We start from the raw sequence: 57,671 nt of genomic DNA, 5'->3' as shown, positions 1-57,671 counted from the left end.
TAGCTTTTGATACATGAGGGCTATCTATTGGTGTTGAATCATCTTTTTCTTTCTTTACTGGATTATTTAACACTTGCTTGTTTCTCGCTTCTAGCAGTTTCTCAATGGAATCATCGACTGGTTCATCTAGCAACTTTTGCTCTTCCAACACTTCATCCTGTTTACCTTCATTCATATCGATGAAATCCAACGGTGGAGATTCATCGGAATCATCGGATGGGACTGGTTGATTTGACTTAGCATCGTCTACCGGTTTTGCAATCGGCGGTTTTATTTTTTCCTGATTCTTCGGCTTCACATTTATGAAAGAATCCTCCGGTTTTTCCATTGGATAGTCAGGCGGAACCTGATCTTCCTGCTTTTCTATCGGTTCCTTAGAATTGGCTGGATGCTCCGGCACTTCTATTGGATTTTCTGGTATAATCACATTCTCTTGCGCTTCATCCGATCTCTCCGCGACAATCGGTTCTAACGGTTTCTTTGTATCTATATCAATGAAAGACGGCTTATCCAACCCAACGTGAATATCGGTATTGCCAAGAATAGGCGTATCTTTTGTCCCAACATCAACAATTTCTATCTTTTTTGCGTCACTTTTCAATACATCCACATTGACATTTCCAACTAACGTTTCTTTAATTTCAATAGATACGAGCCCTCCCCTACGGTCACTTGGATCCTCCGCTGCGTAGGCATCGGCAACTTCTATGTTCACTTTCCCAATAAGAGAATTGGTCACATTAACCGTCGCCAAGTCGCTTCTTAAAGAGCGATCTGTATCTGTATAGTCACCCTGACTTTCTAGAACATCTACGTTTACTTTACCTAAGAGCTGATTGTCCAGTTCCACTGCAACTAAGCCCTTCTTCGTTTGATGGCCAGAGTCTGTTGTTTTCTTTTTGTTGCCCAATACACTTACTTTAAGTGTACCCAGCAAGGGAGAATCAGCAATTTCAATATCATGCAAACCGGAAGCTCCTTCTTCCTTTTTATTGCTTTTGCCCAAAAGTAATAGCTTCCTATCAGATTTGTGATTATGATTTTCGCTTGCTTGGATGGAAGGCGTATATATCAACATAATGATTGCGGACGCAAAAAGTACAAAAAAAGTTCTGTTCATTTCTTCACCTCCTTTCAAGCGGCTATTTTATAACAAATAAAAAAACTTTTAATAGGCATGCGCGGTCCGCAAATACCTTATTAAAAGTTTTATTTACCCAAATCATCGATCATTTAACTTTTAATGTAACAATTAATTAAAAAACCTTACGACATTTTTCGCATCTTAAAAATTCCTTTTACAATTTCCCATATCAACCCAATGATTAGAAAAATCACAAACAAACCAGTAGACGTATTCCAAATGGTTTGGGTTGTATCATACGCTTCGCTTCCAACCGCGATATTATGAACCTGCGACAACTCCAGCATGAAATTCGGGTTCCAAAATGACGAGGTGTAGACCATCAATATCACTACTGCGAGCGAAATAGCATTGATTAAAATCGTGTATAAAAATAGTTTTTTTGTCCATCGTTCGTATACGAGCTTTAAGGCTTCTTTTAATATGCCCAATCCCAATAAGAGAATGATTGCTGGCATAGTTGTTAAAATCGCTTCTTTGTTTAAAAATGGAATCACTGTATTTAACTCACCATTTTTAAAAATAAAGATACCAAAATATTGACTAGTAAACATCATGAACAGCAAAACTAAAAACACGATACCGGCAATCGGTTCACAACGTTTAATCTGTCTTTTTGTATCCGGAAGAGGTGGAAGGTCGGCTAATTTCCAAGTATTTTGAACGCTGTGTTTTTGTTCATTAATGCCTCCAAAATACTCCAATAAACCAAACACAAGTGTAACCCAGCCAACGCCTTGTGGTATGGTAATGACCGTTGACACAATAAAACTTACAAAGTGATCGATTACTTGAACGGGATCCATATATACTTTAATAACAAACACCATACCCATGGCTAAGACAATGGAGATTAAAGATATTTTCAACACTGTCATATATGGATCAAATAAAACAGGGCCAATGACAAACTTATTTTTACCTCCGTATTGCCGTGCCAGTTCCCTAGGGTCGCCCAATTCCATCAATACTTCTTCAATGTGTGAGTCCGAGACCTTCCCTTCCCCTATTTGATCATCTAACATATCTGCAATCAACCCACGCAGTTCCTTCACGACCTCCTCCCTCTGCGATTGAGGTAATCTACGTGTAACTGCGTAAATATATCTTTCAATCAACTCCATCTCTATCATCCCCTTTTTGGTTGATTAAATGACTTAAGCTATTCACGATGCTTTCCCATTCAACACACAAAAGCTTATACACCTCTTTTCCGGTTTCACTTAACAAGTAATATTTCCGTGGCCGCGCCTCATCCGTATCCCACTCGCTCACTAATAAACCTTGCTTCTCCAATCTTCTCAGCAGCGGATAAAGGGTTCCTGGTTCGACTTGAATGCCTTTATCCCCGAGCATTTTAACGAGTGAATAACCATACTGTGGCTCTGATAACTGACTGAGGACACCGATTGTAATCGTCCCGCGCCGCAGTTCTAGCATTAATTTTTCAATATGTTCGTTAACATCCGTCATATGATCAACTCCTGACTTCATTATAGTGTATGCCGCACACTATTGTAAATGATATAATAATCTATAATTTTTATTATAAAAAAAAAGAATGTCCATTTTAAAATGAACACTCTTTTCTAATCCTCTTTTTCTAAAACCGGCCTTAACTCATCCTCTATCGTCGAATCAGCCAACTTCACCTTCGAACGATAAGCCGCTCTAATAATAAGATGCCCCGACACCGGAGCTGTAATGAAAACAAATAAAATCCCGGAGATTACGCGCACGCTTATGAAGGCGTCGCTAAACCAAATATAAATAAATGCTCCTGAAAGAGCCAATAATACAGCCAAAGTGGAGCTTTTTGTCGCTGCATGGGCACGCGTGTATACATCTGGAAAGCGGATAATGCCAATGGCGCTTATGACACTGAATAGACTTCCAATTAATATGAGAAATGCTCCAATAAATTCACCGATCTCGTTTACGCTCAATGATAACACCTCTCTCTATGAATTTTGAGAGTGCAATCGTACTGATAAAAGCTAATATCCCTAAAATTAGGATGACTTCTAAATAGGCTTTTGTTTTCAGCAAAATGGAGATTGCCGCAATGGCAGATATGAGATTGACTCCAATCATATCCATCGCAATGACACGATCCGGGATGGACGGACCACGGATAATGCGATATAGCGATATGACGATGGCCAAAGCAAACAGAGTAAGGGAAACTTTCAACATAACGACAATCATTATCGGGTCACCTCCATTATTGCTTTTTCAAACCGTCCTAAAGATCGAATCAGGTCGCTTTTATACCGTTCGATATCGAGTGCATGGACATAAAACACATCGCCTTCAGGTGAAACTTCCATAACGACGGAACCAGGTGTCAACGTCAGGAGCATCGCAAGCGTCGTCACTTCCCAGTCACTTTTCAAAGAAGTTTTATACGTAAAAATACCAGGCTTAATGTCAATTTCCTTGCTTAAAATATGCTTCAACACAACATAGGCTGACTTAAACAGCTCTTGTATAAAAATGAGGATGAGCTTTAACACATAATAAAAACGATGTAAGTAAAATTGCTTTCCAAAAAATCGCTGCATGAGAAAAATAATAAAGATTCCAACGAGAAACCCTTCAAAAAAGGTAGGAAACCGCATTACATCTTCATCATTCAATACCATCCAGAGAAAAGCTATAAATAAATTCAACAGAAACTGAGCTGGCATTTACCGTCACCTCAACTTTTTAGCCATAATCTTGGCTTTGCTGGCTATCGTTTCAATTTTAATGGCCGTTAGCCCTGGATTACGGGCCGAACTCTTAACTTTACTGGCCACCATTTCACTTCTACTGGCTGTCAGCTCGGTAATACTGGCCGTTAGCTCGGTATTACTGGCCATCAATCCCGCTATACTGGCCGTCACCGCCGCTTTATTGACCATCATCTCAATTTTACTAGCCCTCACTTACATATCATTTACTTCCCAAAATAGCTTCCACGTAAATCCCTGGATTCATTAACGTATTTGCCGCGTCTTTAACATACACAGCCATGATTTCAGCTCCTAGGCCTAATCCGATTGAAATAGCAGTAAGTATAACACAAGGTATGAGCAAGCCTTTTTTTATCGGCACTTGTTCATCTTCACTAATAATCGTTTCTCCCCAAAAGCAGTTCTTGAAAATTTTTAACAGCGAATATAGAACGAATATACTCGATAGTAATGCAAGGGCAAGCAGGACATAATTCCCGCCCTCTACAGCCCCTTGTCCAACTAACACCTTCCCAATAAAGCCGCTTAGTGGCGGGATGCCGGCAAGTGCTAGCATCACAATAAAGAACAGCCATCCTAGTAGAGGATAATTTTGAATAAGACCGCTCATCCTATCAATCTTCGCCGTTCCAGTAAGAGCCACTATAGTTCCCGCAAGTAAAAACAAGACCGCTTTAACAATCATGTCATGAACTAAGTAATAGATGGAACCTTCCATGGCAGTTGGGGTCGCAACAGCAAGCCCCACTAATATGAACCCTACTGCGATGACAACATTATAGGAAACAATCTGGCGGATATCTTTATAAGCAACTGCCCCTAAGCTTCCACCTATCAATGTAATCCCTGCCATAACCCCTATCAATGTATGAGTGATCTGTGGCTCATGATAGAAAAGGAGAGTGAACATGCGGAAGATCGCGTAAATGCCTACCTTCGTCAACAATGCTCCAAATAATGCCGCCACTGCTGTTGGCGGTACACTATAAGAACCTGGAAGCCAAAAATAAAGCAATAAGCCCGCCTTTAAACCGAACACAAGTAAAAATAAAATGCTAATCACTGTTAATAAAGGAGTTTGCCCTGCCTCAGCAATTCGAGCCGAAAGGTGGGCCATATTTAACGTTCCTACCGTTCCATATAAATAAGCAATCGCAACTAAGAAAGCCCAAGAAGAAACGACATTGATGACGACATATTTCAGCGATTCCCGAAACTGAGGTTTTGTGCCTCCAAGTGTAATTAACGCGTATGAAGCCAATAACATTACTTCAAAACAGACATATAAGTTAAAAAGATCGCCTGTCAAAAACGAGCCATTGACGCCGGCTACCATAAATAACACAAATGGATAAAAGAACATTTTTTCCCGTGCTTGCCCAATCGATCGAAACGCGTAGATCAAACAAACCCCAGTAACGATGCTTGCCGTCAATACTAATAGCATTGAAAAAGAATCACCGACAAACAGAATGCCAAAAGGCGGTTTCCAATTTCCAAAATCAAGACGAAGAATTCCGTTCATTTGAATCATCTCTAATATATAGATGCTTATACCCGCAACTGCTGCCATTGCTGCTAAACTAAGCCATCTTTGCAAGCGAATGTATGACCTTAGAAAAACAAGAATAATACCCGCCATCAGCGGGATCACCATTGGCAATACAAGGATATTATTCATCTTTCAACCCTCTTGCCATCTGCGAAAGTTCATTTTCTTGATATGTTCGATAAGCCAGTACTAGGAGGAAGGCCGTCACAGCAAAACTGATGACAATGGACGTTAAAATTAATGCTTGTGGAAGGGCATCCGTATATATTCCGTTTCCTTCCCCAATTACAGGTACTCCGCCTTTTTTCAATCCACCCATCGTCATCAATAGTAAATGTGCAGCATGGGATAATATAGCCGTCCCTAAAATTACCCGTAAAACCCCTTTGGACAGAATTAAATAAGTGGCAACTGTCACCAACACTCCCGCCAAAATGATGATCAATGTTTCCATACTCGTTACACATCCTCACTAATACTCGAAATAATCGTTACGACAACCCCCACTACAGCGAGTGCCACTCCTGCCTCGAAGAACGTGACTGTCGCCAATGCTGTTTTTCCAACCACCGGAAGGTTAATGTAAGAATACGTTTGACTTAAAAAAGGAACATCAAAAAAGATTGCAGCTACCCCCGTTCCTAGTACGATGAATGCTCCTGTTGCAGCAACTTTTTTAAAATCCAACGGGATCCCATTCGTAATTGTTTCAATATCAAAGGCAAGGCAAAGCAGCACAAATGCAGAGGCAAGGATAAGACCGCCGATAAAACCGCCACCCGGACTGTTATGACCTGATATAAATAAATAAATGGCCATCGTCAAGATGATAAAGACGGCAATTCTAGTGACAGTTTGTAAAATCACATCATTGATTTTCAATGTTTTCGTCCTCCTTCCTTGCCTTTAGCTTGATCAATGTATAAACCCCAATTCCACCAATAAAGAGAACAATAACTTCCAGCATCGTATCAAATGCACGGAAATCACCTAAAATTGCATTAACGATATTATTGGCGCCAGCAAGCTCATACGCATTTTCAAAATATGATGAAATGGTCTCAAATAGCTTTCCACTTTGAACGGAAAGAGCAACTAACACGAAAATAATGCCGACTAAAATAGAAACAATGAGATTAATGTTTTTCGTTCTTCGGGGTGAATCTTCCTTTTCCTTTTTCGGCAAGAAATAAAAGCAAAGCAGGAACAAGGCAGTTGTCACTGTTTCGACAACTAACTGAGTGAGGGCTAAGTCTGGCGCCCTAAATAAAACAAAAAGGAGTGCAATCGAAAGCCCTAGAACACCATTTAACAAAATAGCCGTGATCCGTGATTTGGCAAAGATAATCGCAATCCCAGCCGTCAGCATTGCGAATACAATCAATGTTTCATACAAACTAATTGGTGCATTATGAGATAGATCGAATGTGTTTGCACCCGTAAATAAGAAGATCCCTCCAACCGAAACGATTAAAAATAGATAAATATACACTAAATAATCACGGAGAGAACCGGTCATATACAATGAAGTAATTTTAAAGCCACGCACTTCCATTTGTTCAAGGGTCGAATTGTATAATTGATCAAACGTCCATTTGCTAGGTGGAAAATAAAGACTTTTCCTGCGGCGTACGATTGTAAATATGACTATCCCAACAACCACTACCCCAATTGTCATGTATAGTGCTGGATTAAAACCATGCCATAAAGATATAGGTTTCGTCATTCCATCTAAAGGAATGGAAGGAAAAATGCTTGCTAAACCAGGACGAAGTAAAGAATCGCCCAATATGTTCGGGAATATAAAAATACCAATGATGAAGAAGCTTAAGATGATAGGCGAAATCAACATGCCGATTTTTGCTTCATGGGCTTTATGCTCTAATTTTTCAGGTTGATAAGGTCCAAAGAATGTTTTAAACACGATAATCATACAATAAACGAATGTCAAAACACTGGCGATCCAAGCGATGACCGGGAATAGAGGTCCAAACGAAAAGACATCAGACTTACTCACATTTACTACCGCTTCGAAAAACATTTCCTTACTTAAAAAACCGTTGAATGGAGGTAAACCTGCCATCGAGAAGCTTCCAATTAACGCAATCGTAAATGTAATTGGCATAAAGGCCATCAAGCCGCCTAACCTGCGTATATCCCTTGTCCCGACTCCATGGTCGACAATTCCTACGACCATAAACAGAGCCCCTTTAAATGTCGAGTGATTAACAAGGTGGAATAACGCCGCAAATGAGGCTTGTGTAAATATAATGGAATTTTCATTTGCCCCTAGTTGAAGAGCGATTGATCCAATTCCAAATAGACTCATAATCAGTCCTAACTGGCTGATCGTGGAGTAAGCAAGCAATGCTTTTAAATCGATTTGCCGAACAGCATTGAACGATCCCCAAAATAAAGTGATCAACCCTATACTACTGACAAGCCAAAACCAAACTTCACTGCTTCCGAAAACAGGAGTGAAGCGAGCCACTAGGTAAATGCCGGCTTTTACCATAGTCGCCGAATGTAGATAGGCACTAACAGGCGTCGGTGCTTCCATAGCGTCCGGGAGCCATATGTGGAACGGGTATTGCGCTGATTTAGTGAAAGCACCAATGAGCAGCAATACTAATGCAGGAATAAACAGTGCATGATTCATATCGATTGATGAAATAATCTCACGAACACTCATCGTACCCGTTATAAAGTAAATCATAAAAAAGCTCGTCAGCATCGCCATCCCACCGCCAAATGTGATGAGCAGAGCCTTTTGCGCACCATATCTTGATTTTTTTCGGTGGTACCAGAACGCAATCAACAAGAAGGATGAGATGCTTGTTAATTCCCAAAATACATACAAAACCATTAAATTGTCAGAAAAAATAACCCCGAGCATAGCACCCATAAATAAAAGCAAATACGTATAAAAATGATGCAGAGATTCTTTTGCGGATAAATAATAGATGGAATAAAGGATAACGAGGCTTCCGATACCTGTGATCAAAAGTCCAAAAATAATACTGAGCCCATCAACATATGTCGTGAAATGAATGCCATAGGATGGAATCCATTGTACGGTATGTAAAAATGTCCTACCTTCAGCTATGCTAGGAATAAAGCTTGCAAGTGCAATAAATAGAGCGGCAGGTACAATCATAACGAGCCAACCGATATGTATACGGGGCAATTTTTTATATAAAAAAGGAATGAAGATGGCAGCCAAAAAAGGAATCATGATTGCCAGTTGTATCGATACCAATATAATAATAACCTCCTTGATCTTAAGGTCGCAGCGGCTTACATATTAGAAGGGGTTGACTCCCATGTCAACTAACGGGATAATAAGAGACCATAACCTTTTGAGAAAAGGAGGACTCCAATTAGAAAAGTGACCGACAAGGTGTCGGAGTGAGGTAATTATACAGAACTTTTAATATTTCCTTAATATTATACAATAAAAGATATCGCTTCTACACAAATTAAGAACTAATATATAAGGTTTTCTTATTAAAAATGGCGATATTCATAAATTTTAATGAACCTTTTAACGTCTATTGTATTTTGATGAATTTTTATATATAATAATTTAGTTTAAAGACTTTGGCACGTTTTATGTATTGAGAATGAACCATTTAAGAGGTGAAATTTTTCATGAAGAAAGTGAAGGGTCGTATGGATGAGAGTATTCTCGTTTGTGTATATTACGGTCCAAATGGTGAACGCCTAATTAGACGTGGTCATAAAATGGCAAGTATGTTGAATTGCCCATTATATATTTTGACTGTCGATCCCCTCCCATATGACAGATTTGATGCGGAAAAGTCCGGCTATATTGAGCAGTGGAAAGAACTGTCTAAAGAATTCGACGCTGAAGAATTTATTATGATCGACAATGAAAAGCGTCCAGTTGCAAAAGTCATTTCAGGAATAGCGCAGAAATATAATATTACACAAATTGTCATCGGACAAACCGCCCAAAACCGTTGGGAAGAAATCACAAAGGGTTCTTTCGTGAACGTTCTTTTGAGGGAAATATCATCATTTATCGATATTCATATCGTCGCACTAGACCGGACGATAAAAGGTGGAGAAGACATCGCCTATGAAACCGGGGTCCGCGGCTATCTGCTAAAGGAAAAAGACGGATATCGACTTTGCTTCACGTGTCAAAAGCACATTAGCCATGAAGGAATCTTTTATAAAGAAATTGGAACGGACTTCAATAATGGGTTATTCAAATTCGTCCATAATGGAAAAACATATCAAGTCCATGTGACCGAAGACTATGTAGTCGATTCGATTGAAGAACCTTTGAATATTATGTAGAAAAGGATTAAGCCCTGTCGCTTCATCCTTTTTTTGTTTTACTATAGACCTTTTAACATCTTAATTCTTTAAAAGCGAGTTATTTTCTAGATTCGCTTCTTAACAGACGCAAATCGTTGCCCGAAAGGTAGGATTCCGACTTGAGTCGCTTTGAATCGAAACGCTAATTTTGCTATATGCTATGAATGGATTTCCGGGGTGGTTCGGCCTCGATCGCAACGATAACCTTGATTGAAATGGTATTACGGTGCGATTCGACCTCAATCGCAACGCTAATCTTCATTGAACCCGATTACCAGGGTGATTCACCCTTAATCACAACGATAACATTGATATGACTGTCTTTCCGGTGTGATTCGACCCCAATCGCAACGATAACCTTGATTGAAATGGTTTTACGGTGCGATTCGACCTCAATCGCAACGCTACTCTTGCCCGAACCCGATTACCAGGGTGATTCACCCTTAATCACAACGATAACCTTGATATGACTGACTTTCCGGTGTAATCCACCCCCAATCGCAACGATAACCTTGATTGAAATGGTTTTACGGTGCAATTCGACCTCAATCGCAACGCTACTCTTGCCCGAACCCGATTACCAGGGTGATTCGCCCTCAATCACAACGATAACCTTGATATGACTGACTTTCCGGTGTGATCCACCCCCAATCACAACGATAACCTTGATTGAAATGGTTTTACGGTGCGATTCGACCTCAATCGCAACGCTACTCTTGCCCGAACCCGATTACCAGGGTGATTCGCCCTCAATCACAACGATAACCTTGATATGACTGTCTTTCCGTTGCGATCCACCCCCAATCGCAACGATAACCTTGCCTGCATTGACTTTCCGTCTCGATTCACTTCCTAATCGGGATGCAGTCCATTCAAATACCAACAATCTTCCGTCCAATCCGCTTTTTTTATTGACACTTCGAATAAAAGATTCATATAATAAACATATGAATAATTGCTCATATGTTCATCTGATAAAAGAGGTGTTTTTATGCAAAAAGAACTGACAATCCCTGAAACTTGCAGTCAAACGGTCATTCACGAAGATGTTGTTCAACAGGTGCAAGCTACGATTCCGAAGGATAACAGTTTGATTGAAGTGGCAGAACTGTTTAAGGTATTGGGAGACGGAACTAGAATAAGAATTCTCCACTCTTTATTTCAAACGGAAATGTGCGTGTGTGATATCGCATATTTACTGAATATGACACAATCCTCCATTTCTCATCAATTACGAGTTTTGAAGCAAGCTAAATTAGTCAAGAATCGAAAACAAGGAAAAGTTGTGTACTATTCACTTGCAGATGATCATGTCATTCAAATTTTTGATCAAGCGCTCGAGCATGTTAATGAGGATAAAATATAGAAGTGTTATAGGAGAGAGGCCAATGGAGAGGCAGAGGAAAAAAATAAAACAAGAAATCCTTTTAGAAGGATTGGATTGTGCAAATTGTGCCATGAAGATTGAAAATGGTGTAAAAGGAATGGAAGGCATTACAAATTGCTCCGTTAATTTCGTCAACAAGACTCTTACGCTGGAAGCTATTCAAGATGAGGCTACAGATATAATTTCTGTGGTAAAAAAGAAAGTAAAAACAATTGAGCCTAATATAACGCCGGTAGAAAAAGGAAATGACCATGACCATCATGACCACGACCACGGCAGTAAAAACGTAAAAACTACCGTGAGCCGCTTAATTATAGGTACCCTTTTAGCCGCCATTGGTATGTTTGCACCTATATCAGAACTGATGGAATTGGGGATTTTCATCATCGCTTATTTAATTATCGGCGGAGACATCGTTTTACGCGCCGTAAGAAATATTGTACGTGGGCAAGTCTTCGATGAAAACTTTCTAATGGCGATCGCGACAATTGGAGCCTTTGCGATTAGACAATACCCTGAAGGTGTAGCCGTTATGCTGTTTTATCAAGTTGGCGAGCTGTTTCAAGGTATTGCAGTCAACCGCTCCCGTAAATCAATCAGTGCGCTTATGGATATTCGTCCCGATTCCGCTAATCTCAAAAGAGACGGCAATATTGTCACAGTATCCCCGGAGGAAGTAAAAATTGGCGATACCATTATCGTAAAGCCTGGTGAAAAGGTGCCGTTAGACGGGAAAATTATCGAAGGTTACTCCATGGTTGATACGTCCGCTCTAACCGGTGAATCTGTGCCACGAGAGGTTGAAGCTGGAAATGATGTATTAAGTGGATTCATTAATAAAAATGGAGTCCTTACCGTTGAAGTAACAAAAGACTTTGGTGAATCAACCGTTTCAAAAATTCTTGATTTAGTTCAAAATGCAAGCAGCCGTAAGGCACCAACGGAAAATTTTATTACTAAATTTGCCCGTTACTATACGCCCGTCGTTGTAATTGTTGCTGTTGTATTGGCATTCATACCTCCTCTGATTATAAGTGGAGCCACTTTTTCAGACTGGATTTATCGTGCGCTCGTCTTTTTAGTTATATCCTGTCCATGTGCCCTTGTCATTTCCATACCGCTCGGCTTTTTCGGTGGAATTGGAGCCGCATCAAAATCAGGGATTCTTGTAAAAGGAAGCAACTATTTAGAAGCGTTAAACGATGTGAAATATATTGTTTTTGATAAAACCGGAACATTAACTAAAGGTGTGTTCGAAGTTACAAGCATTCATCCTAAAAATATGACAGCAGACGAATTATTGGAATACGCAGCGTTTGCTGAGGTACATTCGAATCACCCGATCGCCCTTTCCATAAAAAATGCATACGGAAAGGATATAAAAGAAGAGTCCATACTGGATTATAATGAAATCTCCGGTCACGGAATTCAAGTTACTGCAGCTGGTAAAAAGATTGCCGCTGGGAACGCAAAGCTGATGATTAAAGATCAAATTATTTTTGACCAACCGGATGTAATCGGAACTCTTGTCCATGTGGCCGTAGATGATCAATATGCTGGCTACATCGTCATTTCTGACCAAGTAAAAGAAGATTCCGCCCAAGCGATTCGTTTATTGAAGGAGCTTGGCATTAAGAAAACCGTCATGCTCACTGGTGACGCGAAAACAGTTGGCCATGCAGTAGGCAAAGAATTGGGCTTGGATGAGGTGCATGCTGAACTTTTACCACAACATAAAGTGGAAGAGATAGAAAAACTCGATGCCAGAAAAGCAAAGAATGAAAAAATCATCTTTGTCGGTGATGGCATCAATGATACGCCTGTTCTCGCTCGGGCAGATGTTGGGATGGCAATGGGCGGACTCGGGTCGGATGCGGCCATTGAAGCAGCCGATATCGTCATCATGACCGACGAACCATCAAAAATTCCTACCGCCATCAAGATCGCAAAAAGAACCCGCAAGATTGTATGGCAAAACATCCTGTTCGCTCTAGGCGTCAAAGCCATTTTCCTTATACTCGGAGCCTTTGGAATTGCGACGATGTGGGAAGCTGTCTTTTCGGATGTCGGTGTTACCCTTTTAGCTGTTTTGAATGCGATGAGAGTGCTTAAGACCCCAGTTTGAGGGGTCTTTTTTTATATTGCTCTTGCGCCACTAATTTTGACTGCCCTCAACATTATAGAGTGGCGAAAAAACGTTGCTATAGACCCACTCATAGCTCAATTGATATTATGTTCTAACAGCAACTTTTGGAGGTACATAATGATGGGACAGGAAAAATATCGAGATTTAAAAATGGGGGAACGTGGTGCAATTCTTAGCATTATCGCTTACATATTATTATCCGCTTTAAAGTTATTTATTGGCTCTGTGGCAAACTCAGAAGCATTAAAAGCTGACGGATTAAATAATGCCACCGATATTATAGCATCAATTGCCGTACTAGTTGGACTCAAATTATCGCAAAAACCACCAGATAAAGATCATCCTTATGGACATTGGAAAGCTGAAACCGTCGCATCAATGGTAGCTTCATTTATTATGATGGCTGTGGGCATTCAAGTTTTATTTGAAGCTATTACATCTGTATTTCATCCGAAACAAACATCACCTGATATGATTTCCGCTTGGACAGGCATTTTTTGTGCAGTTGTTATGTACTTGGTCTACCGCTATAACATCACTTTAGGCAGAAAAATCAATAGTCAAGCCGTAATGGCTGCTGCCAAAGATAATCTCTCCGATGCTTGGGTCAGTATTGGAGCCGCGATTGGAATAATTGGTTCACAGTTTCATCTACCGTGGTTAGACCCCGCAACAGCTATCATTGTGGGATTGTTAATTTGCAAAACAGCATGGGATATATTTAAAAAATCCTCCCACCATCTGACGGATGGCTTTGATGAAAAAGTACTAAACTCTTATAAAAAAACAGTCCTAACTGTAAACGGGGTAAAAGGTGTTAGCCAAATACAAGCAAGGAATTATGGGAATAACACGATTGTCGATATCGTTGTATTGGTTAGTTCAACATTGGATATTGGAAATGCGCATGATATAGCTTCGAAAGTAGAGGATATTTTAATGGAAAAGTATGACGTGTATTATGTACATGTTCATGTTGAACCAAGTTAAATTCATGTGGGAGGGAGGAAGAGCTCACCTCCCCATCTCCCCGAATAGCTCTCTTCAGTATAGCCTTCCAATTGCTTTTGATTAAAGAGATTACTTGCCGTTATATTAGTTCGAGTCATTAAAAATATTTTCAAATGGGATGTACTGAAGTTGTGTTATCCCGTATTTTTTATACGTAATCTTCATCTCCTCGATATCATTATCTGCATCTTGTCCATGAAATTCCACACGTAAAACTAGGTAAAAGCCATTATCGACTTGAAAACCTTTAAAAGGAACTAAATCCTTATCCAACCCTTCCTCCATTACGTATTCTTCACTAAGTGAACCAATTGTTCTTGTCTTTCCTATAAAGGGTTCTATTCGAAATCCATTATCATCTTTCTCTACCATGGTCCCATCTCTCTTAATAAATTCAACCTTCTCCAGTATTGGTTTCCCAATCCCTTCCCACGTAAAATCATACCCAAAAAATACTGCCTTGCCATTATCAAAAAAATCTATTGGCACCGTTCCATGCCCCCATTTTGTAAACTCCCCATCCCGACTTACATAATGAAATGTCCACCAAAAACTAATAACGAGTATCGCTAAAATGGACAATACCACAATTGTTTTTTTCACCCATATCCCCCGATTCCCATAAACTCTATATCTAATTCTATATTAATATTTATAATACCTTTTGTAGCATTATATAAATTCATGAAGTAAAGGGAGGGTAGAATTATAGCATCATTGGATGTCTGTACCGATTCAATTGGTAAACGCGACTAAATAATAGCAAAAACACATTTTCCCATTCGAACCGATATCCATGCGAAGGAAAATTGTAACTTTTATATAGGTTCCTCTGCGTATCCGTCCCTTACACAGAACATTGGTGGCTTTTATCCATTTTCCTCTGCATATCCATCCCTTGCGCAGAAAAATTGTGACATTTACCCACGTTCCTCTGCGTATCCGTCCCTTACGCAGACCAATTGCGACTTTTATCCACTTTCTTCTGCAAGCCGTACTCTTGCATAGATAATCGTGATAAATATCCGTCTCTCCATCCAAAGATCCTAAGCGAGTAGAAATATCCTTCAATGATTAAAGAGCTGAAATCCAATTACGATTTCAGCTCTTCATCAATATCGAGATTATCCTCCTATATATGCATCCTCGCTCACATCGTCCATCAAAAACGTTCTCTTGCCCTTGGTGAATAGATGTAATTCATGCATCGCTCTTGTACAAGCTGTATAGAACAATTTCCGCTCATACTCACGACCGTATTGCTCATTTGATGCATTATAGATAATAACTGCATCAAATTCAATTCCTTTTGCTAAATACGCAGGTAGGATAATGACTCCTTTTTCATAGGAGTTTGCGTTTTTATCCATGAGTCGCACCGGTAACGCCGATTTTAGCACGTCGTACGCTGCTTGGCTCTCCTTCATAGTTTTACAAATGATCGCAATGGTCTCGTGTCCATGAGCCTGCAGTTGTTTCACACACTCTTCCATTTTTGCATGAAGAGTATCGCTGTCTTCCACTTCCGTTAAAACAGGTTTTCCCCCATCCCGGTTGAACGGTTCAATCATTTCGCCGCCATCAATCAAGCCTTTTGTAAAGTCCACAATTTCCTTTGTTGACCTATAGCTTCGCCTTAATACGATTTTCTCCGTTCCCTCAGGCTCCATATTTAATAAAGACGAAGCATCCATCGTATGGGCGTAGATTGCTTGGTTCACATCCCCTAAAATGGTCATTTTACAATGCGGGAAAAGTTGCTTCAAAAATTCAAATTGAAATGGTGAATAATCCTGTGCTTCATCAATGAATAAATGACGAATAAGCGTATTGGATTTTCTCCCTTCCAATTGGTCCTGCAAATATAAATACGGTGTGCCATCCTCATAGGAAATAATATTTTCTCTTAATTTTTCAATTGTTTCTTCGCAGATTTCATCGAATCCATCAGGCCATGATGCTAGTGTAAAAAGCTTTTGATATATAGCTTTCATGTTTAAAAATTTGTTTTGCTTTACAGCACTGCGAATTCGTTTGAAGTGCTTATTTACGATTGACTTTGCCAATATCCGCTGCTCTTTATCGACATCATCAAATGATTCTTCCTTTTCGCCCAGATCCTTCTGCATTTGTTGGAACGCTTCTAAATAATCTGTTTTGTCTAAGAGCTCTGCCTCTTCCAAAACCCAATCCTTTGTCCGTTCCAGCTTTTCTTGCTTGGCCATTTCTTTTAATAACCAATCCGACGTCAGCTTCATACGGTTCGGAATGGAAATAGATGGATCAATCGAATAAAAATACGTATCTATATCTTGCGCGGAAACAATGGTGCGACCGCGGAACGATATCGTTTTGAATACAAGCCCATTCTGTGAAAGTTCCTCGGTATATCGATCAATTTGATTTTTAAAATCTAAGCTCGCTTTATAACGAATCGATTTCATTTTCGTTTCGTATCCCGGCTCATCCATAGCGGTAAGGGTATATTCCATTTGGCTAAAAGAATCTTCCACTTCAAAACGACCGCCAAGTCTTGTTATCAAATATTGCTGATATGTCGTCTGTTCCATATTTTCTTCACCAAGTTCAGGCAACACAGTCGCAACATAGCTGTTGAATAAAGGATTCGGAGAAAATAACATGATGTTGTCAGATGAGAGTGTATTTCTGTATCGATAAAGCAAATAGGCAACCCGCTGTAACGCAGCAGAAGTTTTTCCACTGCCAGCAACACCTTGAACAATTAATATCTTACTTTTTTCATTTCTAATAATATGGTTCTGCTCACGCTGGATGGTCGCAACGATGCTCTTCATTTGCGTATTCGCATTGCCGCCTAGTACTTCCTGAAGCAGGCTGTCGCCAATCGTGACCCCTGTATCAAACATTCCTTTTAACTGACCATATTTAATAATGTATTGTCGTTTTAATTCCATTATCCCTTCGATGATGCCTGAAGGTGTTTTATATGTTGCCGGTCCCGGCGAAAAGTCATAATACAAACTCGAAATCGGTGCGCGCCAATCATAAATGAGAAATTCCTCATCATGGACATCCATTAAAGATGTAATTCCAATATAAATGCATTCCGCTGATTTCTCACCATCTTCGAGAAAATCGATGCGGCCAAAAAAAGGAGAGTCTTTTAATTTATCGAGTTGTTTAAGTAAGCGATAGGATTGCCCATGAGTTCTCTCTCGTTCAGCAAGCAGCTCAGCCTGTTGTTTTATGCTTGTAAAAGTTTCAATCACATCATCAGGCTCATCAAGATTAACCGTAACATCATCCCAGAACGTCTTTCGTAATTCGATGATCCCGCCTTTTACGCCACCCAGATTTTTAGTAAGATGAACCACCTTCTGATCAATCACATCTTGTATAAATTCCACTCTCTGTTGCTCTTTTTCCCACTCCTTATTCATCCGCAACCCACACTCCTTTTAAAATTGCATTTAAAAATAAAAAATGCTTGACAACGTTGATTATTATTGATAAAATTTATATTGGGTATATGTGCCCCTTATTAGAACTTGAGTACACAAACAAAATTAAGCATAACACGATGCTGTGAAAATATCAATGCCTGAACGGAGAAATCTGTTCAGGTTTCTTTATTTTAAAAAAACACCCCCTGCTTAAGGAGGTGCTTGCCTATCTATGCTCCCGAAGGAATGGCTGCATCGTCAAATCTGCGCTCTAAGTTGACGAATTTGTTGTATTCTTTGACAAAAGCGAGTGATACGGTGCCGACTGGGCCGTTACGTTGCTTGGCGATAATGATTTCGATGATATTTTTATTTTCCGATTCATGGTCATAGTAGTCATCACGATATAAAAACGCAACAATATCCGCATCTTGCTCAATACTTCCTGATTCCCTGATGTCAGACATCATTGGGCGCTTATCTTGACGCTGTTCCACTCCACGAGAAAGCTGCGAAAGCGCAATGACCGGAACTTGTAATTCACGGGCCAGCGCCTTTAAGGAACGAGAAATTTCCGAAACTTCCTGTTGGCGGTTTTCACTTGAACGACCGCTCCCTTGAATAAGCTGCAAATAGTCAATCAAGATCATTCCTAGGCCGTGTTCCTGCTTCAGACGTCGACACTTCGAACGGATTTCACTAATCCGAACCCCAGGCGTATCGTCGATGTAAATGCCTGAATTTGATAAACTTCCCATCGCCATCGTCAGTTTGCGCCAATCTTCATCTGTTAAAGAACCTGTCCGCAAATTTTGTGCATTTATATTCCCTTCGGCACAAAGCATCCTCATGACGAGTTGTTCAGCACCCATTTCAAGACTAAAAATGGCGACATTCTCTTCCGTTTTCGTACCGACATTTTGAGCAATATTCAGTGCAAATGCGGTTTTACCTACAGATGGACGGGCTGCCACAATGATTAAATCATTGCGCTGAAAACCAGCTGTCATGCGATCAAGCTCAGCAAATCCAGTAGGGATACCGGTAACGTCCCCTTTTCGATTATGGAGGAGCTCAATGTTATCATACGTTTGAACGAGCACATCTTTAATATCTTGAAAAGCACTGGAATTTTTCCGCGAAGCAACTTCCATAATATGCTTTTCGGCTTCATCCAAGACTGCCTCTACTTCGTCCTCCCGGGAGTAGCCATCTGTTACTATATTAGTAGCCGTTCGAATTAATCGTCTGAGCAACGACTTTTCTTCTACAATCCTGGCATAATAGCCAATATTAGCGGCTGTTGGCACTGAAACAGCAATTTCACTTAAATATGAAATTCCGCCTACATCTTCCAACATTTTAGTTGCGGCCAGTTCTTCGGAAACGGTGACTAAGTCAATCGCTTTTCCTGTTTCACTCAATTTTAGCATCACATCAAATATTTTTTGATGTGAACTGCGATAAAAATCCTCAGGAATTAGGATTTCTGATGCAAGCATCAATGAGGATGGCTCCAAAAAAATAGCACCTATGACAGCTTGCTCAGCTTCTATATTTTGCGGTGGCGTTCGATCCGAAAAATCAGCATTCATAGTACTCACCTTCCACAATTCAATCACTATTTTACTGCTCTGCAGCTTACGATCATTAAAAAATCTGATATAAAAAATGTGACCGGCCGAAACCGCATCACATTTATTTGCTAATTCTATTCTATCATGAAATATCTACATAAAGTATGGTAAATTTAGTTTTCTTCTTTTACGTGAACATCAATAGTCGCAACGACTTCATGATGAAGTTTGACAGGAACCTTTGTCACTCCCAAAGAGCGGATTGCATCGTCTAAACCAATTTTTCGTTTATCAATTTTAATTTTATGTGTTTTATTTAATTCATCGGCAATTTGTTTGCTTGTAATCGAGCCGAATAGACGGCCGCCTTCACCCGATTTAGCTTTCAATTCAACCGTTAGTTTTTCAAGTGTTTCTTTGAGTTTCTGCGCTTCTGCTAATTCTACGCTCGCTTGTTGCTCTTCCTTCTTCTTCTTATTATCTAAGTTTTTCATATTCCCAGATGTTGCTTCTACTGCTAGCCCTTGTTTGAGGAGAAAGTTATGTGCGTAGCCATCCGCTACATTTTTAATCTCCCCTTTTTTGCCTTTACCTTTAACGTCTTTCAAGAAAATGACTTTCATGATTCTTGGCTCCCTTCCAAATAATCATCTAAAACTTGTTTTAATTTTAACTCCACTTCGACGATATTTTCTCCTTGCAGCTGAACAGCAGCATTCGACAAGTGACCGCCGCCGCCAAGTGCTTCCATTATGATTTGTACATTGATTTCTCCTAACGAGCGAGCACTAATTCCTACAACGTCTCCTGCTCGTTTTGAGATGACAAATGAAGCAGAAACTCCATCCATCGTCAGCAATGTATCGGCAGCTTGAGCAATAACTACAGGGTCATATACCTCATCTTCCGTTCCACTCGCGATGGCAATTCCATCTACATAAAATTCTACTGTCTCAATTAATTTAGCTCTTTTTAAATACGTATCAACCGTTTCTTTTAAAAACTTCTGAACTAATATTGTATCCGCACCTTGTGCCCTTAAATAGGATGCGGCATCAAATGTGCGTGAGCCAGTCCGAAGTGTAAAGCTTTTTGTATCTACAATAATACCAGATAATAAAGCTGTTGCCTCGATTGTGTTAATCGTATTTACTTTTTCACCCTTTGGCTGGTACTCGAGGAGTTCAGTCACCAATTCAGCAGTCGATGAAGCATATGGTTCCATATAGACCAAAAGTGGTTTTTTTATAAAATCTTCACTGCGGCGATGGTGATCAATCACGACGACTCTCTCTGTTTTGGATAGCAGCTTTTCTTCAATTACGAGTGCCGGTTTATGGGTGTCAACGACGACAAGAAGTGTCTGTTCAGTCGCGAGTTCCATCGCTTCATCAGGTGTAATAAAACGAGAATGGAGATCAGGATATGACCTTGTTTCTTCAATTAGGCGCCTTACTCCTGTGTCAATTTCAGCGGCATCAATAACAATATACCCATCACGATTATTCAATTCTGCCGCCTTTCGAATTCCGATTGAGGCGCCGATTGCATCCATATCAGGGTATCTATGCCCCATCACGATTACTTTATCGCTCTCCACAATCAATTCTCGTAGCGCATGGGAAATGACCCTCGCCCGAACTCTCGTACGTTTTTCCATTGGGTTCGTTTTTCCGCCAAAAAACTTTAACTTTCCATTTGGCAGTTTAATTGCGACCTGGTCACCACCTCGCCCTAAAGCGAGATCAAGACTGGATTGGGCTTGGACACCTAGATCTGGAAGCGGCATATCCCCAATTCCAACACCGATACTTAAAGTAAGCGGCACATTTTGCTTAGCCGTCTCTTCCCGTACTACATCTAATATTGAAAATTTATTAATCTCGAGATCATGATATATTTTTTCATTCAGTAGTATGACAAAGCGATCCGACGATGTTCTTTTTAGAAAAATACCATGTTCAAGGGCCCAATTATTTAAAAGGGACGTTACTGTACTGTTTAATCCGCTTTTCGTCTGATCATCCATTCCTTGAGTAGCATCATCATAATTATCTAGAAAAATAATGGCGATGACATTTCGTTCAGATTCATATCTTTTAAAAGTCGCAACCTGGTCTGTCACATCAAAAAAGTATAATAACTTCTCTTCCAATCTCAGGTCGACTCGAAACTTCCTGTCTTGAATTGTAACGATCTCACTTTCAATATCTTGCTTTATTAATGGAATGATTTGTTCCCCTACTTCATAAAGGGATTTTCCAACAAGAGTATTCTCTTGAAAACACGAGGCCATAAATGGGTTTGACCATTCAATCATAAAATCATCATTAATGAGCATTACACCAATCGGCATTTCCATTAAAACTTCTTCGCCGACTTTTTTTACTCGATATGAAAGGGTCGATATGTACTCTTCTGTATCCTTTATGATTTCTTTTTCTCCATGAATAGCTGCATAAAATAATGCACAGAGCAGTAAAATGCCAATCAGTGCTACCCATAAATGTTGCAATGCTATGAAAATTAGTAAGATAGCTGTAATGGCCGCGATACCATATAATGGATAACGCGATTTTCCGCCCTTAAAATATGAAGGCATTCTTTCAGCTCCTTTATAAAAAAAGCGTTAGCGGCTTGATCAGCCTCAACAAGCAATGTCCCGTGAAAAAAAGGGCTCTTCGCCTTAATTGCCGTGGGTTTTTGACTTCGATGGCAATGTAGGCGCTAGAGCTAGCCAATAAGTAAAGCGTTAGCGCCTTGCTTACTGTAAATAAAAAGACTATTTCTGTTTTATGCGTTGTCTTAAATCAAACCCTAAATCAATTATACCTAACACTCTTACAATTGAAAGGATCACAGGCATTAAAAGTGTAAATATCACGGCTAAAATCGGGATAACAATCGCCCATTTTTTTAGATGACAATAAAAAAAGATAAACGACAAACCTTGAATGACTAACAGAGTTTGTAAAATCAACCCAGCATTGACAACTGCCATTTGTAAATAAGAATCGGATTCAAATTTAAAAATTATGGAAAGGACTAGCACCAATAAATACAACCACAAAATATTTTTCGGGAATTTCAAACGGCGAAACGGCTGAAATTTCGGCACATCTATTCCTAACCTTTTCAGAATAGGAAAATTAACAACCATTATGATGATGACACTTATAAAAGCAGTGCCGACCAACAATGTAGGAAGCATAGTTATCATTAAATTAGCCATTTCGTTCAATTGCTCTTGAAATTCAACTGGCGGCGTCATCCCCACCATATGCAACGCAGCCATATATTGGTCTATCGATGTTTGAAACATTGTTTTTAGTTCATCCATAAAGTTAATATTAAAAAACAATGCAGCAGCGATAAAAAACAAAATGATATTGGCTATGAATACAATACTTGATGATATGTAAATAATTTGTTTACTTTCTTTTACCCTGATGCCATATCCCATCATTAAGCCTGTTGTTCCGAATAGAAAAGCAATAGGCATAGCAACAAAAGAACCGATAATAAACGATATGATCATCGCGCTAATAATTAAGATTATTGAATATTTCACAGAATATTTTGCACTATATATAAGAAAGGGCAAAATAAAAAATAGGTGAAGGACAATCGATGAAAATGGAATAAAAATTGCCACTAATAACATGATTGTATATAAAGCTAACATTGCGGCTCCTTCTGTTAGCGTTCGTGTATCTTTCACTCTTCCACCTCTTTTTGTGTAAAATCTTGTTTCATATGTATACTCCTTCTATTTTAACGGTGAAAGGCGTATCAATCAACTTTGCTGATATATTCTTAAAGTAAAAAGGCTGATCCTAATCTCAAGATATTACAATTATATATAGTACCTTGTAAAAAATACTATATAAAATGATAATAACTTAGTTTAGGACAGCCTTTATTATTGAATACGTATATATTCCGTAATCATTATTCGCCTGAAACGAATGGAAGTAATGCCATTTGACGAGCACGTTTAATAGCTGCTGTCAATTTACGTTGATACTTAGCACTTGTTCCAGTTACACGACGTGGAAGAATTTTCCCGCGTTCGGAAACGAATTTTTTAAGCAATTCAACTTCTTTATAGTCGATGTGTGTAATTCCGTTTGCTGTGAAGTAACACACTTTACGACGTTTGCGTCCGCCTCTGCGTCCACCTGCCATAACAATAACCTCCTAACTTTATTAGAATGGAAGATCATCATCTGAAATGTCAATTGGTTGTCCATCATTTGAGAATGGATCTTCGTTAGCTCGGGTAAAGTTTTGATTGCTACGCTGATTTTGGTTTTGCTCGTGGGGACGGTATTGGTTATTTTGGTCTCCACCATATTGATTTCCACCAAAGTCACCACGACCTTGCGGAGCAGCACTTCTTGGTTCAAGAAATTGAACACTGTCTGCTAACACTTCAGTCACGTATACACGCTTACCATCCTGTCCATCATAGTTGCGAGTCTGGATGCGGCCATCGACACCAGCTAAACTTCCTTTTTTCAAGTAATTAGCAACATTCTCAGCGGGCTTTCTCCAAATCACACAGTTAATGAAGTCGGCTTCCCGCTCCCCCTGTTGATTCGTAAAAGTACGATTAACAGCCAATGTAAATGTTGCGACTGGCACCCCGTTCGGAGTGTAGCGCAAATCCGGATCTTTTGTTAAACGCCCTACTAATACAACTCGGTTCATCATCAGAATCAACCTCTTCCCGTTTACTTCTGTATAAAATGTTTCACGTGGAACAATTAAGTTTATCTTTCGTCTTTAACAACAATATGACGGATAATATCGTCACTGATCTTCGCAAGACGGTCGAATTCCTGAACTGCTTCAGGATTTGCATTTGTTTGGATTAAACGGTAGAAACCGTCACGGAAATCCTCAATTTCGTATGCAAGACGACGCTTACCCCAATCTTTTGATTCGATGATTTCTGCACCTTGTGAAGTAAGGATGTTGTTGAAACGCTCAACTACTGCAGCTTTCGCTTCCTCTTCAACGTTCGGGCGGATAATGTACATAATTTCGTACTTTCTCATCGTTCAGTCACCTCCTTATGGACTATGCGGCCCTTTTCAGTGTAAAAAGGGCAAGGAGCAATTTTCATTACTCACAATGTGTAATTATAGCATATCAAACGTGATTGCGCAAGGCTTATATCCACTTTCCTTACTACAAGAAATCCCGGCTATGAAAGTTCCTTAGCCGGGATTTCTTGTTTATTGATGTCTAGCGGAGGCGCCTTTCTAGTCAACATCGACTTCGGCTTTTCCATCCTCGCCGTGTTTCCTTTATCTCAGTCAGAGGCCCAGAAGTTCGTACGTTGATGAGCAGGCGTATTTGCTTTTCTTATTGCAATTCTTCTTCTTCGTCTTCACTTTCGTATGCGTCTCTTGAAGGATTATATAATCGATCAAGGTCCGGTTCTTCCGCAAATTCAGTCGCATATTGATTAGTGACCATTCCTCTTCCTTCTTCGGGCGATTCTACGTCGGCTGTCCTAGAATTAAACAGTAGTCCGAGACAGATGAGCCCACTTATCCCGACAAGTGTGTAAATAAACCTAGCAGTGCCGGAATTGCTTCCTCCAAAAATATTTCCAACTAAATCATATTGAAATAAACCAATTAGCCCCCAGTTTATTGCCCCAATAACGATTAACGCTAAAGCAATTCGTCGTAATGTTTTCACTTAGTACTCCCCTTTCTTCCATCGTGTAAATCAAAAGCAAATGATTGCGCGCTAATGATTCAACCCTATTATTTGAAGAAAGAGGAAAATTTATAACCTGAAAATTAATCTTCTTTTTTATTACAAAAAAAAGACACCATTTAGGCGCCTTATACATTAAATCGAAAATGGATAACGTCTCCATCTTTCACAAGATACTCTTTTCCTTCTAGCCTTACCTTCCCAGCTTCTCGTGCTGCCGTCATTGATCCTCCTGCGAGCAAATCATCGTATGAAACCGTTTCAGCACGAATAAATCCTTTTTCAAAATCAGTATGAATGATTCCAGCACATTGTGGTGCCTTCATTCCTTTTTTAAATGTCCAAGCACGTACTTCTTGAACCCCAGCTGTGAAATAAGTGGCCAATCCCAAAAGATCATAAGTTGCACGTATTAATTGATCGAGTCCTGATTCTTCGATTCCTAGTTCTTCAAGAAACATCGCTTTTTCTTCATCATCTAATTCTGCAATTTCTTCTTCAATTTTAGCGCAAACAACGATGACCTGTGAGTTTTCTTTTTCAGCGTATGCTACAACTTTTTTCACATATTCATTTCCTGACGGATCAGCAACATCCTCATCCCCAACATTTGCAGCATATAAAACAGGCTTGCTCGTTAGTAAATGAAGACCTTTTACCATTTTCATCTGATCTTCAGTAAACTCAACTGATCTCGCAGGCTTATCCGCTTCAAAAGCTTCCTTCAATTTAGCTAAAATTTCATACTCATACATCGCTTCTTTATCTTTTTGCTTCGCCATCTTTTCTACACGGCCAATTCGCTTTTCTACAGATTCTAAATCAGCAAGGATTAATTCCAGATTGATCGTTTCGATGTCATCGATCGGGTCGACCTTTCCAGAAACGTGCGTAATATCATCGCTTGCAAAACAGCGGACGACATGACATATAGCATCTACTTGGCGAATATGAGAAAGAAATTTATTCCCTAGCCCTTCTCCTTTACTTGCACCTTTAACAATTCCTGCTATATCTGTAAATTCAAATGCAGTCGGCACTGTTTTTTTAGGTTGCACAAGCTCGGTTAGTTTTTGAAGTCTGTAATCTGGTACTTCTACGATTCCGACATTCGGATCTATTGTACAAAACGGATAGTTGGCAGCTTCCGCCCCCGCTTTTGTAATGGCATTAAATAATGTAGACTTTCCTACGTTTGGCAACCCCACAATTCCTGCTGTAAGAGCCATTTTGGTCACTCCTCTTCTGGGTTTTCCTTCCCCTGTTAATCCTTTCACAATTATAGTGATTATACAGAGAAAAAACAACTGTGTTCACACACCCCCACAGGAAACTAGATAATAAAATTTTCAGTTAATGGTAAATTATAAAAGCATGAGTTCTATTCCTCATGCTTCTCCAAGATTTTCTTGATTTTTCTTGTAAAATCTCTGCGCGGCAACATGACACTGTGGCCACAGCCTTCACATTTAATTCGAATATCCATCCCCATGCGAATAATCTTCCAACGGTTTGTCCCACATGGGTGTTGTTTTTTCATTTCCACTATGTCATTTAAATTAAATTCTTTCTTTTCCAAAGTTCATTCCTCCTGAAGATTCCATCATATTCTCCACGATTCATTTTTTATGTATTCATTTTAACAATAAAACGTTGGTTTTCATAGGCAGATAATCTATTTCATTAATTTTATGTATAGAAATGAAAATTCCTCCGTATAATGGGTAAAGAATAGAAAAGCGCAGGCCAAAATTCAGAAATATAGAACTATAAAACCCTTCACTGTCTTTTTATTCGAAGAAAAGGAGCGACAAAGATGAATCCACCGCTTTTTAATCCACTTGATGCGTTTGATGTAAATATTAAATATGATGATCCATCTTCCAATGAAAAAATCTCTAGCGGCATCATTGATCTTCTCCCCTTCGGATATAAACGGCAAATTGTCATCGTATGCATTGGAACCGATCGATCGACTGGAGATTCTTTAGGACCGCTCGCTGGCACTTTTTTAAAAGAAGCTCGTTTGGAAAGTTTCCATGTATATGGAACATTGGAGGATCCTGTTCATGCTGTTAATTTAAATGAAAAAATAGCTATGATTCATCAACAACACTTTCGTCCTTTTATTATCGGAATCGATGCGTGTCTTGGGAAATTGAAAAATATCGGCATGATAAAGGTTGGAGCTGGTCCCGTTAAACCAGGTGCTGGAGTGAAAAAGGAATTGCCGGCTGTCGGAAATATGCATATAACCGGAATTGTGAACATAAGTGGTCATATGGAGTTTTTTGTTTTACAAAATACACGACTCAATCTTGTTATGAAAATGGCGAAGCAAATTGTAGCAGGCATCGTAGAAGCTGATATCATTTATACAAATAAAGCAGCGAATTTTCAACTTGAGTGGGACATGAATACGGAAACAATATAAAAAGGAAAGAAGCACCTACTTACCGTGCCCCTTTCTTTTTTATATATGATTATAAACAAAAATCAAACTTACAATGATTGCAGCAACTAAAATCCCCGGCAATAAATTTGCTACTCTAATTTTAATCATCCCTGATAGATTTAAACCGATGGCAAAGATCATAATTCCACCTGTAGCCGTCAACTCATTAATAAGCATGTCCATCAATTCAGTTGGGACAAGACGATCAATTTGAGTGGCAAATAAAGCAATTAGCCCTTGATAAAGTACTACAGGAATGAAAGAAAGAATTACACCAATTCCAAGTGTTGTCGTTAAAATCAAGGCAGTAAATCCATCAATCACACCTTTGGTAAGAAGAACTTGATGATCACCCCTAATCCCGCTATCGAGCGCTCCAATAATCGCCATTGCACCAATAACAAAAATAAGAGTGGCAGTTACAAACCCTTGGGAAATATTCCCCTTGCTAGAAGGTCCCAGCTTTCTCTCAATCCATAATCCTAATGAGTTTAGCTTATCCTCTAGCGCCCACCATTCACCCAGCACAGCGCCTATCACGATACTCAATATGACGATCAAAAAATTTCCACTCTTGAAACCCATTTGCAAACCTAATACCATGACGACCAAGCTGATCCCGTGCATAACGGTCGTTTTCATTTTTTCAGGAATCCTGCTTAAAAACTTTCCGATTAATGATCCAACAATAATACATAGTCCATTGACTAGCGTTCCTAATAGCACCATAATTTCACCTGTTTATAAAAAATAAGTGCCCTTAAAAGTAGACAAGGGCACTACTCGGATTTAAAATTTACTCATTTTGATCGAGAATCTCTAGAATTCGTTCCAAATCTTCATTAGATAAAAACTCTATTTCGATTTTCCCTTTTTTCTTAGACTGCTTAATCGTAACAGTTGTTCCAAACTTTTCACGCAAGTTATTTTCTCTTTCCATAATAAATATATCTTTTTTCGGTTTCTTTTTTGTTTCACGTGGAACATTTTCATTTATTTGCTGAACTAAGTTTTCTAACTGTCTTACATTCAGGCCTTCCTTTACCGTCCGTTCCGCGATTGCTTGTATCATATCTTTCCGCTTAAGCCCTAATAGCGTCCGCCCATGCCCCATTGATAATTTGCCATCTGTAATAAGTTGTTGAATGTTGTTAGGAAGCGTTAGTAATCTAACGTGATTGGCGATATGCGGTCTACTTTTTCCAAGCCGTTTGGATAATTCTTCTTGCGTAATATGAAGTTTCTCCATCAACGTGTGATAAGCGGTCGCCTCTTCTATAGGAGTTAAATCTTCTCGCTGTAAGTTTTCCAACACGGCCAATTCCATCATTTGCTGATCCGTCAATTCTCGAATAACAGCAGGAATTTTACTTAACTTTGCGGCTTTTGATGCGCGAAATCGTCGTTCTCCTACAACAATTTCATAACCTTTAATGTTTTTCCGAACGATAATAGGTTGCAGGATTCCGTGCTGCAGTATAGATTCTTTTAATTCCTGAATGGCATCCTCAGAAAATACTCTTCTTGGCTGGTACGGATTTGGCTTGATTTCTTTTAAATCAATCTCACGTACCGTTTCTTCATTATTGACTTCCATATTTGCAAATAAAGCATTAATCCCTTTACCGAGACCTTTAGCCATTTCCAGCCACTTCCTTTGCAAGATCTAAATATACTTCAGCCCCTCGAGACTTTGAATCATATACAATGATTGGTTCCCCATGACTTGGAGCCTCACTCAGTCGAATATTCCTTGGAATGATTGTTTTATATACTTTATTTTGAAAGTATTTTTTTACTTCCTGAATCACTTGAATACCAAGGTTTGTCCTTGCATCGAGCATCGTTAACAATACGCCTTCAATCATCAATTCATGATTTAAATGTTTTTGGACTAACCGAACTGTATTTAACAGTTGGCTTAAGCCTTCGAGCGCATAATACTCACATTGAACAGGTATTAATACTGAATCAGATGCTGTCAATGCATTAATTGTAAGTAAGCCAAGTGATGGTGGACAGTCAATTAAAACATAATCAAAGTCATCTTTCACTTGATCTAAAGCTCTTTTTAAACGAACTTCCCTTGAAATAGTTGGAACTAGTTCAATTTCCGCTCCTGCTAACTGTATCGTCGCAGGAACTGCAAACATTCTGTCTACTCCTGTTTGCTTTATTACGTCCTTTATATCCACGTCATCTACGAGCACATCGTAAATACATTGGTGGACATCTCCTTTATCAATCCCGGCACCGCTCGTAGCGTTTCCTTGGGGATCAATATCGATTAGCAACACTTTTTTTCCTATATATGCTAAACAGGCCCCCAGATTGACAGAGGTGGTCGTTTTCCCGACGCCCCCTTTTTGGTTGGCTATGGAAATAATCTTTCCCAACGATGTCACCTACCCTTAATTTCCTTAAAAATAGCAATCATGTATTCTATTTTATCAAATATTCGTCATGAATTACTCTTTCAATAAAAAAAAGTTTATTAAAATAGAAAAAAAGTTGCTATATTCTTATTGTTGCTGTTTTTTGCGTAAATATCAAGATGTTGAGGAAGTATGTTCATATAAAGATTTTTAAAAAATAAAAGGTATTTTATGCCTACTTAAAGAATTTTTTTAATTAAGGAGGTATTGAAATGATTAAAGAAGGATTTCATTTAGAGATAGAAGCAGCAAAGGAATCACAATTAGATTTACTTGTGTCTCAGTTTTCTCCAGGTAACCCAATGTTTCAATATAACCGATATAATGTTCAAAAAAACGGTGACGGACTGTATTTAATCGCTTGGATTAATCGCATCCCTATCGGCCATTTCCTCCTGCGTTGGAGTGGTCCCCAAGACGCACCTGTTACGAATAATATTGATATTAATCAAAATGCCTTTCTAGAAGCAGGTCTAACAATAGATGAATATCGTAGAATGGGAGTTGCAACTGCAATCATTTTAGAAGGAGAACGACTCTCAAAAGAAAAGGGATGCACTCATATAGGCTTAGAAGTAGGCGTAGAAAATCCTGAAGCGAAACGACTTTATGAAAGGTTAGGTTATAAGGATTGGGGATATGGGGAATTTGAAATTAGCTGGGAGTATATTGATCACAATGGAAATAAAGGAATTGATTCTGAAATTGTTATTTTTATGCAAAAGTCACTGTAGATAGATAGTAACCAAACATCTAGGCAAAATGCCTACCACTTTTATATGCTTACTGGCAGGCATTTTGAATACATTTATAATTTTACAAAAATAATAGTTTTTTTCTAATTCGACAAATATCTACGATTTTTTCTTTGGAATTTTAATGGTAAATTGATAGTATTCTTCAAATTCTTCTTCTTCCGAATCTAAATTTATTCCACTATCAGATACCATTGATAGAGATTGACGGATTGTATTAACAGCAATCCTCATGTCTTTGCTGATAGCGCGGCGCTTGCTTTTCGGTTTTTCCGTAACAGTCAATAACTTTACGACTTGTTCCTCAGCCTGTTTAACATTCAAGCCCTTTTCAATAATGAGATTCATCACTTGAATTTGTTTTTCAGGATCTTTTAAAGGAATCAAAGCTCGTGCATGACGCTCCGTAATTTTCTTTTGCAGCAAACCCTCTTGAATTTCAACTGGTAATTTTAACAATCTAAGCTTATTGGCAACAGTGGATTGTCCTTTTCCAAGGCGCTGTGCCAATGCTTCTTGTGTTAAATTATGCAATTCTAATAGTTTTCCATACGCCATCGCTTCTTCAATCGGAGTAAGTTCTTCCCGTTGAAGATTTTCTATTAGCGCAATGGAGGCTGTTTCTGTATCACTTAAATTTTTAATGATGGCAGGAACATCATCCCATCCAAGAAACTGGACAGCACGGAACCTGCGTTCACCCGCAATAATTTCGAATTGGTTTATACCTAATTCTCTTACAACGATAGGTTGGATGATTCCATGTGTATGAATAGTTCTTGCCAATTCTTCAATTTTTGTTTCATCAAATATCGTTCTTGGTTGGAATCGATTTGGAATAATATGAGAAACGGGAATATTTTTAATTTCATCCCGTGCGTCAACCATCTCTTTTTCTATTGGTAATTCCTTCTCGCCCAAGCCAAATAATCGAGAGAAAGGATGTTTCATCCTTCGACACCACCTTAATAGAAGCTCCCTTTAGCGAAACACAATATATATTTATTATAAATGACTTTATATCATCATTCTATTTTATTTTGAATTTTCCTGCCAAACAGATGTCCTATCCATAGGAATTTATTCCAACGGGAGCTTATTCGGAGTTCCAGGTTTTCTAGGATATTTTTTTGGCGTTTTTTTGAGTTTGGAAATAACGATAATATTGCGGTTGCTTTCCTCTATTGGCAATGTAAAGGAATGGACCGTGGAAAGCTTGCCTCCTAATTGCTTTATGGCACGTTCTGCCGCTTGTAACTCTTCCTCGGCATTAGCTGCTTTCATGGCGACGAATTGTCCCCCTTCTTTCACAAGAGGAAGGCATAGTTCGCTTAAGACAGACATCCTTGCTACAGCCCTTGCAGTGACAAGATCGAATTGCTCGCGAAACTTTGGGTTCGCGCCAAAAGTTTCGGCACGATCATGATAAAAATGCGTATTGGTTAAGCCTAATTCACTTGATAAATGTTCAAGATATGTGATTCGTTTTTTTAAAGAATCGACGATCGTAAGGTCAATTTCCGGGAAACAAATTTTAATGGGAATACTCGGAAAACCTGCTCCAGCCCCTACATCACAAATTTTCATCGGCTTTTTAAAATCAATAAAAAAAGCGGCGCTCACGGAATCAAAGAAATGCTTTAAATACACTTCTTGTTTATCCGTGATCGCAGTCAAATTCATTTTTTCATTCCATTCTACAAGCAGTTCATAATAACGCTCAAACATGTGGAGTTGATGGGAGTCAAGAGTGATTCCCTTTTCTCCTAACATGTTTGTAAATTGGTCGATATTCATTATGATTTCATTCCTATTCGTGTTGGTACATTTCTTTGGCTAGCTGCAGCGCCTATCGACTAGCAAACTTCTTGGCTTTCTCTTTTGCGTAAGTCAACATCGGGTGAAATTTGAAATGCCAATTTCACTTGCTCGTACCTCGCCGTGTTTCCTTTATCTCAGTCGAAGGCCCATAGAGGAACGTCGACTAAAACCGCCACGTCCTGTGGCGATGTCGACGGACCCGCATCCTGAGGCCTGTACGTCGATGAGCAAGGCGCTTTCGCTTTTCTTTGTCTAGCTACAGCGCCTATCGACTAGCAAACTTCTTGGCTTTCTCCCTACGATAAGTCAACATCTGCTCGTACCTCGCCGTGTTTCCTTTATCTCAGTCGAAGGCCCTGAAGTTTGTACGTCGATGAGCAAGGCGCTTTCGCTTTTCTACTCACCAGAAACTTTGGCAATCTTCCCGTGTTCAATATATACAAGCAAGATTGATATATCCGCAGGGTTGACGCCCGAAATTCGGGAAGCTTGAGCGATCGACAATGGACGAACTTTATTAAGCTTTTGACGAGCTTCGGTTGCAATTCCATTAATGGCATCGTAATCGATGTTTTCAGGAATTTTTTTGTCTTCTAGTTTTTTCAGTTTTTCGACTTGCTGAAGGGATTTTTCGATATAACCTTCGTATTTGATTTGGATTTCTACTTGTTCGACGACTTCATTTGGCAGAACTGTTTCAGCAGGCGCCAATTCAATGATTTGCTTATATGACATTTCAGGACGCTTTAATAGATCAGACGCTCTGATTCCGTCCTTTAATAGACTTCCTCCGGCTTTATTGATCATTTCTTGCGTCTTTTCATTTGGTTTCAAAATGATGGAGCGAAGTCTTTTGATTTCAGCCTCGATGGCAGCCTTTTTGTTTACATACATTTCATATCTTTCGTCTGAAATGAGCCCAATTTCATGTCCAATTTCCGTCAAACGCAAATCTGCATTATCGTGACGCAGAAGAAGGCGATATTCAGCACGTGATGTGAGGAGACGATATGGTTCATTCGTTCCTTTCGTCACGAGGTCATCTATGAGAACGCCGATATAGCCATCAGAACGGCTTAAGATCACTTCGTCTTTTCCAATAATTCTTCTCGCAGCATTAATTCCCGCCATGATTCCTTGTGCTGCTGCTTCTTCATAACCAGAAGTACCGTTAATTTGGCCTGCTGTATACAAGTTTTTAATTTTTTTCGTTTCCAGTGTTGGCCAAAGCTGTGTTGGAACGATGGCATCATACTCAATCGCATATCCAGGACGCATCATTTTTGCATTTTCCAAGCCAGGGACAGTCGCAATGATTTGGTGTTGAATTTCTTCAGGCAAACTTGTTGAAAGTCCTTGAACATATACTTCATTCGTATTTCTTCCTTCTGGCTCAAGGAAGATTTGATGTCTTGGCTTATCATTAAAGCGGACGACTTTATCTTCAATCGAAGGGCAATAGCGCGCACCCGTCCCTTTTACCATGCCTGAAAACATCGGGGCACGATGCAAGTTTTCATCAATTAGTTGATGAGTGCGCAAGTTTGTATACGTTAGCCAGCATGGAAGCTGATCTGTAATATATTTCGTTGTTTCATAACTGAAAGCACGCGGATCTTCGTCACCCGGTTGAATTTCTGTTTTGCTGTAATCAATTGTATTACCGTTAATACGAGGCGGCGTACCCGTTTTAAAGCGTTCCATTTCAAATCCTAGACTTTCTAGATGTTCTGAAAGCTTAATAGATGGTTTTTGGTTATTAGGACCACTTGAATATTTTAATTCCCCTAAAATAATTTCTCCGCGAAGGAATGTCCCGGTCGTAATAATGACTGCTTTTCCGCGGAAAATAGCACCTGTTTGAGTAATGACACCTTTACATTCTCCATCTTCTACAATTAATTCATCGACCATACCTTGCAGAAGAGTTAAATTAGGTTCATTTTCCAACGTGTTTTTCATTTCATGCTGATATTGGAATTTATCCGCTTGTGCACGCAAAGCTTGGACGGCTGGGCCTTTTCCAGTGTTCAACATTCTCATTTGAATATACGTTTTATCGATATTTTTGGCCATTTCCCCGCCAAGTGCATCAATTTCTCTCACGACAACCCCTTTTGCAGGTCCTCCAAGAGATGGGTTGCATGGCATGAAAGCGACCATATCGAGATTCAGCGTCAGCATTAATGTTTTAGCGCCCATTCTAGCTGCTGAAAGTCCTGCTTCACAGCCGGCATGGCCAGCTCCAATGACGATAACATCATACATGCCTGCATCATATGTTGTTTGCATCCTGTTTCACCTTCCTTTTAATATGTCTAGCTCCAGCGCCTATCGACTAGCAAACTTCTTGTCCTTCTCCATACGATAAGTCAACATCAGGTGAAATTTGAAATGCCAATTTCACTTGCTCGTCCCTCGCCGTGTTTCCTTTATCTCAGTCGAAGGCCCTGAAGTTTGTACGTCGATGGGCAAGGCGCATGCGCTTTTCCTATTTACCAAGACAAAACTGTGAAAATAGTTGATTGATTAAACTTTCCTGTACTGTATCTCCGATGATTTCCCCTAATAGCTCCCATGTACGGGTTAAATCAATCTGAATAATATCGATTGGCGTTCCAAAATCAATTCCGTTCAACACATCATCGATTGCTTGCAATGCTTGATGTAAAAGAGCGATATGACGGCTATTTGATACATAGGTCATATCACCTGCTTCAATTTGACCTTTAAAAAACATATCTGAAATCGCCCGCTCCAAATCATCAATCCCTTCTTCTTCAAGGAGAGAAGTCGTAACAATTTGATGATGACGAGCCACTAGACGAACTTCTTCCATATCAACTTTTCGCGGTAAGTCTGTTTTATTGACGATGACAATAACGTCCATTCCTTCAGTAGCCGCAAATAATTGTTTATCTTCTTCTGTGAATTCATCAGCTGAGTTTAAGACAAGCAAAATTAAATCTGCTTTTTTTAATACCTCGCGAGATCGTTCAACACCAATCCGCTCGACTATATCCTCTGTTTCCCTAATCCCTGCAGTATCAACGAGCCTGAGCGGGACACCGCGAACATTGACATACTCCTCAATGACATCCCTCGTTGTTCCCGGAATATCCGTAACAATCGCCTTATTTTCTTGGACAAGACTATTCAATAAAGATGATTTTCCAACGTTCGGACGCCCAATAATGACAGTTGATAATCCTTCACGTAAAATTTTCCCTTGTTGCGAAGTTTGTAATAGCTTTTCTAGTTCACCCTTTATATAGGTCGCTTTTTCTACGAGAATACGGTGTGTCATTTCTTCCACATCATCATATTCCGGATAGTCAATATTCACTTCTACGTGAGCGACGACTTCCAGTATTTCTTGGCGCAGCTTGCTAATTAGCTTTGATAAGCGCCCTTCCATCTGTCCGAGCGCCACGTTCATCGCCCTATCTGTTTTCGCACGAATTAAGTCCATCACCGCTTCAGCCTGTGATAAATCGATGCGCCCGTTTAAAAACGCTCGCTTCGTGAACTCTCCAGGCTCTGCTAGTCTAGCTCCCGCATTTAAAGCAAGTTGAAGAACACGGTTTACAGAAACAATCCCACCGTGGCAATTGATTTCCACGACATCCTCTCTCGTAAACGTTCTTGGTGCTCTCATCAAACTGACCATTACTTCCTCAGCCGTTTCCTCAGACTTTGGGTCGACAATTTTTCCGTAATGAATCGTGTGCGTTTCTACCTCTTTTAAATTTTTCCCAGTCGGACTTCGAAATAGTTGGTCGGCAATCGCCACCGCTTCATCACCACTTAATCGTACAATGGCAATTGCTCCCTCACCCATTGGCGTCGATATTGCCGCTATCGTATCAAATTCCATCATGATCACCTCTTTCCATTATTGACCTTATTTATATTGATCGCATTTTTAGCGAAAAAGAGTTTATCCCCAAAATAATAGAATAACAAAAAATACGATTGTGGAAAAGCTATTTCGCACTGCGAAAATTATCCACAACTCGTTTTGTCGCACTCTTTATTTTAACTTATCCACATGTGAATAACAATAACTCGTCATTTTTGATCGCATAAAAAAACCCGAATCAATGATTTCGATTCGGATTTGTTTACTTTATACTCTTTTCATCTCAAATGTTTCTTTTAAAAATTCCCTCGAATTTGCTAGTTCTTTATTTAAATCTTTCCATTGGCATTCTATTGAAATGCGCCCACTGTAATGGGCTCGTTGTAAGCAGTCCACAAAATGATCGTACGGATAATGGCCTGTTCCCGGAGCAAAACGCCCTGTATCTGCTAAATGGATATGCTTTACAAACTCTTTAGCCTTCACAATGTCCTCTAATGGTTCACTTTCTTCATCCATATGATAGAAATCTGCTAACACTTGGATGCTCTTGTGGTTTACTTTCTTAGCGAATTCCTCTGCTTCTAAAACACTATTAATGATATTGCTTTCTTTTTTATTTAATGGCTCAATAACAATCGTGATTCCTGGTGGATCTGCATAATCCGCTGCTAATCTTAAAAATTGAAGAATTTGCTCTTCAGCTCGTTCACGAGAAAATCCATCTGGAATCGAGCGAGCTCTTCCACTTCCAAATACAATTATTTTCGCTCCTACTTGATGCACCCTTTGTAATGCTATTTCGATATAACGCTTGATGCGATCGTGATCAACCGTTTCGCCTACAATTTTCAAATCTCCTGGGAGAAAAACATTGCATGCTTCAACAGGAAGTGGACTGTCTTGAAATTGTTTAAAAACCTTCGCGAATTCTCGGTCCGTTTTTTCCGGTATAAGTGAGACAACTGTACATTCTATGAAATCAAACCCAGCTTCATATGCAATCTTTGCGCTATCAATCCCTAAACAGCAACCGAATTTCATTCGTCCACTTCCTTTATTATTTTTTAAAAAACCGAAATAAATCTCCATATATAATTTTGTCAGAGTAATTTAGTTCATTTTGAACTTGTGTAAAATAAGGTGAGCATTTATTCCTTTTTACTTTTTTATCTAATTCTTTGCTGTAACAGGTTCCCTCTGTATATATATATTGATCCGTAGTAAAGGTGCCATCCCTGAACACAACGAGACGGTCACTTTCTTTTGATAATAAACTTGTTCCGAAAGAAAATGCCTGATGTTGATCCTTTACTCCTAATAAATCAAAAATCGTTGCTCTTAAATCAATTTGCCCGCCAACTGTGTCAATCACTTCGCCCTCGATGCCCGGAATATGGATAAATAGAGGCACCTTTTGCAATTCGACTTGATCTTTTACCGTGATTTCGTGCCCAAGTACTTCGCTTAATGCATCATTATAGCTTTTTGAGATCCCATAATGATCCCCGAATAAGACAAAGATGGAATTTTCATATAGATCCGTCTCTTTTATTTGATCAAAAAAGGATTTAATCGCCTCATCCTCATATCGGACCGTCGTAAAATATCGGTTCACGACCCCTTGTTCCGTTTCCAATTCAGAAATGAACTGATCTTCAGGCTCTAATAGAAATGGAAAATGGTTCGTCAACGTCAAAAACTTTGCATAAAAAGGCTGTGGCAATGACAGTAAATATGGCATCGATTGTTCGAAAAAAGGAATATCCTTTAATCCATAATTGATTGAATTATCCTCATTAACATCATAATCTTCTTTTGAGAAAAAGCGGTCATACCCTAAAGAATCGTACATCGTTAATCGATTCCAAAATTGCGCGTCATTCCCATGAAAGGATGCGGAATAATAATTGTATTTCTTTAAAATTTCAGGAGTCGCCATAAAGTCATTTTTTGGCTTTCTGACAAACACCGATCCACCAGCGAGAGGATACAAACTATTATCAACAATAAACTCAGCATCTGACGTTTTTCCTTGTGCTGTTTGATGATAAAAATTTGGGAAATATAAGCTTTCATCCTTTAATTTATTTAAAAATGGCGTCACTTCCTGATTATTCACGTGTTTATCAATGACAAAACCTTGGGTAGATTCAAGAAAAATGACGATTACATTTTTTCCTTCAGCGATGCCGTGAAAATCAGATGGCGTTGTCTTTTTATGCTTCGTTTTCAGGTAATGACTGATTTCCCCTACTTCGCTTTCATCCGCCAAAACACTATTAACGGATGTCTTTGAGTATTGGAAAATATCAAATACGTGGTAGTAATATAGACCAAGAGATTTAACAATCAGTTCTTTATCATATGATTTATTCCAGAAATCTGAATTTAGCATCATACTGAATAGTAAAGGAACGAGCGTGATAATTAGGAAATGACGTTTCTTAAAATTTTTCTTTAGCGGAAGATTGATCGTTACTGAATACTTCTTCTTCATGAAAAAAATTAGTAAAAATAAGTCGAGGAACATCCAAATATCATAGTACTTAACGAGTTCAACGGTGCTTTGACTTAATCCTCCTACATTTTGAAACTGGAGCAACACCGGTACGGTAATGAAATCAATATAAAAACGATAATAAAGGACATTTCCGAACAATATGCCAGTGAGTAATAAATCAATCACAAAAAAGGCCTTCGTTCTTGCCGATTTACGAAAAAGAAAACCAAAGCCAAGAAAAAAAGCGGCCGATCCGAGTGATGTTGCCGCAAGGACAAACCCTTGACCAATCGATTGAATATTAATATGAAAGGTCCAAATGTATAAAGCGCACATTTTTAGCCATAGTAAAAATACAGCTGCACTATAAATAAAAATAGCGTTGCTTTCTTTTGCTTTATGTATCGTCATAAAATTGCTTTTCATTTTTGCCACTTCCGATTATTTTATTTAATATCATTTTACCACTATAACATTACTAAAAAACACTTAATTAAGTCGTCATTATTTGCGACGTATTAAACCATTAAAAGGTTTCAAATAAAGACAAAAAATAAAAAGCCGGCTATCTCTACTAGAGAATAATCGGCTTTTCTGTGCATGTGAATTTTATTTTCCACTAGGTCGTATCACAACGTAGCGATTTGGTTCTTCACCTTCAGAAACGGTTTGAACTTTGTGATTTTCAGATAATGCGGTATGAATGATTTTTCTTTCATAATTTGGCATCGGTTCAAGTGAGACTGACTTTTTAAGATGGTGCGCCTTTGAAGCAAGTCTCCCGGCTAGTTGTATAAGTGTCTCTTTTCGGCGTTCGCGGTAATTTTCTGGATTCAAAACAACGGTTATATAATGTTTGGAATTGCGGTTTGCAGCAAGCTGCGTTAAATATTGAAGAGAGTTAATGGTTTGTCCTCTTTTTCCAATGAGAAGCCCCATCTTTTCCCCAGTAATATTGAAAATGACGTTTCTTTCATCTTCTTTTACAATGTCAATTTCCGATACGATTTCCATATTAGACAAAACTGATTGCAAAAATTCCTTTGCCGTTTCGATGGCATCTGGCTTAACTGTCGCCCTAACGACAGCCTGCCTAGCACCAAACAGTCCAAACAGCCCTTTTTTCCCCTCATCAACTATATGGATGTCCGCGCGTTCTCTCGTTGTTTTTAATTGAGCAAGTGCTGATTCTACTGCTTCTTCGACAGTTTGTCCTGTAGCAGTGATTTCTCTCACTTTTTAGCTCCCCCCGCTCCTTCTTTTGCTTTCATTGGTTGCATCACTGGTGGTTTAATAAAATATGTTTGTACAATCATAAAAATATTACCGACTACCCAATAAAGTGCTAATGCCGCCGGGAAATTAATAGCGAAAATTAAAATCATTGCCGGCATGATATAAAGCATCATTTGCATTTGTGGATTTGGCGGAGTTCCCGCCATCATAATCTTTTGCTGTAGGAAGGTAGTAAGACCCGCTACGATTGGCAAAATATAAAAAGGATCCGGCGCACCTAAATCAAACCATAAAAATTCTCCACCCGTTGAAATTCCTTCTGTTCTAATAATTGCCTGATAAAAACCAATTAAGATTGGCATTTGGATAAGCAATGGAAAACAACCTGCAAGTGGATTTACATTATTCTTTTGAAAGAGCTGCATTGTTTCTTGTTGAAGCTGCTGTTGTGTTTTTGCATCCTTTGAACTATATTTCTCTTTTAACTTTGCTAGTTCCGGCTGGATTGCTTGCATCGCCTTTGAATTTTTCGTTTGCTTGATCATTAGCGGCAAAATCGCAAAACGAATTAATAGTGTTACGATAATAATCGATAGGCCATAGCTGCCACCGAAAAATTCTGCAACTGTTGTCATGAGCCAAGAAAGTGGATAAACAATATATTTACTCCAAAATCCCGTACTTTCTGCTGTAACATAATTCGGATTATCAATTGTTGAACAGCCAGCTGTTACCAACACTAGCAAAAGCAATGCCGATAACAATAATATTCTTTTCTTCAAGCTAGATATCCTCCCTGCTTTCTCAAAATCACATAAACGAATAGGTTCTTCGGCTATTTTAACATTTTTTTGCTAACATAGTTCGTTTTAAACGTATATTTTTAGCTAATCATTTTTTTAAAAGATTTACCTACTTTAAGAACATGTTCCAAACTCTTTTTTATTTCATGGAAGTCCATTTCAGCTGTAGGTTTTCTAGCAATGATGACATAGTCTTTTCCATTATCCACTTGATCCTTAAACTCGTGAAAAGCTTGACGTATGTATCGTTTTATTTGATTACGTTTTACAGCATTTCCAATTTTTTTACTAACCGATAAGCCAATTCTAAAATGTTCTTGTTCCTCTTTTTTCAATATATATATAACAAATTGCCTGTTGGCAACGGATTTCCCCTTCTTAAAAACCTCTTGAAAATCAATATTCTTTTTGATCCTAAACGCTTTCTTCATACTTTCACCCGCATTATGGATTCTTTTTTCTTGCGTTGATCACTTTCCAGCGCCTATTGACTAAAAAAAAGACCACTGAGACGGTTCAGTGGTCTACGCTGATAACACTTTTCTTCCTTTGCGACGACGTGCAGCCAAGACTCTACGGCCATTTTTTGAACTCATGCGCGTACGGAATCCGTGTACTTTGCTTCTTTTACGTTTATTTGGTTGAAATGTTCTTTTCATGTATGACACCTCCCCGAGGGTAAGAAAAAATTTCAGTATTAGACATACTAGATAATTATAGAGAGACAAAAAGGCGATGTCAAGTGGTTTTGAAATACCAAACTTATCCTCTGATCAGAATCCATCGGTATTTTTTCTTGTCTAGCTACAACAGACGCTTCCGCTTTTCGTTGTCCAGCTGCAGCGCCTATCGACTAGCAAACTTCTTGTCCTTCTCTTTTGCGATAAGTCAACATCAGGTGAAATTTGAAATGCCAATTTCACTTGCTCGTTCCTCGCCGTGTTTCCTTTATCTCAGTCGAAGGAACTGAAGTTTGTACGTCGATGGGCAGGCGCTTCCGCATTTCCAATTGTGAATAACTTTTTGGCGATTTTTATTATCCACAACACATATCGACAAGTTTTTCACAAATTAAGAGGCTGTGGGTAATTTTTTTCCATAGCATATTAGTCTTGTGGATAATTTCGTTAATGCATTGCTAACCGTGCATTTATTTGATATGATTATGGTGTTTTCATTCTGAATAATATTTATTGGAAAAACCATTATCCACAGATTGTGAATAACGTGTGGATAAACTATTCAGTGGGTTTGGATAAACTTGTCCACAATCGGTGGATGATGTCGAAATCTGCTTTTCTACCTTATTATATAGTTTTCCACATTCATAGAGTTGTATAATTATAAAATTCGGATGGAAAAAGGTGAAACAGTTATATAACAGCTGTGATTTAATTGCAAGGGAGGTAAAACTTTGGAAAACTTAACTGATCTTTGGGCCCAGGTCCTGATGAATATTAAAAAAAAGGTCAGTAAGCCTAGTTTCGATACTTGGCTTAGGTCCACGGAAGCTTATTCTCTTAAAGGTGATACGATTACCGTAAGTGCCCCTAATGCCTTTGCTAGAGAGTGGCTTGAGGGCCAATATTCTCAATTGATATCTGGACTTTTATATGAAATTATCGGCGAGGAATTAAATGTAAAATTTATTATTCCACCTGATCAAGAGGAAGAAAAGAAGGAAGTTGCGAACAATAAACCCAAAAAGAAGGACGACCCAGTAGAACTATTTCAAAACATGTTAAATTCAAAATACACGTTTGATACGTTCGTTATTGGATCCGGAAATCGATTCGCCCATGCTGCCTCTTTAGCTGTAGCAGAAGCCCCGGCAAATGCATATAATCCTCTTTTTATTTATGGAGGAGTAGGGATGGGGAAAACCCATTTAATGCACGCGATTGGCCACTATGTGCTTGAACATAATCCGACGGCGAAAGTCGTTTATTTATCGTCTGAAAAATTCACTAATGAATTTATCAATTCGATTCGGGATAATAAAGCGGAGGATTTTCGAAATAAATACCGCAGCGTCGATGTGTTATTAATTGATGATATTCAATTTCTAGCTGGAAAAGAATCGACACAAGAGGAATTTTTCCATACTTTTAATACTCTTCATGAAGAAAGTAAGCAAATCATTATTGCTAGTGACCGTCCCCCAAAAGAAATTCCCACACTCGAAGACCGTTTAAGATCACGATTCGAATGGGGACTCATAACAGACATTACACCTCCAGATTTAGAAACGCGCATCGCCATTTTACGTAAAAAAGCGAAGGCGGATGGACTAGATATTTCTAATGAGGTCATGCTTTATATTGCTAATCAAATTGATTCGAATATAAGGGAATTAGAGGGTGCTCTCATTCGAGTAGTAGCTTATTCCTCTCTCATTAATAAAGATATTAATGCTGATCTTGCTGCAGAAGCATTGAAAAGCATCATTCCAAGTTCAAAACCAAAGGTCGTTACGATTCTCGATATTCAAAAAGCGGTTGGTGCTGAATATAATGTGAAGCTAGATGATTTCAAAGCGAAAAAGCGGACAAAATCGATTGCGTTCCCTCGGCAAATTGCTATGTTTTTATCACGCGAGATGACTGACTTTTCGCTTCCTAAAATAGGCGAAGAATTTGGCGGACGAGATCATACAACGGTTATTCATGCCCATGAAAAAATCTCAAAGCTATTGGAAAATGATCAGGAATTCCAAGATAAGTTAGAAGAAATTCGTACTTCCCTTAAAAACTTCTAATGGGGATTCTGTGTATAACTAGAACACCTTCATGCACAGTATATCCACATGTGAATAATTTGTCATTTCAAGTCATGCACAGGGTTATCCACATATTCACAGGCCCTATTACTATTACTACGATTTTATTCTTAAAAAATAATAATATAACTAGTTGATTTCAATTTAAGGAAATGGGGGAATAAGCATGAAGTTTATCATTCAGCGCAATCGACTTATCGATAGTGTTCAAGATGTAATGAAGGCCGTATCATCAAGAACAACAATCCCAATATTAACAGGAATTAAAATTGTTGCTTCCAATCAAGGAATTACGTTAACAGGTAGTGACTCTGATATTTCTATTGAATCCTTTATCCCGAAAGAGGAAGACGGAGATGAAATTGTAGAAATAAAAGAAACGGGTGCAATTGTTTTAAACGCTAAATTCTTTGGTGAAATCGTCCGAAAGCTGCCAATGGATTTTGTTGAATTTGAGGTACAAAACCATCATCAAACGATTATTAGATCTGGTAAAGCGGAATTTAATCTAAATGGATTGGATGCTGATGAATACCCGCATCTTCCGCAAATATCTGAGGACAAAGTTTTTTCAATTCCAACAGATTTATTAAAATCAATCATTAGACAGACGGTTTTTGCAGTGTCCACCTCAGAAACACGCCCTATCTTGACAGGTGTAAACTGGCAAATTGAAAGTGGAAAATTAACTTGTACGGCAACAGATAGTCATAGGCTGGCAATGCGTACTGCTCCGATCGATATGGATCCATCGGAAAATTATAATGCCGTAATTCCGGGGAAAAGTTTAGTTGAACTAAGCAAAATTTTAGATGACACGAACAATCCTGTGGAAATTGTCATGACGGAAAACCAATTTCTTTTTAAATCAAAAAATCTTTTATTCTTTTCTCGCCGTCTAGAAGGGAATTATCCTGATACATCCAGACTGATTCCGACGGAAAGCAAAACAGAACTCGTGCTTCAAGCAAAGGACTTCCTTCACGCCATCGACCGTGCATCGCTTCTTGCTCGAGGTGAACGAAATAATGTTGTAAAACTAGTCACGTTGGAAGAAAAAGCGATTGAAATTTCTTCGACTACTCCTGAAATCGGAAATGTTGTCGAACAAATCCAAAGCGAATCCATTAGCGGAGAAGAGCTAAAAATCTCTTTCAGCGCCAAATATATGATGGACGCCCTAAAAGCTTTAGAAGGTACAGACATCATCATCCACTTCACCGGAGCGATGAGACCATTTATTATAAAGTCAGTTGATGATGAATCAATCTTGCAATTGATTTTACCAGTGAGAACATTTTAATTAAGAAAAACTAAGTTAAAAAAAATATTAAATAAGTTAATGCACGGAGTTGATTGGAGCGGAAGGCGCGTAGACTCCTGGTCAGCTAAAGACGGCCACGTCCTGTGGCCAACGCCGACACTAGGACATCGTATCCGTCGCGGGAATACGGAACAGGGAAGACCCCACAGGTGCTCGCGCCGAGGAGGCTCCCAGTACCGCCCGCGGAAAGCGAAGCGTCTGGAGCGCAAATCAACGGACAAGTTAGAAAATCCTGCCAAAGAATCGGCGGGATTTTTAAATTTTTTAGACTAGGAACCTTTGTTTTCAAAGATTTCTTCAATTTTTTGTAATGGGCCTCAATCTTTAGTAAAATAAAGCAAGAGACTATTCATGAAAAGAGTGAGAGCATGGATAAAGAAATTAAAATAGATACGGATACAATCACACTCGGTCAGTTTTTAAAACTTGCTGACGTCATTTCTTCCGGAGGAATGGCAAAGTGGTTTTTAAGCGAACACGAGGTGTTTATTAATGGCGAGCAGGACCAACGAAGAGGCCGAAAACTAAAAACAAATGATAAAATTGACATAAAAGGGATCGGCACCTTCATTGTCCGCTAAAGGATGTTGACTTCATGTATATTGAAGAGCTGGAGTTGAAAGATTATCGGAATTATCATGATCTGACTGTTACCTTTGAAAATAATGTTAACGTCATTTTAGGCGAAAATGCCCAAGGGAAAACAAATGTCATGGAATCGATATTCGTATTAGCCATGGCAAAATCACATAGAACGTCCAATGATAAAGATTTAATACGTTGGGACACAGATTATGCTAAAATAAAGGGAAGGCTGCAAAAAATAAATGGTTCTGTGCCGTTGGAGCTTATTATTTCGAAAAAAGGTAAAAAAGCAAAATTTAATCATATTGAACAACAAAAATTAAGCCGTTATGTAGGAAATATGAATGTCGTTATGTTTGCGCCTGAAGATCTCCATCTTGTAAAAGGGAGCCCTCAAGTAAGGCGTCGTTTTATTGATATGGAGATTGGCCAAGTATCTCCCGTGTATTTATACGATATGAGTCAATTTCAAAAAATATTGCAGCAACGAAATAACTATTTGAAACAGCTGCAAATCAAAAAGCAAAGTGATATTACGTTCCTTCAAGTTCTAACCGAACAATATATCGAAGTGGCGGTTAGAGTCATAAAAAAGAGATTTGAGTTCATCCAAATGTTGGAGAAGTGGGCAAAACCAATCCATTCAGGGATTTCTCGCGGTTTAGAAACACTTTCTATCCAATATAAGCCATCCATTGAGGTATCGGAAGACACGGATTGGTCCAAAATGGTAACAGTATTTGCAGAGAAAGTTGATACACTCATGCAAAGAGAAATTGATCGTGGAGTCAGTTTGATTGGACCCCATCGTGACGAGATTGTTTTTTATGTCAATGGCAGGGATGTGCAGACGTTCGGCTCCCAAGGACAACAACGAACAACGGCCTTATCTGTTAAATTGGCTGAAATAGATTTGATTTATTCAGAAATTAATGAATATCCGATTTTGCTGCTGGACGATGTTTTATCTGAACTTGATGATTATCGCCAGTCTCATTTATTAAATACGATTAAAGGAAAAATCCAGACGTTTGTCACGACGACAACGATTGATGGAATTGACCATCAAACCTTAAGGGAAGCAACAACCTTCAATGTGCGGAGCGGTGTGATGGAAAGAGTGAAGTGAGGTGAAAGGATGTATATTCATGTCGGAGAAGATGTGATGATTCGCTCCAGCGAAATCATTGCTATCCTAGAAAAAGAGACAGTCCATTCCTCCGATGAAATGAAGCACTTTTTAGAAGAAAATAAAAAGGCTATTGTTCCATTATCGAATGGAAATTTTAAATCGATGATCATTACGAATCCTCATGTTTACTTATCTCCCATTGCTTCAGGAACATTGAAAAAACGCCTATTGCAACCAGAAAGCGATATCGAAATAGATGATTGAAAGAGCGGGTGAGTTTTATGACAATGGATCAAAAAGATTTTCAAGAGCAATTATATGATGAAAATCAAATACAAGTGCTTGAAGGCTTGGAAGCAGTTCGAAAACGACCTGGAATGTATATCGGCTCAACTAGCTCGAAAGGACTTCATCACCTTGTATGGGAAATTGTAGATAATAGTATTGACGAAGCCTTGGCAGGGCATTGTGATGAAATCAATGTCATGATTGAAAAGGATAATAGCATTACAGTTAAAGATAACGGTCGTGGTATTCCAGTTGGGATCCAAGAGAAAATGGGCAGGCCCGCCGTTGAAGTAATTTTAACTGTGCTTCATGCTGGGGGTAAATTCGGCGGCGGCGGATATAAAGTATCGGGCGGCCTCCATGGCGTTGGGGCATCAGTGGTAAACGCCCTTTCAACTGAATTGGAAGTATATGTCCATTTAAACGGACAAGTTCACTATCAGAAATATGAACGTGGGGTTCCATGCTTTGATTTAAAAGTGATTGGTGAAACGGATCATACTGGAACAATCATCCATTTTAAACCAGATACAGAAATATTCACAGAAACTGTTGAATACGAATTTGATACACTTGCTACTCGGATTCGAGAACTTGCTTTTTTAAATAAGGGTCTCAAACTAACGATTGAAGATAAACGCGCGGATGAAACGAAAATAAGTGAGTATCATTACGAGGGCGGAATAAAATCATATGTTGAGCATTTAAACAAATCGAAAGAAGTTCTGCACGAGGAGCCAGTCTATATTGAAGGGGAAAAAGATGGCATTGAAGTTGAGGTCGCCCTTCAATATAACGATGGCTTTGCTAGTAATTTATACTCTTTTGCCAATAATATTCACACATATGAAGGCGGTACACATGAATTTGGATTTAAGACTGCGTTAACTAGGGTTATTAACGATTATGCACGCAGAAGTAATATTTTTAAAGATAATGACAGCAATCTTTCGGGTGAAGATGTGCGTGAAGGATTAACAGCTATCGTTTCCATCAAGCATCCGGATCCACAATTTGAAGGACAAACAAAAACAAAACTTGGTAATTCTGAAGCTCGTACAATTACGGACTCATTGTTCTCCGAGTATTTTGAAAAAATATTACTGGAAAATCCAGTGCTAGCCCGTAAAATTGTCGATAAAGGATTAATGGCTGCTCGGGCTCGATTAGCTGCAAAAAAAGCTCGTGAATTGACTCGCAGAAAAAGTGCGCTTGAAATTTCAAGTTTACCTGGAAAATTAGCGGACTGTTCTTCTCGTGATCCGGAAATAAGCGAATTATTCGTAGTTGAGGGTGATTCCGCAGGTGGTTCCGCAAAACAAGGAAGAGATCGTCATTTTCAAGCAATATTGCCTTTAAGAGGTAAAATCATTAATGTCGAAAAAGCGCGTCTTGATAAAATTCTTTCAAATAATGAGATCCGTACCATCATTACAGCACTTGGAACGGGTATTGGAGAAGAATTTGATATCGCGAAAGCCCGTTATCATAAAATGGTTATTATGACAGATGCGGATGTTGATGGAGCTCATATCCGGACATTGCTTTTAACGTTCTTTTACCGATATATGCGGCCGTTATTGGAGGCGGGTTTTGTATATATTGCACAACCTCCGCTTTATAAAATCAGCCAAGGCAAAAAGGATCATTATGTGTATTCGGATAAGGAACTGGATGCGTTATTAGCAGAATTGCCACAAGTTCCAAAGCCGGGCATTCAGCGTTATAAAGGTCTAGGGGAGATGAATCCTGAGCAGCTTTGGGAAACAACGATGGACCCAGAAAGCCGCACACTTCTTCAAGTGAGCCTTGAGGATGCCATTGAGGCTGACCAAACGTTTGATATGTTAATGGGGGAAAAAGTAGAGCCGCGCAGGGTTTTCATTGAAGAAAATGCTTTGTATGTAAAGAACCTGGATATTTAAAATTCTGCAGCTCTGCCCCAAGTGCTTTTCAATAGAGGAGGTTGCCAATCAATATGGCAGATGTACCTAATTCAAATATAAAAGAAATCAATTTAAGTCATGAGATGCGTTCCTCATTCCTTGATTATGCGATGAGTGTCATCGTTGCCCGTGCATTGCCAGACGTGCGAGATGGCCTAAAGCCTGTTCACCGCCGTATTTTATACGCGATGAATGATCTTGGAATGACTAGTGATAAAGCGTACAAGAAGTCAGCGAGGATCGTTGGAGAAGTTATTGGTAAATATCATCCACATGGTGACTCGGCTGTTTATGAAACAATGGTTCGGATGGCACAGGATTTTAGCTACCGAAACATGCTCGTAGACGGACATGGTAACTTTGGATCGGTTGATGGAGATTCTGCGGCTGCGATGCGTTATACAGAAGCAAGAATGTCAAAGATCTCGATGGAACTTGTCCGGGACTTAAATAAAGATACGATTGATTATAAGGACAATTATGACGGCTCTGAAAAAGAACCGGTTGTTTTGCCTGCCCGTTTTCCTAACCTTTTAGTGAATGGATCCTCAGGGATTGCCGTTGGAATGGCGACGAATATTCCACCGCATCAGCTTGGTGAAGTGATTGACGGATTGATGATGTTAAGCCGTGATCCGGATATTACTATTCAGGAATTAATGGAGTCTATTCAAGGTCCTGATTTCCCTACTTCGGGAATGATCCTCGGAAGAAGCGGCATAAGAAGAGCTTATGAAACGGGCCGTGGTTCCATTACTTTACGAGCAAAAGTGGATGTTGAGACGAAGGCAAACGGCAGAGAAACGATTATCGTTCACGAGCTTCCTTACCAAGTCAATAAAGCGAAATTGATTGAACGTATCGCTGAGCTTGTCCGCGAGAAGAAAATTGAAGGAATTACAGATTTACGAGATGAGTCGGATAGGACTGGTATGCGAATTGTCATGGAAGTCCGCAGGGATGCAAACGCCAATGTCATTTTGAATAACCTTTACAAGATGACAGCGATGCAAACTAGTTTTGGGATTAATATGCTTGCATTGGTTGACGGACAGCCGAAAGTATTGAATTTAAAACAATGTCTGTACTATTATCTTGAACACCAAAAGACGATTATTAGACGCAGAACCGAGTTTGAACTTAGAAAAGCGGAAGCTCGTGCTCATATTTTAGAGGGTTTGCGAATCGCGCTTGATCATATCGATGCAATCATTAGCCTTATTAGAGGATCAGAGACGACTGATATTGCTAGAACAGGCTTAATGGAGCAATTTAAATTATCTGAAAAACAAGCACAAGCTATTTTAGATATGCGTCTTCAGCGTTTAACAGGGTTAGAACGTGAAAAAATTGAAGATGAATATCAAGGTCTCGTCAAATTGATTGCTGAATTAAAAGCCATTTTGGCGGATGAAGAGAAAATTCTTGAGATCATTAGGGAAGAATTACTAGAAATTAAAGAACGCTTTGATGATGGAAGACGTACCGAAATTGTAGCGGGCGGTATAGAGGAAATTGAAGATGAAGATTTAATCCCAAGGGAAAATATCGTTGTAACATTGACGCATAATGGATATATTAAACGATTGCCAATTTCCACGTATCGAAGCCAAAGGCGAGGTGGCCGCGGCGTACAAGGGATGGGGACGAATGACGATGATTTTGTGAAGCATTTGATCACGACATCCACGCACGATACCATTCTATTTTTCACGAATAAAGGGAAGGTTTATCGAGCAAAAGGCTATGAAATCCCTGAATTCAGTCGTACTGCGAAAGGTCTTCCAATCATTAATCTACTTGGAATTGAAAAAGACGAATGGATTAATACCGTCATTTGTGTAGAAGAATTTCTCGAAGATTGGTACTTGTTCTTTGCGACGAAGCAAGGTGTTGTGAAAAGGACACCGGTTTCTGCGTTCGCCAACATTCGAAATAACGGTTTAATTGCTTTAGGTCTCCGTGAAGACGATGAACTCATTTCGGTCAAATTAACGGATGGTAAGAAAAATATCGTCATGGGAACGAAAAGCGGCTTATTGATTCGCTTCGTAGAAACGGATGTCCGGTCTATGGGTAGATCCGCCACTGGAGTTAAAGGGATTACTCTATCTGATGACGATGAAGCAGTTGGAATGGAAATTCTTGAAGAGGATCATGATGTCCTCGTTGTAACGAAAAATGGTTTCGGAAAAAGAACTCCTGCTGCTGAATACCGTCTTCAAACCCGTGGCGGTAAAGGGCTCATTACGTGTAAAGTTACTGATAGAACCGGTACAGTCATAGCTGTAGAAACAGTAAAAGGCGACGAAGATGTCATGCTGATTACTGCCGGTGGAATTTTAATCCGTATGGGAGTGCAAGATATTTCTGTAATTGGTCGAAATACGCAAGGCGTTAAACTCATTACATTAGGTGATGAAGCGGCCGTTGCTACAGTAGCCAAGGTTGAAAAGGAAGACGAGGAAAGCACGGATACAGACGAAACGATAGAAGATGAACTAAGCTAAGAAGCGCCAATTTCGGCGCTTTTTTTTATGCCTTGTATCTTGGCGCCTTCCGCTTTTTATTCAGTTTCAATGACAGACAAGATTGCTTCTTCAATTTCTTGATAACTCGTACATCTGCATATATTGGATGCAAGCCAGCTTTTAACAACTTCTTTTGAGGGGGTTATATGTGTTGACAGCAATGAATGGCAATTGATGATGAAGCCAGGTGTACAGTAGCCGCATTGAAAAGCAAAATGTCGAATAAAGGCATTTTGTATAGGAGTATCACGCAACCCTTCAATCGTTGTAATTTTATGACCTGCAGCTTCTATCGCCAGCATAATACACGATTTAAAAGGGAGATTGTCAACCATGACAGTACACGCCCCACAATCCCCATTTAGACAACCTGGTTTTGCACCCGTCAAAGAAAGCTTATTGCGAAGAAGATGGAGAAGTGTTTCACCAGCCCGAATTTCAACATTCTTCATTTCGTTGTTTATATCTAGTTCTGCCGCAAATATTTGGTGTTCATCTCTAGCCATTATACCCCTCCATTTCTAACAAAAAATCAGTTAATAAGTTTCTTAAAACAAAGAGCCGATACTCTCTTGATCCTTCAATGTCATCAAGAATGGGTTCAGGTAAATGATTAATGGCATTTTCGATTCTGCTCTCTATCGATAGAGTAGTATTATTGATTTCTTTTTCCATTGCGGGTGAGCGAAAGGGAAATGGACAAATCCCGCTAAAGGCTATTCGTAAAGCACCATCCACTTTCATCGCGGCCCCTGTAATGAGAGGGTAGCCTGTTTCCCATTGTTTTCTTATCTTTTGGGAAATAAATGGATTGTTCAAAAAATGTGATTCAGTTCGTATATTTACGAGCAATTGACCTTCTTCAAGTACGAGTTCTTTATTAAATATTACGTTTATGGGAATTTGATGTACACCTTGTAAACTAGCGATAAGAAGGTGGCTATCGGCGATTAAAAAAGGTAAAACTGCTTCCCGATAAAATATTTTTCCGCAAATATTCCCGCCAATGGTAATCTTATTCCTAGCAGTTCGATCAGCAATTTCGCTAGAAACATTCGCCAATAATGGGAAGGAGTCATCAGCTTCGATCACTGTGAGAGGGACAGAGGCGCCTATCGTTAAAAACTGAGTCGTTCTTTCCAACGTTATACACTCTGGTATCCCTTTAATATCAATGATGGATCCCGGTGTATCCATATTCAATCTGCCAAGTGTTAAAACTTCAGTCCCACCTGAAAAATACATCGGTTGTTTATTTGCTCTTTTTAATTCTTGAAACAATGCAACAGCCTCATATAAACTAGTTGGCTTATAATACTCTAAATATGCCGGCAACATATTTATTCCCCTCCCTCTTTTGTTCTCCAAATTAGTTCGGGAATAAGGGGCAAATGGTTGAGATTTATTTGAAGCGCCGCCGATAGGGCATTTCCAAGCGCTGCTGGCATACCTATTAGACCATGTTCTCCAACACCTCTAGCTCCATATGGTGCGTCGATTTGGGGAGTTTCAACAAAGTCCACAATGTATTTAGGCTGTTCACCAAAACGTAGCGGGCGATACGTTCTTAACTGGGGATTTAGAACGCGAGCAAATTCATCAAAAATAAACGTCTCCCTTCCCGCAAATGACAACCCAATGCTCATTGCTCCCATTACTTGCCCTCTAGCACCCGCTTGATTTAAAATTTTCCCGATATCGATGACGGAATAAGCATTTATTAATCGGTATTGATAAGTTCTTGTATCGATTTCAATCTCGACTCCTTGTGCACCGACCGTCCATTCAGGCCCAGGCTTTCCTGCACCAGTTTCTTTATTTATTGCTGTAATATGCCTGAGTGTATATGTTCCACTTCCAATCATTTGCCCGCCAATCGCATTGCCATTTGGAAAAACAAATCCGTATGCAATATCTTTAATCGCTATATTAATCGTCGGATCATCCCTAACATAAACCTTTTCAAATCCGACTTCTAGATCCTCAATTGGTGCCAGTAACAGACAAGCAGCTCTTTCTTTTAATTGAACAATAACATCGTCTGCCGCTTTTAAAACGGCTCTTCCTGCCATAAACGTTCCCCTGCTTGCGACTGTTTTCCAGTGTTCGGGTGTACTCTGGGTATTGACAGGCATTTGCACATAGATTTTTTCTATCGGCATTTTCAGTTTTTCGGCTAAAATCTGTGCCAAAACTGTCTTTGTTCCGGTTCCAATTTCGACAACACCAGTTATTAAATTAATACTTCCATCAGGATTGAACGTTAAAATAACTCCTGAGCTTGCGTTGGAATCAATCGTCGAGTTTTTCCAAATACAGCTAATCCCTTTAGCTCTAACTTTGTGATCATCGATTTTGACAATCTGTCCATGACCCCAATCCATTAGTTCCTTTAGCTTTAAAATACATGCTTGTAAGTTCCCGACATTACTCATATTTAGCTTAACTTGGGTAGGAGATGTATCCCCTGGTTTAATGGCATTGATAGATCTCAAATAAAGCGGGTCCATGTTCAATTTTTTTGCTAGCATATCCATCGTTCTTTCAAAAGCAAAATGAACTTCTGAATGGCTGAATCCTCTAAAAGGAGCAGGATAAGGGTGATTCGTATACATACAATATGAATCACAGTAAATATTCTCAATATGATATGGTCCCGTGCAATCGACGGCACCCGCTCTCGCTAAATCGATCCCTTTATCAGAATATGCACCGCTGTCCCATAAATAAATGAGCTCCGCAACTTTTAACAATCCTTCTTTTGTACATCCGAGCCGTACCTTGGCTTCGAGCCCAATATGTCCTGGAGAAGTGACCATATCCTCTTCCCGTGTGTTAACGATTTTAACAAGTCTGCCACCTACCGCCCTCGTTGCTATATAGGCTAGGATCTCCAATTGAGTAGACGCTTTACCTCCGTAAGCTCCACCAACTAGAGGAGTATTTACGACAATCTTCCCGGGGGGGATGTTGAAATAAATCGAAACCAGCTTTTTTATCATAAATGGAGCCTGTGATGAGGAGGTTATTTCGATCCCTCCATCCTCATGAATTTGGGCAAAAGAACAGCGGGTTTCCATTGCGGCATGATCTGAAGGGTGAAAAGAAAAAGCTGCTTCTACCATTACGGCGCTTTCCGACCAGCCACTTTCAATATCTCCTTTACGAATTTTTATTTTTGAGGCAATATTCGTTCCCGGTTCCGGGGACACGCCGGGAGTTTTAGCATAGCTTCCTAAATTTTCATGTACTAGTGGTGCATTAGGTCGAAATGCTTCACTTGGGGAGTTAACGACTGGAAGAGTTTCATATGTAATGTCGAGGTTATTTGCTCCAAGTTGTGCTAAATGAAGGGTATCTGCTACTACAATCGCGACCACTTCCCCAAAATAACGTACTCGATCAAAGGCTATGGGCGGCCGGTCACGAAGTTCTTCACCGGTGAGCGGTAAATTTTCCCCCGTAATAATGGCGCGAATTCCTTTCATTGTGCGTGTTTTCGTGTCATCTATATGAATGATTTTTGCGTGAGCGTATGGACTTGTTACAAGTTTCCCGTAAAGCATTTCTTTTGATTCAAAGTCATTCGTATACTTAGCTTTTCCGGTTACCTTTTCTAAGGATTCTTTCCGGTAAACGCTTTTTCCGATGTTGCTCACTATTCCTTTCACCCCCATCTAATTAGGGCATGCTATTTCATCTTATGATGTTGGTGAATGGTTACATTCATCAATTCGAAAAACAGTGAAGAATTCATTGCAAAAGATAGCGGATGGAGGGGCTAACCTCTTTAAAAAACGATTTCCAATATAAACGTTGTTACGGCTCCTTCATACAATGAATATCTTATAGTGAAAGGAATAGGACGGTGAAAAATTTGGAAAAAGATATGGCTGAATGGATTTATCTAGATATTAATCTCATTGCCGCTGTCCTGTTGATAACGGGTCAATTAACGATGGATGGTATGTTTATTCAAGCAACTGGAGGCTTTTCTATTCCCTTGCAGGGACCAATTACGGGGGGAAGGCGCGTAGTTGGAAAATCCAATTCAAAAATATTAACTTTTGTAGTTGATTCCATTGATTTTATCCTAGCGCTCTTGTTGATCTTTGGACAAATCAGTGTCAGAAGTACATTAATCTCATCAGGGTATTTTTCTATTATTGTCAGCGGTCCTATTTTTGGTATTCCTAAAACGAAAGTTTCGGAACAGGCAACAAAAGAATTTTTTGATCATCTAGCTATTTTTTTAAAAGCAAACGGTCTTGATCATCATCGTTAATGAAGGGAGGAATTGGGATGGCACTAACAGATATGCCGACAATAAAGCCTTCAAAAGAAGCTCTTTTTATAGCTTCCGGTCTTTTGGCGTTTTTCTTATTTTTCTTTACTGATTACAAAGCATCGGATACGGAACTCACCAAAAATAAAAAATGATTAGAAGCTCCATTTGGGGCTTTTTTGACGTTGAAGAGTTTTTCGTTTTCTAAAAAATCCCCGGTTTTAGCATTATTTTGGTACAATATGGAGAGGATTTCCCGGAGGTGTAATGGGTGAAAGTTAAAGTAGAAGAACTAATTGAAGGATGTATTTTACATAAGGATGTAATGGGAAAGACGAATAATCCGATTATCCCCGCCGATACGGTATTGACTAAAAGGCATTTGCTAGTATTAAAATCTTTTTTGATAAAAGAAGTTGAAATTGAAAATAAACTAAAGAATGGTGAGCTTTTTAGGGGAGTAGGCGAGTCGGAAAGTTCTTCTCAAATGAAGTCCCCGCAGACCCTTTCTTTTTTAGACTATTATAGCCGAGCAGTCGATCAGTATAAAAAGGAATTTCTATCGTGGCAATCAGGAATGGGAATAAATATTGCTAATATAAGAACCTTTTTAATCCCTCTTTTTGATAAAGCTCAGGAAAATAAAAATTGGATTCGTAAAATACATCGATTCTCCAATAAAGAGGAGTATTTTTATCATCACCCGATTGCAGTCGCCATGATTGCTAGTTTCATAGCAAAGGGATTAGGCTATGACAATGGACAATGTTTGCAAATTGCTTTAGCTGGTTGTCTTGCTGATTGCGGAATGGCAAAAATAAATGAATCTACGTTTATGAATACAAGATCTTTAAACGAAAAAGATTGGAATGAAATTAAGAAACATCCTATTCATAGCTACCAAATGGTGAAGGATATCTCATTATTAAAACCTGAAACTAAGATAGCCATTTTACAACATCATGAACGATTAGATGGTTCGGGTTATCCAATCGGTGAAATAGGAAGTCGTGTTCAAATGCATTCACAAATTTTGGCCATTGCAGATATCTTTCATGCCATGACAGCGGACCGACCATATAAAAGTATGAAATCCCCTTTTAAAGCCTTACAAGAGATGGAGGAAGACCAGTTTGGTAAATTGCATATTTCTATTTTGAAAGTTTTAATATCCGCAATTGCCTCTCTTCCGGTCGGAACAACTATAAAACTTTCCGATGATCAGCTAGGGAAAGTTATTTTCGTAAAACAAGACGCCTTGCTTAGACCTTTAGTGAAAATTGTAGATACAGGTGAAATCCTGGATTTAGAAAAACATAGGAATATTTATATTGATTCAATCATTGGAAACTAGGATAGAAAGGTTCTTGGACTATTTACTATAATTTTTTTAAAAAAACTCTTGCATCCTTTGTCGAAAGTTGTTATATTAGTAAATGTGCTTAAGAGCACAAAAGAATTTTTTAAAAAACATATTGACATCGATAAACATTGATGTTATTATATAAAAGTTGCTTAAAAAGTTAATGAGAGTTTGATCTTTGAAAACTGAACGAAACAAAACGTCAAAAATTATTTTTGCAAGACCAGCTAGAGTTAAGGAACAAAGGCTAAGAACGCCACGTCCTGTGGCAACGCCTTTGTTAGTACATCCTGTACTTCAAAACTACTTTAATGAGAGTTTGATCCTGGCTCAGGACGAACGCTGGCGGCGTGCCTAATACATGCAAGTCGAGCGGACTTTTGGGAGCTTGCTCCCAAAAGTTAGCGGCGGACGGGTGAGTAACACGTGGGCAACCTGCCTGTAAGACTGGGATAACTTCGGGAAACCGGAGCTAATACCGGATAACTTCTTTTCTCGCATGAGG

The 57,671-nt window shown here is 39.1% G+C and carries 55 protein-coding genes and 1 rRNA gene (1 of these 56 running past the window's edge); 17 read left to right on the top strand and 39 right to left on the bottom strand.

Features of this window, described 5'->3' with window-relative positions:
• The 10 genes from NQ185_RS13780 to NQ185_RS13735 all read right to left on the bottom strand — a co-directional run.
• Window positions 1-1,120, bottom strand: the 5' portion of a protein-coding gene (locus NQ185_RS13780; protein ID WP_257582502.1) for a hypothetical protein. The gene continues 224 nt to the left of window position 1, outside the view; the window shows 1,120 of its 1,344 coding nt (coding positions 1-1,120); its start codon is at window positions 1,118-1,120; its stop codon lies off the left edge, out of view.
• Window positions 1,121-1,266: 146 nt separating this feature from the next.
• Complete coding sequence (locus tag NQ185_RS13775) at window positions 1,267-2,268, bottom strand: HAAS signaling domain-containing protein (protein WP_257582501.1); 1,002 nt, start codon at window positions 2,266-2,268, stop codon at window positions 1,267-1,269.
• Window positions 2,255-2,617: a PadR family transcriptional regulator gene (locus NQ185_RS13770; RefSeq protein ID WP_257582500.1), complete on the bottom strand. Its 363-nt coding sequence runs from the start codon at window positions 2,615-2,617 to the stop codon at window positions 2,255-2,257. The genes NQ185_RS13775 and NQ185_RS13770 overlap by 14 nt, the downstream gene beginning before the upstream one ends.
• Before the next feature lie 116 nt (window positions 2,618-2,733).
• The gene (locus tag NQ185_RS13765; protein WP_257582499.1) at window positions 2,734-3,090 is read right to left on the bottom strand and encodes a Na+/H+ antiporter subunit G; all 357 of its coding nucleotides are present in this window, start codon (window positions 3,088-3,090) and stop codon (window positions 2,734-2,736) included.
• Complete coding sequence (locus NQ185_RS13760) at window positions 3,068-3,352, bottom strand: Na(+)/H(+) antiporter subunit F1 (RefSeq protein ID WP_257582498.1); 285 nt, start codon at window positions 3,350-3,352, stop codon at window positions 3,068-3,070. The genes NQ185_RS13765 and NQ185_RS13760 overlap by 23 nt, the downstream gene beginning before the upstream one ends.
• Window positions 3,352-3,834, bottom strand: coding sequence for a Na+/H+ antiporter subunit E (locus tag NQ185_RS13755; protein WP_257582497.1), 483 nt, complete (start codon window positions 3,832-3,834; stop codon window positions 3,352-3,354). The genes NQ185_RS13760 and NQ185_RS13755 overlap by 1 nt, the downstream gene beginning before the upstream one ends.
• 247 nt (window positions 3,835-4,081) lie before the next feature.
• Entirely contained in the window at window positions 4,082-5,563 is a 1,482-nt protein-coding gene (locus NQ185_RS13750) for a Na+/H+ antiporter subunit D (protein WP_257582496.1), read from the bottom strand.
• Window positions 5,556-5,888 carry a Na(+)/H(+) antiporter subunit C gene (locus tag NQ185_RS13745; protein ID WP_257582495.1) on the bottom strand — a complete coding sequence of 111 codons (333 nt, stop codon included), beginning with the start codon at window positions 5,886-5,888 and terminating at the stop codon, window positions 5,556-5,558. The genes NQ185_RS13750 and NQ185_RS13745 overlap by 8 nt, the downstream gene beginning before the upstream one ends.
• A gap of 5 nt (window positions 5,889-5,893) precedes the next feature.
• On the bottom strand, window positions 5,894-6,316 hold the full coding sequence (locus NQ185_RS13740; protein ID WP_257582493.1) for a Na(+)/H(+) antiporter subunit B: 423 nt from the start codon (window positions 6,314-6,316) through the stop codon (window positions 5,894-5,896).
• Window positions 6,303-8,693: a Na+/H+ antiporter subunit A gene (locus tag NQ185_RS13735; RefSeq protein ID WP_257582491.1), complete on the bottom strand. Its 2,391-nt coding sequence runs from the start codon at window positions 8,691-8,693 to the stop codon at window positions 6,303-6,305. The genes NQ185_RS13740 and NQ185_RS13735 overlap by 14 nt, the downstream gene beginning before the upstream one ends.
• A 392-nt stretch (window positions 8,694-9,085) precedes the next feature.
• Between NQ185_RS13735 and NQ185_RS13730 the strand changes: the two genes are divergently transcribed.
• Window positions 9,086-9,760, top strand: a complete 675-nt coding sequence (locus NQ185_RS13730) for a universal stress protein (protein ID WP_257582490.1) — start codon at window positions 9,086-9,088, stop codon at window positions 9,758-9,760.
• A gap of 751 nt (window positions 9,761-10,511) precedes the next feature.
• Here NQ185_RS13730 and NQ185_RS13725 read toward each other — a convergent pair.
• On the bottom strand, window positions 10,512-10,664 hold the full coding sequence (locus NQ185_RS13725; RefSeq protein WP_257582489.1) for a hypothetical protein: 153 nt from the start codon (window positions 10,662-10,664) through the stop codon (window positions 10,512-10,514).
• Between the two features lie 108 nt (window positions 10,665-10,772).
• On the opposite strand from NQ185_RS13725, the gene NQ185_RS13720 reads away from it, so the two are divergent.
• The 3 genes from NQ185_RS13720 (at window position 10,773) to NQ185_RS13710 (ending at window position 14,304) form a co-directional block, all read left to right on the top strand.
• Entirely contained in the window at window positions 10,773-11,147 is a 375-nt protein-coding gene (locus NQ185_RS13720; protein ID WP_257582488.1) for an ArsR/SmtB family transcription factor, read from the top strand.
• Between the two features lie 22 nt (window positions 11,148-11,169).
• Window positions 11,170-13,293, top strand: coding sequence for a heavy metal translocating P-type ATPase (locus tag NQ185_RS13715; RefSeq protein ID WP_257582487.1), 2,124 nt, complete (start codon window positions 11,170-11,172; stop codon window positions 13,291-13,293).
• A gap of 141 nt (window positions 13,294-13,434) precedes the next feature.
• Window positions 13,435-14,304: a cation diffusion facilitator family transporter gene (locus NQ185_RS13710; protein ID WP_257582595.1), complete on the top strand. Its 870-nt coding sequence runs from the start codon at window positions 13,435-13,437 to the stop codon at window positions 14,302-14,304.
• Window positions 14,305-14,409: 105 nt separating this feature from the next.
• On the opposite strand, the gene NQ185_RS13705 is transcribed toward NQ185_RS13710, so the two are convergent.
• From NQ185_RS13705 to NQ185_RS13650, 12 genes are all read right to left on the bottom strand, one after another.
• Complete coding sequence (locus tag NQ185_RS13705; RefSeq protein ID WP_257582486.1) at window positions 14,410-14,928, bottom strand: hypothetical protein; 519 nt, start codon at window positions 14,926-14,928, stop codon at window positions 14,410-14,412.
• Between the two features lie 521 nt (window positions 14,929-15,449).
• Window positions 15,450-17,747, bottom strand: a complete 2,298-nt coding sequence (helD, locus tag NQ185_RS13700; protein ID WP_257582485.1) for an RNA polymerase recycling motor HelD — start codon at window positions 17,745-17,747, stop codon at window positions 15,450-15,452.
• A gap of 233 nt (window positions 17,748-17,980) precedes the next feature.
• Window positions 17,981-19,345: a replicative DNA helicase gene (dnaB, locus tag NQ185_RS13695; protein WP_257582484.1), complete on the bottom strand. Its 1,365-nt coding sequence runs from the start codon at window positions 19,343-19,345 to the stop codon at window positions 17,981-17,983.
• Between the two features lie 155 nt (window positions 19,346-19,500).
• The gene (gene rplI / locus NQ185_RS13690) at window positions 19,501-19,950 is read right to left on the bottom strand and encodes a 50S ribosomal protein L9 (protein ID WP_257582483.1); all 450 of its coding nucleotides are present in this window, start codon (window positions 19,948-19,950) and stop codon (window positions 19,501-19,503) included.
• Window positions 19,947-21,929, bottom strand: coding sequence for a DHH family phosphoesterase (locus tag NQ185_RS13685; RefSeq protein WP_257582482.1), 1,983 nt, complete (start codon window positions 21,927-21,929; stop codon window positions 19,947-19,949). Before NQ185_RS13685 ends, rplI begins: the two co-directional genes overlap by 4 nt.
• Before the next feature lie 180 nt (window positions 21,930-22,109).
• On the bottom strand, window positions 22,110-23,048 hold the full coding sequence (locus NQ185_RS13680) for a YybS family protein (RefSeq protein ID WP_257582481.1): 939 nt from the start codon (window positions 23,046-23,048) through the stop codon (window positions 22,110-22,112).
• 230 nt (window positions 23,049-23,278) lie between these two features.
• Window positions 23,279-23,515, bottom strand: coding sequence for a 30S ribosomal protein S18 (gene rpsR / locus NQ185_RS13675; protein ID WP_257582480.1), 237 nt, complete (start codon window positions 23,513-23,515; stop codon window positions 23,279-23,281).
• 21 nt (window positions 23,516-23,536) lie between these two features.
• Window positions 23,537-24,043 carry a single-stranded DNA-binding protein gene (ssb, locus tag NQ185_RS13670; RefSeq protein WP_257582479.1) on the bottom strand — a complete coding sequence of 169 codons (507 nt, stop codon included), beginning with the start codon at window positions 24,041-24,043 and terminating at the stop codon, window positions 23,537-23,539.
• 59 nt (window positions 24,044-24,102) lie between these two features.
• Complete coding sequence (gene rpsF / locus NQ185_RS13665; RefSeq protein ID WP_257582478.1) at window positions 24,103-24,390, bottom strand: 30S ribosomal protein S6; 288 nt, start codon at window positions 24,388-24,390, stop codon at window positions 24,103-24,105.
• 310 nt (window positions 24,391-24,700) lie between these two features.
• Window positions 24,701-25,042 (bottom strand): DUF378 domain-containing protein, encoded by a 342-nt coding sequence (locus NQ185_RS13660; RefSeq protein ID WP_257582477.1) that lies wholly within the window; start codon window positions 25,040-25,042, stop codon window positions 24,701-24,703.
• A 149-nt stretch (window positions 25,043-25,191) separates the two neighbouring features.
• Entirely contained in the window at window positions 25,192-26,292 is a 1,101-nt protein-coding gene (ychF, locus tag NQ185_RS13655) for a redox-regulated ATPase YchF (RefSeq protein ID WP_257582476.1), read from the bottom strand.
• Between the two features lie 152 nt (window positions 26,293-26,444).
• Entirely contained in the window at window positions 26,445-26,642 is a 198-nt protein-coding gene (locus NQ185_RS13650) for a DUF951 domain-containing protein (RefSeq protein ID WP_257582475.1), read from the bottom strand.
• 237 nt (window positions 26,643-26,879) lie between these two features.
• Here NQ185_RS13650 and yyaC point away from each other — a divergent pair, with 237 nt between their 5' ends.
• Complete coding sequence (gene yyaC / locus NQ185_RS13645) at window positions 26,880-27,497, top strand: spore protease YyaC (protein ID WP_257582474.1); 618 nt, start codon at window positions 26,880-26,882, stop codon at window positions 27,495-27,497.
• A gap of 39 nt (window positions 27,498-27,536) precedes the next feature.
• On the opposite strand, the gene NQ185_RS13640 is transcribed toward yyaC, so the two are convergent.
• The 3 genes from NQ185_RS13640 to NQ185_RS13630 form a co-directional block, all read right to left on the bottom strand.
• Window positions 27,537-28,247, bottom strand: a complete 711-nt coding sequence (locus NQ185_RS13640; protein ID WP_257582473.1) for a DUF554 domain-containing protein — start codon at window positions 28,245-28,247, stop codon at window positions 27,537-27,539.
• Between the two features lie 67 nt (window positions 28,248-28,314).
• Complete coding sequence (locus NQ185_RS13635) at window positions 28,315-29,160, bottom strand: ParB/RepB/Spo0J family partition protein (RefSeq protein ID WP_257582472.1); 846 nt, start codon at window positions 29,158-29,160, stop codon at window positions 28,315-28,317.
• Entirely contained in the window at window positions 29,153-29,914 is a 762-nt protein-coding gene (locus NQ185_RS13630) for a ParA family protein (RefSeq protein WP_257582471.1), read from the bottom strand. The genes NQ185_RS13635 and NQ185_RS13630 overlap by 8 nt, the downstream gene beginning before the upstream one ends.
• A 251-nt stretch (window positions 29,915-30,165) precedes the next feature.
• On the opposite strand from NQ185_RS13630, the gene NQ185_RS13625 reads away from it, so the two are divergent.
• The gene (locus NQ185_RS13625; RefSeq protein ID WP_257582470.1) at window positions 30,166-30,687 is read left to right on the top strand and encodes a GNAT family N-acetyltransferase; all 522 of its coding nucleotides are present in this window, start codon (window positions 30,166-30,168) and stop codon (window positions 30,685-30,687) included.
• A gap of 120 nt (window positions 30,688-30,807) precedes the next feature.
• Here the strand turns inward: NQ185_RS13625 and noc are convergent, their stop codons facing one another.
• The 10 genes from noc to rpmH form a co-directional block, all read right to left on the bottom strand.
• Window positions 30,808-31,659, bottom strand: coding sequence for a nucleoid occlusion protein (gene noc, locus NQ185_RS13620; protein WP_257582468.1), 852 nt, complete (start codon window positions 31,657-31,659; stop codon window positions 30,808-30,810).
• 129 nt (window positions 31,660-31,788) lie between these two features.
• Complete coding sequence (gene rsmG / locus NQ185_RS13615; protein ID WP_257582467.1) at window positions 31,789-32,505, bottom strand: 16S rRNA (guanine(527)-N(7))-methyltransferase RsmG; 717 nt, start codon at window positions 32,503-32,505, stop codon at window positions 31,789-31,791.
• A 420-nt stretch (window positions 32,506-32,925) separates the two neighbouring features.
• Window positions 32,926-34,821 carry a tRNA uridine-5-carboxymethylaminomethyl(34) synthesis enzyme MnmG gene (mnmG, locus tag NQ185_RS13610; RefSeq protein WP_257582465.1) on the bottom strand — a complete coding sequence of 632 codons (1,896 nt, stop codon included), beginning with the start codon at window positions 34,819-34,821 and terminating at the stop codon, window positions 32,926-32,928.
• 199 nt (window positions 34,822-35,020) lie between these two features.
• Window positions 35,021-36,406: a tRNA uridine-5-carboxymethylaminomethyl(34) synthesis GTPase MnmE gene (gene mnmE / locus NQ185_RS13605; protein ID WP_257582594.1), complete on the bottom strand. Its 1,386-nt coding sequence runs from the start codon at window positions 36,404-36,406 to the stop codon at window positions 35,021-35,023.
• Between the two features lie 252 nt (window positions 36,407-36,658).
• Window positions 36,659-37,435, bottom strand: a complete 777-nt coding sequence (locus NQ185_RS13600; protein WP_257582463.1) for a sugar phosphate isomerase/epimerase family protein — start codon at window positions 37,433-37,435, stop codon at window positions 36,659-36,661.
• A 16-nt stretch (window positions 37,436-37,451) separates the two neighbouring features.
• Window positions 37,452-39,320, bottom strand: a complete 1,869-nt coding sequence (locus NQ185_RS13595; protein WP_257582462.1) for an LTA synthase family protein — start codon at window positions 39,318-39,320, stop codon at window positions 37,452-37,454.
• A gap of 183 nt (window positions 39,321-39,503) precedes the next feature.
• Window positions 39,504-40,130 (bottom strand): RNA-binding cell elongation regulator Jag/EloR, encoded by a 627-nt coding sequence (jag, locus tag NQ185_RS13590; RefSeq protein ID WP_257582461.1) that lies wholly within the window; start codon window positions 40,128-40,130, stop codon window positions 39,504-39,506.
• Window positions 40,127-40,912, bottom strand: coding sequence for a YidC family membrane integrase SpoIIIJ (gene spoIIIJ, locus NQ185_RS13585; protein WP_257582460.1), 786 nt, complete (start codon window positions 40,910-40,912; stop codon window positions 40,127-40,129). Before spoIIIJ ends, jag begins: the two co-directional genes overlap by 4 nt.
• 101 nt (window positions 40,913-41,013) lie before the next feature.
• Complete coding sequence (rnpA, locus tag NQ185_RS13580) at window positions 41,014-41,364, bottom strand: ribonuclease P protein component (RefSeq protein ID WP_257582457.1); 351 nt, start codon at window positions 41,362-41,364, stop codon at window positions 41,014-41,016.
• Between the two features lie 93 nt (window positions 41,365-41,457).
• Complete coding sequence (rpmH, locus tag NQ185_RS13575) at window positions 41,458-41,592, bottom strand: 50S ribosomal protein L34 (RefSeq protein WP_257582456.1); 135 nt, start codon at window positions 41,590-41,592, stop codon at window positions 41,458-41,460.
• Window positions 41,593-42,347: 755 nt separating this feature from the next.
• On the opposite strand from rpmH, the gene dnaA reads away from it, so the two are divergent.
• From dnaA to gyrA, 7 genes are all read left to right on the top strand, one after another.
• Window positions 42,348-43,691: a chromosomal replication initiator protein DnaA gene (gene dnaA / locus NQ185_RS13570; protein WP_257582455.1), complete on the top strand. Its 1,344-nt coding sequence runs from the start codon at window positions 42,348-42,350 to the stop codon at window positions 43,689-43,691.
• A 187-nt stretch (window positions 43,692-43,878) separates the two neighbouring features.
• Window positions 43,879-45,015: a DNA polymerase III subunit beta gene (dnaN, locus tag NQ185_RS13565; RefSeq protein ID WP_257582454.1), complete on the top strand. Its 1,137-nt coding sequence runs from the start codon at window positions 43,879-43,881 to the stop codon at window positions 45,013-45,015.
• Between the two features lie 389 nt (window positions 45,016-45,404).
• Complete coding sequence (gene yaaA, locus NQ185_RS13560) at window positions 45,405-45,617, top strand: S4 domain-containing protein YaaA (protein WP_257582453.1); 213 nt, start codon at window positions 45,405-45,407, stop codon at window positions 45,615-45,617.
• A gap of 14 nt (window positions 45,618-45,631) precedes the next feature.
• A complete protein-coding gene (gene recF, locus NQ185_RS13555) occupies window positions 45,632-46,750 on the top strand; it encodes a DNA replication/repair protein RecF (protein ID WP_257582452.1) in 1,119 nt (372 codons plus the stop codon).
• A gap of 9 nt (window positions 46,751-46,759) precedes the next feature.
• Window positions 46,760-47,017: an extracellular matrix regulator RemB gene (gene remB, locus NQ185_RS13550; protein WP_257582451.1), complete on the top strand. Its 258-nt coding sequence runs from the start codon at window positions 46,760-46,762 to the stop codon at window positions 47,015-47,017.
• 23 nt (window positions 47,018-47,040) lie between these two features.
• Window positions 47,041-48,966 carry a DNA topoisomerase (ATP-hydrolyzing) subunit B gene (gyrB, locus tag NQ185_RS13545; protein WP_257582592.1) on the top strand — a complete coding sequence of 642 codons (1,926 nt, stop codon included), beginning with the start codon at window positions 47,041-47,043 and terminating at the stop codon, window positions 48,964-48,966.
• Window positions 48,967-49,019: 53 nt separating this feature from the next.
• A complete protein-coding gene (gene gyrA / locus NQ185_RS13540; RefSeq protein WP_257582450.1) occupies window positions 49,020-51,497 on the top strand; it encodes a DNA gyrase subunit A in 2,478 nt (825 codons plus the stop codon).
• 56 nt (window positions 51,498-51,553) lie between these two features.
• Here the strand turns inward: gyrA and NQ185_RS13535 are convergent, their stop codons facing one another.
• The 3 genes from NQ185_RS13535 to NQ185_RS13525 are packed head-to-tail and all read right to left on the bottom strand — an operon-like array spanning window position 51,554 to window position 55,195.
• Complete coding sequence (locus tag NQ185_RS13535) at window positions 51,554-52,024, bottom strand: (2Fe-2S)-binding protein (RefSeq protein ID WP_257582449.1); 471 nt, start codon at window positions 52,022-52,024, stop codon at window positions 51,554-51,556.
• Window positions 52,017-52,856: an FAD binding domain-containing protein gene (locus tag NQ185_RS13530; protein WP_257582448.1), complete on the bottom strand. Its 840-nt coding sequence runs from the start codon at window positions 52,854-52,856 to the stop codon at window positions 52,017-52,019. Before NQ185_RS13530 ends, NQ185_RS13535 begins: the two co-directional genes overlap by 8 nt.
• A 2-nt stretch (window positions 52,857-52,858) precedes the next feature.
• Window positions 52,859-55,195 (bottom strand): xanthine dehydrogenase family protein molybdopterin-binding subunit, encoded by a 2,337-nt coding sequence (locus tag NQ185_RS13525; RefSeq protein WP_257582447.1) that lies wholly within the window; start codon window positions 55,193-55,195, stop codon window positions 52,859-52,861.
• 191 nt (window positions 55,196-55,386) lie between these two features.
• Between NQ185_RS13525 and NQ185_RS13520 the strand changes: the two genes are divergently transcribed.
• The 4 genes from NQ185_RS13520 to NQ185_RS13505 all read left to right on the top strand — a co-directional run.
• Entirely contained in the window at window positions 55,387-55,803 is a 417-nt protein-coding gene (locus tag NQ185_RS13520) for a hypothetical protein (protein WP_257582446.1), read from the top strand.
• 17 nt (window positions 55,804-55,820) lie between these two features.
• Window positions 55,821-55,958, top strand: coding sequence for a hypothetical protein (locus NQ185_RS13515; protein ID WP_257582445.1), 138 nt, complete (start codon window positions 55,821-55,823; stop codon window positions 55,956-55,958).
• Between the two features lie 116 nt (window positions 55,959-56,074).
• Window positions 56,075-57,157: an HD-GYP domain-containing protein gene (locus tag NQ185_RS13510; RefSeq protein WP_257582444.1), complete on the top strand. Its 1,083-nt coding sequence runs from the start codon at window positions 56,075-56,077 to the stop codon at window positions 57,155-57,157.
• A gap of 316 nt (window positions 57,158-57,473) precedes the next feature.
• A 16S ribosomal RNA gene (locus NQ185_RS13505) occupies window positions 57,474-57,671 on the top strand; the annotation flags it as partial.

Source organism: Lederbergia panacisoli (assembly GCF_024626525.1).
Taxonomy (GTDB): Bacteria; Bacillota; Bacilli; order Bacillales; family Bacillaceae_C; genus Lederbergia; species Lederbergia panacisoli.
Note: the sequence above shows the minus strand (reverse complement) of the source record. Positions and strands in the feature narration are given on the sequence as shown.

Excerpts from the sequence above, each read along its gene's own strand:
- NQ185_RS13775 (WP_257582501.1), bottom strand. The coding sequence starts at position 2,268 with ATGGAGTTGATTGAAAGATATATTTACGCAGTTACACGTAGATTACCT.
- NQ185_RS13770 (WP_257582500.1), bottom strand. The coding sequence starts at position 2,617 with ATGACGGATGTTAACGAACATATTGAAAAATTAATGCTAGAACTGCGG.
- NQ185_RS13760 (WP_257582498.1), bottom strand. The coding sequence starts at position 3,352 with ATGATTGTCGTTATGTTGAAAGTTTCCCTTACTCTGTTTGCTTTGGCC.
- NQ185_RS13755 (WP_257582497.1), bottom strand. The coding sequence starts at position 3,834 with ATGCCAGCTCAGTTTCTGTTGAATTTATTTATAGCTTTTCTCTGGATG.
- NQ185_RS13750 (WP_257582496.1), bottom strand. The coding sequence starts at position 5,563 with ATGAATAATATCCTTGTATTGCCAATGGTGATCCCGCTGATGGCGGGT.
- NQ185_RS13745 (WP_257582495.1), bottom strand. The coding sequence starts at position 5,888 with ATGGAAACATTGATCATCATTTTGGCGGGAGTGTTGGTGACAGTTGCC.
- NQ185_RS13730 (WP_257582490.1), top strand. The coding sequence starts at position 9,086 with ATGAAGAAAGTGAAGGGTCGTATGGATGAGAGTATTCTCGTTTGTGTA.
- NQ185_RS13720 (WP_257582488.1), top strand. The coding sequence starts at position 10,773 with ATGCAAAAAGAACTGACAATCCCTGAAACTTGCAGTCAAACGGTCATT.
- NQ185_RS13715 (WP_257582487.1), top strand. The coding sequence starts at position 11,170 with ATGGAGAGGCAGAGGAAAAAAATAAAACAAGAAATCCTTTTAGAAGGA.
- NQ185_RS13710 (WP_257582595.1), top strand. The coding sequence starts at position 13,435 with ATGGGACAGGAAAAATATCGAGATTTAAAAATGGGGGAACGTGGTGCA.
- helD (WP_257582485.1), bottom strand. The coding sequence starts at position 17,747 with ATGAATAAGGAGTGGGAAAAAGAGCAACAGAGAGTGGAATTTATACAA.
- dnaB (WP_257582484.1), bottom strand. The coding sequence starts at position 19,345 with ATGAATGCTGATTTTTCGGATCGAACGCCACCGCAAAATATAGAAGCT.
- rplI (WP_257582483.1), bottom strand. The coding sequence starts at position 19,950 with ATGAAAGTCATTTTCTTGAAAGACGTTAAAGGTAAAGGCAAAAAAGGG.
- NQ185_RS13685 (WP_257582482.1), bottom strand. The coding sequence starts at position 21,929 with ATGCCTTCATATTTTAAGGGCGGAAAATCGCGTTATCCATTATATGGT.
- rpsR (WP_257582480.1), bottom strand. The coding sequence starts at position 23,515 with ATGGCAGGTGGACGCAGAGGCGGACGCAAACGTCGTAAAGTGTGTTAC.
- ssb (WP_257582479.1), bottom strand. The coding sequence starts at position 24,043 with ATGATGAACCGAGTTGTATTAGTAGGGCGTTTAACAAAAGATCCGGAT.
- rpsF (WP_257582478.1), bottom strand. The coding sequence starts at position 24,390 with ATGAGAAAGTACGAAATTATGTACATTATCCGCCCGAACGTTGAAGAG.
- ychF (WP_257582476.1), bottom strand. The coding sequence starts at position 26,292 with ATGGCTCTTACAGCAGGAATTGTGGGGTTGCCAAACGTAGGAAAGTCT.
- yyaC (WP_257582474.1), top strand. The coding sequence starts at position 26,880 with ATGAATCCACCGCTTTTTAATCCACTTGATGCGTTTGATGTAAATATT.
- NQ185_RS13640 (WP_257582473.1), bottom strand. The coding sequence starts at position 28,247 with ATGGTGCTATTAGGAACGCTAGTCAATGGACTATGTATTATTGTTGGA.
- NQ185_RS13635 (WP_257582472.1), bottom strand. The coding sequence starts at position 29,160 with ATGGCTAAAGGTCTCGGTAAAGGGATTAATGCTTTATTTGCAAATATG.
- NQ185_RS13625 (WP_257582470.1), top strand. The coding sequence starts at position 30,166 with ATGATTAAAGAAGGATTTCATTTAGAGATAGAAGCAGCAAAGGAATCA.
- noc (WP_257582468.1), bottom strand. The coding sequence starts at position 31,659 with ATGAAACATCCTTTCTCTCGATTATTTGGCTTGGGCGAGAAGGAATTA.
- rsmG (WP_257582467.1), bottom strand. The coding sequence starts at position 32,505 with ATGAATATCGACCAATTTACAAACATGTTAGGAGAAAAGGGAATCACT.
- mnmG (WP_257582465.1), bottom strand. The coding sequence starts at position 34,821 with ATGCAAACAACATATGATGCAGGCATGTATGATGTTATCGTCATTGGA.
- mnmE (WP_257582594.1), bottom strand. The coding sequence starts at position 36,406 with ATGGAATTTGATACGATAGCGGCAATATCGACGCCAATGGGTGAGGGA.
- NQ185_RS13600 (WP_257582463.1), bottom strand. The coding sequence starts at position 37,435 with ATGAAATTCGGTTGCTGTTTAGGGATTGATAGCGCAAAGATTGCATAT.
- NQ185_RS13595 (WP_257582462.1), bottom strand. The coding sequence starts at position 39,320 with ATGAAAAGCAATTTTATGACGATACATAAAGCAAAAGAAAGCAACGCT.
- rnpA (WP_257582457.1), bottom strand. The coding sequence starts at position 41,364 with ATGAAGAAAGCGTTTAGGATCAAAAAGAATATTGATTTTCAAGAGGTT.
- rpmH (WP_257582456.1), bottom strand. The coding sequence starts at position 41,592 with ATGAAAAGAACATTTCAACCAAATAAACGTAAAAGAAGCAAAGTACAC.
- dnaN (WP_257582454.1), top strand. The coding sequence starts at position 43,879 with ATGAAGTTTATCATTCAGCGCAATCGACTTATCGATAGTGTTCAAGAT.
- yaaA (WP_257582453.1), top strand. The coding sequence starts at position 45,405 with ATGGATAAAGAAATTAAAATAGATACGGATACAATCACACTCGGTCAG.
- recF (WP_257582452.1), top strand. The coding sequence starts at position 45,632 with ATGTATATTGAAGAGCTGGAGTTGAAAGATTATCGGAATTATCATGAT.
- remB (WP_257582451.1), top strand. The coding sequence starts at position 46,760 with ATGTATATTCATGTCGGAGAAGATGTGATGATTCGCTCCAGCGAAATC.
- gyrB (WP_257582592.1), top strand. The coding sequence starts at position 47,041 with ATGGATCAAAAAGATTTTCAAGAGCAATTATATGATGAAAATCAAATA.
- gyrA (WP_257582450.1), top strand. The coding sequence starts at position 49,020 with ATGGCAGATGTACCTAATTCAAATATAAAAGAAATCAATTTAAGTCAT.
- NQ185_RS13535 (WP_257582449.1), bottom strand. The coding sequence starts at position 52,024 with ATGGCTAGAGATGAACACCAAATATTTGCGGCAGAACTAGATATAAAC.
- NQ185_RS13530 (WP_257582448.1), bottom strand. The coding sequence starts at position 52,856 with ATGTTGCCGGCATATTTAGAGTATTATAAGCCAACTAGTTTATATGAG.
- NQ185_RS13525 (WP_257582447.1), bottom strand. The coding sequence starts at position 55,195 with ATGGGGGTGAAAGGAATAGTGAGCAACATCGGAAAAAGCGTTTACCGG.
- NQ185_RS13515 (WP_257582445.1), top strand. The coding sequence starts at position 55,821 with ATGGCACTAACAGATATGCCGACAATAAAGCCTTCAAAAGAAGCTCTT.